The organism is Streptomyces sp. NBC_01390 (genome assembly GCF_045040105.1).
GTDB lineage: Bacteria > Actinomycetota > Actinomycetes > Streptomycetales > Streptomycetaceae > Streptomyces.
Genome location: NZ_CP109551.1, coordinates 8,774,225 through 8,831,895, shown reverse-complemented (window position 1 = coordinate 8,831,895; position 57,671 = coordinate 8,774,225). Strand labels below are relative to the sequence as shown.

The 57,671-nt window shown below is 70.4% G+C and carries 47 protein-coding genes (2 of these 47 running past the window's edge); 15 read left to right on the top strand and 32 right to left on the bottom strand.

Features of this window, described 5'->3' with window-relative positions; translation table 11 throughout:
* Positions 1-1,234: the 3' portion of a purple acid phosphatase family protein gene (locus tag OG241_RS39690; protein ID WP_405822551.1), read on the top strand. It extends 338 nt beyond the left edge of the window; only the last 1,234 of its 1,572 coding nucleotides appear in the window; the start codon falls outside the window, past its left edge; the stop codon is at positions 1,232-1,234.
* A gap of 21 nt (positions 1,235-1,255) precedes the next feature.
* Here the strand turns inward: OG241_RS39690 and OG241_RS39685 are convergent, their stop codons facing one another.
* Both OG241_RS39685 and OG241_RS39680 read right to left on the bottom strand, forming a co-directional pair.
* Positions 1,256-1,387, bottom strand: coding sequence for a hypothetical protein (locus OG241_RS39685; RefSeq protein ID WP_006374903.1), 132 nt, complete (start codon positions 1,385-1,387; stop codon positions 1,256-1,258).
* 256 nt (positions 1,388-1,643) lie between these two features.
* The gene (locus tag OG241_RS39680; RefSeq protein WP_405822549.1) at positions 1,644-2,189 is read right to left on the bottom strand and encodes a GNAT family N-acetyltransferase; all 546 of its coding nucleotides are present in this window, start codon (positions 2,187-2,189) and stop codon (positions 1,644-1,646) included.
* 139 nt (positions 2,190-2,328) lie between these two features.
* Between OG241_RS39680 and OG241_RS39675 the strand changes: the two genes are divergently transcribed.
* Complete coding sequence (locus tag OG241_RS39675) at positions 2,329-4,233, top strand: glycoside hydrolase family 97 catalytic domain-containing protein (RefSeq protein ID WP_405822547.1); 1,905 nt, start codon at positions 2,329-2,331, stop codon at positions 4,231-4,233.
* 62 nt (positions 4,234-4,295) lie between these two features.
* On the opposite strand, the gene pruA is transcribed toward OG241_RS39675, so the two are convergent.
* Both pruA and OG241_RS39665 read right to left on the bottom strand, forming a co-directional pair.
* The gene (gene pruA / locus OG241_RS39670) at positions 4,296-5,936 is read right to left on the bottom strand and encodes an L-glutamate gamma-semialdehyde dehydrogenase (protein ID WP_405822546.1); all 1,641 of its coding nucleotides are present in this window, start codon (positions 5,934-5,936) and stop codon (positions 4,296-4,298) included.
* A gap of 37 nt (positions 5,937-5,973) precedes the next feature.
* Positions 5,974-6,900 carry a proline dehydrogenase family protein gene (locus tag OG241_RS39665; RefSeq protein WP_405822544.1) on the bottom strand — a complete coding sequence of 309 codons (927 nt, stop codon included), beginning with the start codon at positions 6,898-6,900 and terminating at the stop codon, positions 5,974-5,976.
* Between the two features lie 133 nt (positions 6,901-7,033).
* Between OG241_RS39665 and OG241_RS39660 the strand changes: the two genes are divergently transcribed.
* Entirely contained in the window at positions 7,034-8,260 is a 1,227-nt protein-coding gene (locus tag OG241_RS39660) for a PucR family transcriptional regulator (protein WP_405822542.1), read from the top strand.
* Here the strand turns inward: OG241_RS39660 and OG241_RS39655 are convergent.
* Positions 8,257-8,838 carry a TetR/AcrR family transcriptional regulator gene (locus OG241_RS39655; RefSeq protein ID WP_405822540.1) on the bottom strand — a complete coding sequence of 194 codons (582 nt, stop codon included), beginning with the start codon at positions 8,836-8,838 and terminating at the stop codon, positions 8,257-8,259. The two genes, OG241_RS39660 and OG241_RS39655, sit on opposite strands and share 4 nt — an antisense overlap.
* A 96-nt stretch (positions 8,839-8,934) precedes the next feature.
* On the opposite strand from OG241_RS39655, the gene OG241_RS39650 reads away from it, so the two are divergent.
* Positions 8,935-10,476, top strand: a complete 1,542-nt coding sequence (locus OG241_RS39650) for an MFS transporter (RefSeq protein ID WP_405822538.1) — start codon at positions 8,935-8,937, stop codon at positions 10,474-10,476.
* Positions 10,477-10,656: 180 nt separating this feature from the next.
* Here the strand turns inward: OG241_RS39650 and serA are convergent, their stop codons facing one another.
* The 6 genes from serA to OG241_RS39620 form a co-directional block, all read right to left on the bottom strand.
* Complete coding sequence (gene serA, locus OG241_RS39645) at positions 10,657-12,246, bottom strand: phosphoglycerate dehydrogenase (protein ID WP_405822536.1); 1,590 nt, start codon at positions 12,244-12,246, stop codon at positions 10,657-10,659.
* Positions 12,247-12,486: 240 nt separating this feature from the next.
* The gene (ilvC, locus tag OG241_RS39640) at positions 12,487-13,485 is read right to left on the bottom strand and encodes a ketol-acid reductoisomerase (RefSeq protein ID WP_405822534.1); all 999 of its coding nucleotides are present in this window, start codon (positions 13,483-13,485) and stop codon (positions 12,487-12,489) included.
* Between the two features lie 131 nt (positions 13,486-13,616).
* Positions 13,617-14,144 carry an acetolactate synthase small subunit gene (ilvN, locus tag OG241_RS39635; RefSeq protein WP_006383584.1) on the bottom strand — a complete coding sequence of 176 codons (528 nt, stop codon included), beginning with the start codon at positions 14,142-14,144 and terminating at the stop codon, positions 13,617-13,619.
* A 20-nt stretch (positions 14,145-14,164) separates the two neighbouring features.
* A complete protein-coding gene (locus OG241_RS39630) occupies positions 14,165-16,012 on the bottom strand; it encodes an acetolactate synthase large subunit (RefSeq protein WP_405822531.1) in 1,848 nt (615 codons plus the stop codon).
* Between the two features lie 244 nt (positions 16,013-16,256).
* Positions 16,257-19,244, bottom strand: a complete 2,988-nt coding sequence (locus OG241_RS39625; RefSeq protein WP_405822529.1) for a putative bifunctional diguanylate cyclase/phosphodiesterase — start codon at positions 19,242-19,244, stop codon at positions 16,257-16,259.
* A gap of 402 nt (positions 19,245-19,646) precedes the next feature.
* A complete protein-coding gene (locus OG241_RS39620) occupies positions 19,647-20,597 on the bottom strand; it encodes a 2-hydroxyacid dehydrogenase (RefSeq protein ID WP_405822527.1) in 951 nt (316 codons plus the stop codon).
* 76 nt (positions 20,598-20,673) lie between these two features.
* Between OG241_RS39620 and OG241_RS39615 the strand changes: the two genes are divergently transcribed.
* Both OG241_RS39615 and OG241_RS39610 read left to right on the top strand, forming a co-directional pair.
* Complete coding sequence (locus OG241_RS39615; RefSeq protein WP_405822525.1) at positions 20,674-21,672, top strand: aldo/keto reductase; 999 nt, start codon at positions 20,674-20,676, stop codon at positions 21,670-21,672.
* A gap of 83 nt (positions 21,673-21,755) precedes the next feature.
* Positions 21,756-22,922, top strand: a complete 1,167-nt coding sequence (locus tag OG241_RS39610; RefSeq protein WP_405822524.1) for a PQQ-dependent sugar dehydrogenase — start codon at positions 21,756-21,758, stop codon at positions 22,920-22,922.
* On the opposite strand, the gene OG241_RS39605 is transcribed toward OG241_RS39610, so the two are convergent.
* The 7 genes from OG241_RS39605 to OG241_RS39575 all read right to left on the bottom strand — a co-directional run bounded on the left by OG241_RS39605 (position 22,910) and on the right by OG241_RS39575 (position 30,817).
* Positions 22,910-23,131, bottom strand: coding sequence for a DUF6191 domain-containing protein (locus tag OG241_RS39605; RefSeq protein WP_405826690.1), 222 nt, complete (start codon positions 23,129-23,131; stop codon positions 22,910-22,912). The two genes, OG241_RS39610 and OG241_RS39605, sit on opposite strands and share 13 nt — an antisense overlap.
* A 45-nt stretch (positions 23,132-23,176) precedes the next feature.
* Positions 23,177-26,218 carry an AAA family ATPase gene (locus OG241_RS39600; protein WP_405826688.1) on the bottom strand — a complete coding sequence of 1,014 codons (3,042 nt, stop codon included), beginning with the start codon at positions 26,216-26,218 and terminating at the stop codon, positions 23,177-23,179.
* A 182-nt stretch (positions 26,219-26,400) separates the two neighbouring features.
* A complete protein-coding gene (locus tag OG241_RS39595) occupies positions 26,401-26,586 on the bottom strand; it encodes a hypothetical protein (protein WP_405822522.1) in 186 nt (61 codons plus the stop codon).
* 221 nt (positions 26,587-26,807) lie between these two features.
* The gene (locus OG241_RS39590; RefSeq protein ID WP_405822520.1) at positions 26,808-27,425 is read right to left on the bottom strand and encodes a hypothetical protein; all 618 of its coding nucleotides are present in this window, start codon (positions 27,423-27,425) and stop codon (positions 26,808-26,810) included.
* A gap of 35 nt (positions 27,426-27,460) precedes the next feature.
* Entirely contained in the window at positions 27,461-28,036 is a 576-nt protein-coding gene (locus OG241_RS39585; protein WP_405822518.1) for a GNAT family N-acetyltransferase, read from the bottom strand.
* Entirely contained in the window at positions 28,014-30,296 is a 2,283-nt protein-coding gene (locus OG241_RS39580) for an MMPL family transporter (protein ID WP_405822517.1), read from the bottom strand. Before OG241_RS39580 ends, OG241_RS39585 begins: the two co-directional genes overlap by 23 nt.
* Positions 30,297-30,508: 212 nt before the next feature.
* Positions 30,509-30,817: a hypothetical protein gene (locus OG241_RS39575; RefSeq protein ID WP_405822515.1), complete on the bottom strand. Its 309-nt coding sequence runs from the start codon at positions 30,815-30,817 to the stop codon at positions 30,509-30,511.
* Between the two features lie 193 nt (positions 30,818-31,010).
* Here OG241_RS39575 and OG241_RS39570 point away from each other — a divergent pair, with 193 nt between their 5' ends.
* Positions 31,011-31,823 (top strand): SAM-dependent methyltransferase, encoded by an 813-nt coding sequence (locus OG241_RS39570; protein ID WP_405822513.1) that lies wholly within the window; start codon positions 31,011-31,013, stop codon positions 31,821-31,823.
* A 62-nt stretch (positions 31,824-31,885) separates the two neighbouring features.
* On the opposite strand, the gene gatB is transcribed toward OG241_RS39570, so the two are convergent.
* The 8 genes from gatB to OG241_RS39530 all read right to left on the bottom strand — a co-directional run bounded on the left by gatB (position 31,886) and on the right by OG241_RS39530 (position 42,377).
* Positions 31,886-33,406, bottom strand: a complete 1,521-nt coding sequence (gatB, locus tag OG241_RS39565) for an Asp-tRNA(Asn)/Glu-tRNA(Gln) amidotransferase subunit GatB (protein ID WP_405822511.1) — start codon at positions 33,404-33,406, stop codon at positions 31,886-31,888.
* Positions 33,407-33,422: 16 nt separating this feature from the next.
* The gene (locus OG241_RS39560) at positions 33,423-33,665 is read right to left on the bottom strand and encodes a hypothetical protein (protein WP_405822509.1); all 243 of its coding nucleotides are present in this window, start codon (positions 33,663-33,665) and stop codon (positions 33,423-33,425) included.
* Entirely contained in the window at positions 33,662-35,167 is a 1,506-nt protein-coding gene (gatA, locus tag OG241_RS39555) for an Asp-tRNA(Asn)/Glu-tRNA(Gln) amidotransferase subunit GatA (protein WP_405822508.1), read from the bottom strand. Before gatA ends, OG241_RS39560 begins: the two co-directional genes overlap by 4 nt.
* A gap of 5 nt (positions 35,168-35,172) precedes the next feature.
* Positions 35,173-35,469 carry an Asp-tRNA(Asn)/Glu-tRNA(Gln) amidotransferase subunit GatC gene (gatC, locus tag OG241_RS39550; protein ID WP_003966094.1) on the bottom strand — a complete coding sequence of 99 codons (297 nt, stop codon included), beginning with the start codon at positions 35,467-35,469 and terminating at the stop codon, positions 35,173-35,175.
* 181 nt (positions 35,470-35,650) lie between these two features.
* Positions 35,651-38,017: a putative bifunctional diguanylate cyclase/phosphodiesterase gene (locus OG241_RS39545; protein ID WP_405822506.1), complete on the bottom strand. Its 2,367-nt coding sequence runs from the start codon at positions 38,015-38,017 to the stop codon at positions 35,651-35,653.
* A 230-nt stretch (positions 38,018-38,247) separates the two neighbouring features.
* Complete coding sequence (gene ligA, locus OG241_RS39540; RefSeq protein WP_405822504.1) at positions 38,248-40,443, bottom strand: NAD-dependent DNA ligase LigA; 2,196 nt, start codon at positions 40,441-40,443, stop codon at positions 38,248-38,250.
* 15 nt (positions 40,444-40,458) lie between these two features.
* Positions 40,459-41,460: a methionine synthase gene (locus tag OG241_RS39535; RefSeq protein WP_405822502.1), complete on the bottom strand. Its 1,002-nt coding sequence runs from the start codon at positions 41,458-41,460 to the stop codon at positions 40,459-40,461.
* Positions 41,461-41,675: 215 nt separating this feature from the next.
* Positions 41,676-42,377, bottom strand: a complete 702-nt coding sequence (locus OG241_RS39530) for an SDR family oxidoreductase (RefSeq protein WP_405822500.1) — start codon at positions 42,375-42,377, stop codon at positions 41,676-41,678.
* A gap of 98 nt (positions 42,378-42,475) precedes the next feature.
* Here OG241_RS39530 and OG241_RS39525 point away from each other — a divergent pair, with 98 nt between their 5' ends.
* Positions 42,476-42,799 carry a DUF427 domain-containing protein gene (locus OG241_RS39525; protein WP_405822498.1) on the top strand — a complete coding sequence of 108 codons (324 nt, stop codon included), beginning with the start codon at positions 42,476-42,478 and terminating at the stop codon, positions 42,797-42,799.
* 13 nt (positions 42,800-42,812) lie between these two features.
* Here OG241_RS39525 and OG241_RS39520 read toward each other — a convergent pair whose 3' ends face one another.
* From OG241_RS39520 to OG241_RS39495, 6 genes are all read right to left on the bottom strand, one after another.
* Positions 42,813-44,096, bottom strand: coding sequence for an ATP-grasp domain-containing protein (locus OG241_RS39520; protein ID WP_405822496.1), 1,284 nt, complete (start codon positions 44,094-44,096; stop codon positions 42,813-42,815).
* 60 nt (positions 44,097-44,156) lie between these two features.
* On the bottom strand, positions 44,157-45,119 hold the full coding sequence (locus OG241_RS39515; RefSeq protein ID WP_405822495.1) for a quinone oxidoreductase family protein: 963 nt from the start codon (positions 45,117-45,119) through the stop codon (positions 44,157-44,159).
* Positions 45,120-45,198: 79 nt separating this feature from the next.
* The gene (locus OG241_RS39510; RefSeq protein WP_405822493.1) at positions 45,199-46,611 is read right to left on the bottom strand and encodes a methylaspartate mutase; all 1,413 of its coding nucleotides are present in this window, start codon (positions 46,609-46,611) and stop codon (positions 45,199-45,201) included.
* A complete protein-coding gene (locus OG241_RS39505) occupies positions 46,608-47,093 on the bottom strand; it encodes a cobalamin-dependent protein (protein ID WP_405822491.1) in 486 nt (161 codons plus the stop codon). Before OG241_RS39505 ends, OG241_RS39510 begins: the two co-directional genes overlap by 4 nt.
* Positions 47,094-47,144: 51 nt before the next feature.
* Positions 47,145-48,359, bottom strand: a complete 1,215-nt coding sequence (locus tag OG241_RS39500; protein ID WP_405822489.1) for a fatty acid desaturase — start codon at positions 48,357-48,359, stop codon at positions 47,145-47,147.
* A gap of 302 nt (positions 48,360-48,661) precedes the next feature.
* Entirely contained in the window at positions 48,662-49,939 is a 1,278-nt protein-coding gene (locus tag OG241_RS39495) for an MFS transporter (protein ID WP_405822487.1), read from the bottom strand.
* Between the two features lie 746 nt (positions 49,940-50,685).
* On the opposite strand from OG241_RS39495, the gene OG241_RS39490 reads away from it, so the two are divergent.
* From OG241_RS39490 to OG241_RS39460, 7 genes are all read left to right on the top strand, one after another.
* A complete protein-coding gene (locus OG241_RS39490; protein ID WP_405822486.1) occupies positions 50,686-51,432 on the top strand; it encodes an SDR family NAD(P)-dependent oxidoreductase in 747 nt (248 codons plus the stop codon).
* 81 nt (positions 51,433-51,513) lie between these two features.
* Positions 51,514-51,876 (top strand): YciI family protein, encoded by a 363-nt coding sequence (locus OG241_RS39485; protein WP_405822484.1) that lies wholly within the window; start codon positions 51,514-51,516, stop codon positions 51,874-51,876.
* A 1-nt stretch (position 51,877) separates the two neighbouring features.
* Entirely contained in the window at positions 51,878-53,233 is a 1,356-nt protein-coding gene (locus OG241_RS39480; protein ID WP_405822482.1) for a PLP-dependent aminotransferase family protein, read from the top strand.
* The gene (locus OG241_RS39475) at positions 53,230-54,549 is read left to right on the top strand and encodes an ATP-grasp domain-containing protein (protein WP_405822480.1); all 1,320 of its coding nucleotides are present in this window, start codon (positions 53,230-53,232) and stop codon (positions 54,547-54,549) included. The genes OG241_RS39480 and OG241_RS39475 overlap by 4 nt, the downstream gene beginning before the upstream one ends.
* Positions 54,550-54,601: 52 nt before the next feature.
* Complete coding sequence (locus OG241_RS39470) at positions 54,602-55,711, top strand: LLM class flavin-dependent oxidoreductase (protein ID WP_405822479.1); 1,110 nt, start codon at positions 54,602-54,604, stop codon at positions 55,709-55,711.
* A gap of 85 nt (positions 55,712-55,796) precedes the next feature.
* Positions 55,797-56,300 carry a flavin reductase family protein gene (locus tag OG241_RS39465; protein ID WP_405822478.1) on the top strand — a complete coding sequence of 168 codons (504 nt, stop codon included), beginning with the start codon at positions 55,797-55,799 and terminating at the stop codon, positions 56,298-56,300.
* A 186-nt stretch (positions 56,301-56,486) separates the two neighbouring features.
* Positions 56,487-57,671, top strand: partial view of a GH3 auxin-responsive promoter family protein gene (locus tag OG241_RS39460; RefSeq protein WP_405822476.1) — the 5' portion only. It continues 498 nt past the right edge of the window; 1,185 of the gene's 1,683 nt are visible here — the first part of the coding sequence; it begins with the start codon at positions 56,487-56,489; the stop codon falls past the right edge of the window.

Genomic DNA, 57,671 nt, shown 5'->3' with positions numbered 1-57,671 from the left:
CCTGAGCCGCCGCATCGAGGCCGAGCTCCGCCCACTGCACACGCCGGGCGTGACGGGCGTACGCCTCGACCTGGACCAGTACTACCTGCACGCGGCCCTCGACGGACTGCGCCCCGGGACGACGTACTACTACGGCGTCGGCCACGAGGACTTCGACCCGGCGACCCGCGCGCACAGCTCCACCCTCGCCACGTTCCGCACGGCACCGGCGACCGCCCCCGCGAGTTTCGTGTTCACGGCCTTCGGCGACCAGGGAGTCACCCCGGACGCACTGGCCAACGACAAGGGGATACTCGGCCGGAACCCGGCCTTCCACCTCCACGCGGGAGACATCTGCTACGCGGACGTCACCGGCCACGGCGAGAAGTCGGACGGCTACGACCCGACCGCCTGGGACCTGTTCCTGAAGCAGACGGAGACGGTCGCGAGGTCGGTGCCGTGGATGGTGACGACCGGCAACCACGACATGGAGGCGTGGTACTCACCGAACGGGTACGGGGGCCAGTCGGCCCGCTGGTCGCTGCCGGACAACGGCTTCGACGCCGAGAACACCCCGGGCGCCTACTCGTTCACGTACGGCAACGTCGGCGTCGTGGCGCTGGACGCGAACGACGTGTCGTACGAGATACCCGCGAACCTCGGCCACTCGGACGGCCGCCAGACGGCATGGCTGGACCGGCGACTGGCCGAGCTCCGGGCGTCGGACGCGATCGACTTCGTCGTGGTCTTCTTCCACCACTGCACGTACTCGACGACGGCGGCCCACGCCTCCGACGGCGGGGTACGGGACGCCTGGCTGCCGCTCTTCGACAAGCACCAGGTGGACCTGGTGATCAACGGCCACAACCACGTGTACGAGCGGACCGACGCCCTCAAGGGAGGCCGGGTGGGCCGACAGGTGCCGATAGGCGCGGCGACCGACCCGACGCGGGACGGCACCGTGTACGTCACGGCGGGCGGCGCGGGTCAGAGCCTGTACAGCTTCCCCTACGGGGTGAAGGACAGCTTCGAGGGGAAGGTCGCCGACCGGGAGTCGGTGGAGAGCTACTACTGGACGAAGTCGCAGGAGCGGCACGAGGACACCGTCGAGTGGTCGCGTGTGCGCTACACCGGCTACTCGTTCCTCTCGGTGGAGGCGGCGGCAGGCGTACCGGGCACGGCTCCCCGGCTCACGGTGTCCGCGCTGGCGCAGAGCGGGGAGCGGATCGACCACTTCGAGGTGCGGCGGGGGTAGCGAGCGGGCGGCCGGCTGCCCTCAGTGACCTGTCTGGCCGCCGTTGTCCCGGCGGTCGAGGGCGCGCTGGAGAGCTGCGGCGGCGTTCTTGCGGTCGGACTCGCTCGTCGGGGAGACGTGGCGGACTCGGCGGCGGACGGTCGTCTCGGCCATGGGAAATCGACTCCTTCAAGGAATCCGGGAGTACGGCAGGGGGGATTCGAGACGCCGGATTGGACGGGGAGCAGCGGTACCGCAGGGGTTGCCTGTACGGGGTATCGGCTCACGGCCGTCATTCGCCTGGTCGGGCGAGACGTTCGGCTTCTACAAAGCTAGGCGAGGACAGGGCATCTGTCTCCACAATTACTCGGACTTCCTACTATCTGAGACGGCGGATTGAGTCACACCCGGCTGACCTGGCCTTTTGTCTTTACAGCACGTCGCCGTCCCGCCAGTCGAAGACCAGCCCCTCCGAGGGATCGAGCGAACCGGCGGCGGCAGAGGCAGGACGAACGAACACGCTGCCCTCCTCCTCCGGCAGGTGGACGACACCGGCCGGACCGAGCGCGCTGATCCGCCCCGGCCAGAGCCGCCAGCCCCGGGCCGCGTAGAGGGCGGAGCCGTCGGCGCTGGCGGACAGTGCGCCGAAGTCGTAGCCGCCGTCGACATACCGCTCCAGCGCGTCCATCACCTGCCCGCCGAGGCCGCGACGGCGGGCGTCGGCGCGGACCGCGACCGCTTCCACATAGCCGACGCGCAGCCAGCGGGTCCGGTGCAGCGCGCGGCGCATGACGACGGAGCCGTGGGCGAGGAGACCGGTGTCGTCGCGGACCAGGACATGGAGGCCGCCGAGCGCGTGTTCCCAGTCCTCCTCACCGAAGCCGCCGTCGAAGGCGGCGTCCAGGAGCCCGCGGGCGGCGGCGAGTTCGACCGGGGTGAGGTCGGCGGTGTGGGCGGTGCGCAGCAGCGGGGCCATGGTTCCAGTATTCCGAACCGGCGAGGCCTGATTGATCCGACCTAAAACATGCACGCAGCGCTGCACGACACCTTGACAGCCCTATCGCCACCCACCAGCCTCACAGTCATCGGATGACTGACGACTGAAGGGGTACTTCATGTCGATCGCGCTGACCCTCTGCTCCGCCCTGCTCGCCACTGCCGTGACAGCGCTGCCAGCCGAGGCGGCCACGACAGGGCATCCGGGGACGGCGGCGGCCTGGGAGGTGAAAGCCTCGCCCGGCTCCCCCACGGCCGTCGTCGCACTGGACCCGGCCGACAACCACCCGACCCTCACGGTGAGACGCGACGGTAAACAGGTCCTCGCCCCCTCTCCCCTGGGCCTGGTCACCGAACAGGCCGACTTATCCACGGGGTTGGAGCTGTCCGGCCGCAGCACCCGCACGGTCACCGAGCGCTACACGTCCACAACCGGCAAGTCCCGTAAGCGGGTTGCCCGGATGACCGAGTCCCGCTTCCGGTTCCGGACCGCCGAGGGGGCCCGTCTCGACCTGGTGGTACGGGTGGCCCCCGACGGTGTCGCCTACCGCTACACCCTGCCGGGCGCGACCGGCGACGTCCTGCGCGAGGCCTCCGCCTTCACCCTCCCCCCGGACACCGGCGCCGTCGTCAACGCCTACCGCGCCGACAACGAACTCCCCTTCAAACGCTACGAGTCGGCGGCCACGGCCCCGGCGGGCGGCTACTCGATGCAGGCGCTCTTCAACACCCCCGGCGGCTACGCGCTGATCGCCGAGTCGGACCTCAACGGCACCTACGCGGGCGCCCACCTGACGCACGAGGCCGGCTCACCGACGTACCGGGTGGGTCTCTGGAACGACGAGCCGATCAAGGCGACCGGCACCCTGACCACCCCCTGGCGCACCATCGTCACCGGCGACCTGGCCACGGTCACTGAGTCGACCCTCGTCGACGACCTCGCCGCACCCTCCCGGGTCCGGGACACCTCGTGGATCAAGCCGGGCCCCGCCCTGTGGACCTGGCTCGCGGGCGGCAAGACCGCAGGGCAGAGCCTGGCGGCGCAGAAGGCGTACGTCGACTACGCGGCCGAGCGGGGCTGGCCGTACGAGGTCGTCGACGCGGGCTGGTACTACAAGCCCGGCGAGTGGGACGTCATCGACCCCGACTGGCAGACGAACAACTGGATGCCGGAGCTGGTGCGTTACGCGGCGGCGAAGGGTGTCGGCGTCCAGGTCTGGCTGCATTACACCCTGCTCACCGACCCGGCGGAACGCGAGAAGTGGCTCGGCACGCTGGCGAGTTGGGGCGTCAAGGGCGTGAAGATCGACTTCATGGACTCGGAGTCGCAGGACCGGATGCGCTGGTACGACGAGGTCCTGGAAGCAACGGCCCGGCACCATCTCCTCGTCAACTTCCATGGCTCGACGATCCCGAAGGGCATACAGCGCACCTGGCCGCAGGTCATGACGATGGAGGGCGTGGGCGGCGAGGAGAAGCGCAACAACACCGCCGAGCAGCTCGCCTCGCTCCCCTTCACCCGTAACGCGATCGGCTCGATGGACTTCACCCCGGGCGCCTTCCACCGCCCGGCGCGCCCCAACGTGGCTTCCGACGCGGGTGAGTTGGGCCTGACGGTGCTGTACGAGTCGGGCATCCAGAACCTCTCCGGCACCCCGGAGTCGTACGAGGCCCGCCCCGAGGCCCGCCGCTATCTGGAGCAACTGCCCCGGCGCTGGGAGGAGACCCGGCTGCTGGCCGGTGACCCGGGCCGCTCCGCCGTGCTGGCCCGACGGGCGGCGGACGGGCGTTGGTTCATCGGCGGCACGTTCGCGGGCGCGGCGCGAACGGCGGACGTACCGCTGCGCCTCGGCGCCGGCCGCTGGCTGGTGGAGACGGTGACGGACGGCCCTTCGGGGCTGGTGCGCGAGGCGCACGTCGTACGAGGCGGCGCCACGCTCGCCGTACCCGTGGTCGCGGACGGCGGCTTCGCCGCGCTGGCCTGCCGCTGGCAGCCGGGCCGTACGACCTGCGAGAAGGAGTGACGACGAACGCCGGGCCCGCGCGGTCGCGCGGGCCCGGCGTTCACCCCTGAGCCGTCAGCCGATCAGCCCATGTGCGGGTACGTGTAGTCGGTCGGCGCGACCAGGGTCTCCTTGATGGCGCGGGTCAGGGTCCAGCGCATCAGGTTCTGCGGGGCGCCCGCCTTGTCGTTGGTGCCGGAGGCACGCCCGCCGCCGAACGGCTGCTGCCCGACGACCGCGCCGGTCGACTTGTCGTTGATGTAGAAGTTGCCGGCCGCGTAGCGCAGCTTCTCCATCGTGTACGCGGCTGCCGCGCGGTCACCGGAGATGACCGAACCGGTCAGCGCGTAGTCGGACACGGACTCCATCTGGGTCAGCATGGCGTCGTACTTGTCGGCCGAGCTGTCGTCGTACACGTACACGGCGAGGAACGGGCCGAAGTACTCGGTGGTGAAGACCGGGTTGGCCGGGTCCGTGCACTCCACGACCGTCGGGCGGACGAAATAGCCGACCGAGTCGTCGTAGGAGCCGCCCGCGACGATCGTGCATGTCGGGTCGGACTTCGCGCGGTCGATGGCGGCCTTGTTCTTGGCGAAGGCGCGCTCGTCGATGACGGCGCCGACGAAGTTGCCGAGGTCGGTGACGTCGCCCATGGTCAACTGGTCGACCTCGGCGGCGAATTCCTCGCGGAAGCCGTCGTTCCAGATGGAGGCCGGGATGTAGGCGCGGGAGGTCGCGCTGCACTTCTGGCCCTGGTACTCGAAGGCGCCACGCGTCAGGGCCGTCTTCAGGACCGCCCGGTCGGCGCTCGGGTGGGCGACGACGAAGTCCTTGCCGCCGGTCTCGCCGACGAGCCGGGGATACGAGCGGTACTTCTCGATGTTGGCGCCGACCGTCTTCCACAGGTGCTGGAAGGTCTTCGTGGAACCCGTGAAGTGGATGCCGGCCAGGTCCCGGTGCTCCAGAGCGACCTTGGAGACCTCGATGCCGTCACCGGTGACGAGGTTGATGACGCCCTTGGGGAGCCCGGCCTCCTCCAGCAGCCGCATGAGGAGAACGGCGGAGTGGGTCTGCGTCGGGGACGGCTTCCACACCACCACGTTGCCCATCAGAGCGGGCGCCGTCGGCAGATTCCCCGCGATGGCCGTGAAGTTGAAGGGGGTGATCGCGTAGACGAAGCCTTCGAGGGGGCGGTGGTCGAGACGGTTCCAGACGCCCGGTGAGTTGGCGGGCGGCTGCTCGGCGAGCAGGTCGCGCGCGAACTTGACGTTGAAGCGCCAGAAGTCGACCAGCTCGCAGGGACAGTCGATCTCAGCCTGCTGGGCGGTCTTCGACTGGCCGAGCATGGTGGAGGCGGCGAGGGTCTCGCGCCAGGGGCCGGCCAGCAGTTCGGCGGCGCGCAGAATGATCGCGGCCCGGTCGTCGAACGACATCGCACGCCAGGCGGGCGCGGCGGCGAGGGCCGCGTTGATCGCGTCCTGGGCGTCCTGCTGGGTGGCGTTGGCGTAGGTGCCGAGGCGGGCCTTGTGGTGGTGCGGCTGCACGACGTCGAACCGCTCGCCGCCGCCCATGCGCCGCGCGCCTCCGATGGTCATCGGCAGGTCGACGGGGTTCTCGGCGAGTTCCTTGAGCTTGATCTCCAGGCGGGCCCGCTCGGGCGACCCGGGGGCGTAGCCGTGCACCGGCTCGTTGACGGGGGTGGGGACCTGGGTGACGGCGTCCATGCTTCCGTGACTCCTTAACTGAGCGGGGTGGTTGGTCTCAGCCCTTGGTGAGGATCGAGCGTCCGAAGAAGAGGAGGTTGGCGGGCTTCTCGGCCAGCCGCCGCATGAAGTACCCGTACCAGTCCGTCCCGTAGGCGGTGTAGACGCGCATCCGGTGGCCTTCGGCGGCGAGCCGCAGGTGCTCGTCGCTCCTGATCCCGTACAGCATCTGGAACTCGTACTCGTCGGGCTTGCGGCTGGCGCGCCGGGCGAGATCCTGGGCAATGGAGATGAGGCGCGGGTCGTGGGACCCGACCATCGGGTACCCCTCGCCGTCCATCAGGATGCGCAGGATGCGGACGTACGCCTTGTCGGTCTCGGACTTCTGCTGGTAGGCGACCTCGGCGGGCTCGTTGTACGCGCCCTTCACCAGCCGTACGCGGCTGCCGCTGTCGGCGAGGCGGTGGGCGTCGGCCTCGGTGCGGTACAGGTAGGCCTGGATGACGCAGCCGGTCTGCGGGAAGTCCTTCCGCAGCTCCTCGTGGATCGCGAACATCGAGTCGAGGGTGGTGTGGTCCTCGGCGTCGAGCGTGACCGTCGTCCCGATCGCGGCGGCGGCCTCGACGACGGGCCGGACGTTGGCGAGGGCCAGCTCGTGCCCGCCCTCCAGCGCTTGGCCGAACAGCGACAGCTTGACCGACATCTCGGCGCGGGTGCCCAGCTCGAGTTCGCCGAGCCGCTCGACCAGCTCCAGATAGGCGTCCCGGGCGTGGGAGGCCTGCTCGGGGGTGGTGATGTCCTCGCCGACCACGTCCAGGGTGACTTCAAGCCCCCGGTCGGTGAGGTCCCGGACGATCGGTACGACGTCGTCGACCGTCTCGCCGGGGATGAAGCGGTCGACGACCGGCCTGGTGACCGGGGCCGCCGAGATCAGTCGGCGCATCCGGTCGCTGCGCGAGGCGGCGAGAATCACGGGACCCAGCACGGGGCACCTCCACAAAAGGCCGGTAGACGGAGAACCACCGTGAAACCTAGGGATCCCTCCGATCGTGGGCCATCGACAGCTGTCACGCATCCGTGCCCCAGATCTCATACAGATGTCCGAAGGCAGCCGGGGTATGCGGGAGAATGCCCCCATGAGCCAGGCGAGCGGCGACCACCACGGCGACTACCAGGAGCTGGTGGACGACATCTCGGAGCTTCTCGGCGCCCCCGCGACGCTGGAGAACCGCGACTTCGAGCTGCTCGCCTTCGGCGCGTACGACAGCGAGGGCGAACTGGACACGTCGGCGCTGGACCCCGTCCGCACCCGCTCGATCCTGACCCGGCGCTCGACGTCGGCGGTGCGCGCGTGGTTCGAGGGCTTCGGCATCACACGCGCGAGCGGCCCGGTGCGGATCCCGCCCACCCCGGAGGCGGGGGTGTACCGGGGCCGGATCTGTCTCCCCGTACGCCATCGGAGTGTCGTTCTCGGCTACGTCTGGCTGCTGGACGACGATCCCGGCCCGTCGGCGGAGCAGCTCACGGCGGCCATGGAGGTGACGGAGCGGATCGGCGCGCTGCTCGCGGACGACGCGCAGGCGGGCGCCGACCTGACGCGCGAGTTCCGGACAGTGCTGACCGCCGAGCGCGGTTGGCAGCGGGACATGGCGGTGGCGGCGCTGCGTACGGCCCTGGGGGCGCGCGGCGAGGGCCCGCACGCGGTGGTGTGTGTGGCGCCCTGGCCGTCGGCCGATCCGGACGCCGCCCCCTCGGCCCGTACGGTGCCGCACGCGACGGCGGTGTGCACGGTGCCGTGGGGCCCTGCGTCCCAGTACCTGGCCCTGCTGATTCGGCTGCGCGCGACGGACGTGCCCGCCCCGGCGCTCACGGCGGTGGCAAGGCTGCTGAAGGAGACGGAGGGCGCTGTCGCGGCCGGCGTCGGCGCACCGCGCACCGGCCTCGCCGGTCTGGGCACCGCCTGGCAGGAGGCCTCGGCGGCGGCCCGCGCGGCCCTGGCCCAGCCGCACCTCGGCCCGGTCGCGGAGTGGGGCACCATCGGCCCGTACCGCCTGCTCACGGCGCTGCCCCCGGACGCGGCCCAGGACCCCGCCGTACGCACCCTGCTCGCCCCCGCCCACCAGGAACTGGCCCGCACCGCCGAGGTCTACCTCGACCGCGCGGGCCAGGCCGGCCGCACCGCGGCGGAACTGGGCATCCACCGCCAGACGCTGTACTACCGCCTGTCCCGGGTGGAGCGGCTGACGGGCCTGGACCTGGACGACGGCGAGGACCGCCTGCTGCTGCACATGGCGCTGAAGGGCGCGCGCCTCCAGGGCGAGAGTCCCTGGAACAGCCCTGGCTAGGACTTGGCTGCCGCGATGGCCCGGCGGAACCCCTCGGTGAGCTGCTGCGCGGTCGGTGCCGTTGTCGGGTCGAAGACGTACTGGCAGATGAGCCCGGTCATCAGGGCGTTGTAGAACTGCCCGACGGTGTCGACGTCGTCCTCCGGCACGTCCTCCTCCCTCCCCCCGAGGAACAGCGGGATGATGCCGCGCCCCGCCTCACGCTGGGCCGTCGCCAAGTGATCGCGGACGGTGGGCAGTTGATCCCCCATGGCCACGATCTCCATGCTCAGGCGCCAGAGGGAGTCCGGCTGCTGCATGGTGTCGATGATGTTCGACCAGACCTCCTGGAACCGGTCGAGCGAGCCGGGCTCGGTCGCGCCGGCCGTCCCCGCGGCGGGGGTGAAGTCGTCGGAGAGCCCCTCCACCAGGGAGACGTACGCCTCCGCGAGGAGCTTGTCCTTCGAGCCGTAGTGGTAGCCGATCGACGCCAGGTTGGTCCCCGACTCCTTGACGATGTCGCGCGCGGTCGTGCGCACGAAGCCCTTGTCCAGCAGGCAGCGCTTGGCGCCTTCGAGCAGATCCTCGCGATGTCCCATGCACCCACCCTACTCGCGATCCATACGAACGTCCTAGACAAACGAATTACACGAACGTTCTAGACAACCGTTTAAGACGCCCGTACATTCACTGCCATGACCAACTCGACGAACCCGACAACCTCGACGAGCTCGACCGCTTCCCCCGGCCCCCGGGCCGGCCGCCGCGAATGGACAGCGCTCGGTGTGCTGATGCTGCCGCTGCTGCTGGTCTCGATGGACGTCTCCGTCCTCTACTTCGCGGTCCCCTCGATCAGCGCCGACCTGGAGCCGACCGGCACCCAGCAGCTCTGGATCTTCGACATCTACGCCTTCGTCCTGGCCGGCCTGCTGATGACGATGGGTTCGCTCGGCGACCGCATCGGCCGCCGCAGGCTCCTCCTCATCGGCGCCGTCGCCTTCGGCGCGGGCTCGCTGCTCGCCGCCTACGCCGACAGCGCCGAGACCCTGATCGCGGCCCGCGCGGTCCTCGGCATCGGCGGCGCGACCCTGATGCCGTCGACGATGGCTCTGATCCGCACGATGTTCCGGGACCCGGGACAGCGCGCCAAGGCGATCGGCATGTGGTCCGGCGTGATGACCGGCGGCGTCGCCCTCGGCTCGGTGATGAGCGGACTGCTGGTCGAGTACTTCTGGTGGGGCTCGGTCTTCCTGGTCAACCTGCCCGCGATGGCACTGCTGCTGGTCCTCGGCCCGGTCCTGCTCCCCGAGTCGAAGAACCCGAACCCGGGCCGCTTCGACCTCCTCAGCGTCCCCCTGTCGATGGCCGCCGTACTCCCCGTGATCTACGGCCTCAAGGAGATCCCGTCGGAGGGCTGGCACACGCAGTACGTCCTCTCGGTCACCGTCGGCCTGTTCTTCGCGTACCTCTTCGTCCAGCGCCAGCGCACGGCCGCCTCACCCCTCATCTCCCCCGCGCTGTTCCGGGGCCGGGGCTTCGGCCCGGCCGTCGCCCTGAACCTGATCTCGGCGTTCGCGATGATGGGCTCGGCGTTCTTCACCACGCAGTACCTGCAGTCGGTGCTCGGCAAGAGCTCCCTGGAGGCCGCGCTGTGGAGCCTGCTGCCGGCCGTCCTGGTCGGCGCCGCCGCGCCGCTCGCCGGTGCACTGGTCCAGCGGGGCGTTGAGCGCGCCCGCGTCGTCGCCGGCGGCTTCGTCGCGGCGGCCTGCGGATACGGTCTGCTGGCCCTGGTCGGAACGGACTCGATGTGGCTCGTGCTGGGCGGCGCCGGGGTCCTCGCGGCCGGCATAGTCACCGTGATGTCCCAGATGATGGACCTGGGCCTGAGCACCGCCCCGGTCGACAAGGCGGGCGCCGCCTCCTCCCTGCTGGAGACGGGCGCGGAGTTCGGCGGCGCGCTGGGCATGGCCGTACTGGGTTCGATCGGCACGGCGGTCTACCGCCACGACATCCCGGCCTCGGCACCCGCCGCGGCCCACGAAACCCTCGGCGGCGCCCTGGCAGTGGCCCACCGGCTCCCGGCGCGCACGGGAGACGCGCTGATCACGGCGGCGAGGGAGGCGTACACCCACGGAATGCAGGCGGCTGCGATCGCCGGGGTCGTGGTGACGCTGGGGGCGGCCCTGCTGGCGGCGCGGGCGCTGCGGGGGGTGACTGTGCGGGAGGTCAGCGAGTGAGAGAGGGAAACCGAAAACGCCGGGTGGGCTGAGAAACCTCAGCCCACCCGGCGTTCACCTACGAGCGCCGCCCAGGCCCTCCCAGCCCGTCCGGGGGTCCCCCCTCTGGGGGAGTTTGAGGACGAGGCCGTTCAGGCCGAAGCGGGGGCCTGGGGGCGGCAGCCCCCAGACGACGGTCACCTACACAAGGTTGACCGATCGAGCAGACGTCGCGCCGATCTCCTCGGCCACCTCCACCAGCACACCCGGGGCAACCGTGTCGTCGACGGTCAGGACGGCCAGCGCCTCCCCGCCCGCCACCGACCGGGAGACCTGCATCCCGGCGATGTTGATCCCGGCCTCGCCGAAGATCCGGCCGACCGTACCGACGACGCCGGGCCGGTCCGCGTACCGGTACACGACCATGTGGTCGGCGAGCGCGAGGTCGACGTCGTACTCGCCGACCGCGACGATCTTCTGGTGGTTCTTGGGGCCGGCCAGGGTGCCGGAGACCGACACCTCCTCGCCGCTGCCGAGCGTGCCGCGCACGGTGACGACGTTGCGGTGGTCGGCCGACTCCGAGCTGGTGGTCAGCCGGACCTCGACGCCGCGCTCCTGCGCGAACAGCGGGGCGTTGACGTAACTGACGGTCTCGTCGACGACGTCCTCGAACACGCCCTTCAGCGCGGAGAGTTCGAGCACCTTCACGTCGTGCTGGGTGATCTCGCCGTACACCTCGACGTCGAGACGGACCGCGACCTCGCCCGCCAGCGCGGTGAAGATGCGGCCGAGCTTCTCGGCGAGCGGCAGACCCGGCTTGACGTCCTCGGCGATGACGCCGCCCTGGACGTTCACCGCGTCCGGGACCAGCTCACCGGCGAGCGCCAGGCGCACCGAGCGGGCCACGGAGACACCGGCCTTCTCCTGCGCCTCGTCCGTGGAGGCCCCGAGGTGCGGGGTGCAGACGACCTCGTCGAGCTCGAAGAGCGGCGAGTCCGTGCAGGGCTCCTTCGAGTACACGTCGAGGCCGGCGCCGGCGACGCGGCCTTCCTTGAGCGCCGAGTACAGCGCCTCCTCGTCGACGATCCCACCGCGCGCGGCGTTCACGATCCGCACCGACGGCTTGACCTTGTGCAGCGCCTCGTCACCGATGAGACCGACCGTCTCGGGGGTCTTGGGCAGGTGCACGGTGATGAAGTCGGAGACCTCGAGCAGCTCGTCGAGGGTGAGGACCTTCACGCCCATCTGCGCGGCTCGCGCGGGCTGGACGTAGGGGTCGTAGGCGACGACCTTCATACCGAACGCCGACATGCGCTGGGCGACCAGCGCGCCGATCCGGCCGAGGCCGACGACACCGAGGGTCTTCTCTGCCAGCTCGACGCCGGTGTACTTCGAGCGCTTCCACTCGCCGTTCTTCAGCGCGGAGTTGGCCTGCGGGATGTGGCGCGCGGTGGCCAGCAGCAGACCGCAGGCCAGCTCGGCGGCGGTGACGATGTTCGAGGTCGGCGCGTTGACGACCATCACGCCGGCCTTGGTGGCGGCGGCGACGTCCACGTTGTCCAGGCCGACGCCGGCTCGTGCGACGACCTTCAGTTTGCGGGCGGCGGCGACCGCCTCGGCGTCGACCTTGGTGGCCGAGCGGATCAGGATCGCGTCGACGTCGGCGATGGCGGGGAGCAGTTCGGCTCGGTCCGCTCCGTTGCAGTGCCGGATCTCGAAGTCCGGGCCGAGCGCGTCGACGGTCGCGGGCGACAGCTCTTCGGCGATGAGTACGACAGGTTTCGAGCTCACGTGTGTCCTCACTCAGTCCTATGCGGACGGCCGTCCCGACGGCCGCAGGCGGTGGAGGGTGCTACCGCGTGGAAGACGCACGACGCTGTGGGCCTGACGCGAAGGTAGTACGGCAGTGTAGTGGCGCGGCGAGGGCGTCCTCGCGCCTGCGCGGAAGGATCACCCGCACGTGCGCCCCCAGCAGAAAGCCAGGCCGTGACACCGGTCGAGGCAACCGGCGTCACGGCCCGGCCGGCGGCGTCACGCCTCGTCGTTCACCCAGGACATGAGCTTGCGCAGCTCCTTGCCCGTGGTCTCCAGGAGGCTCTGCTCGTCCTGCGCCTTGTACTCGTTGTACTTCTTCAGACCGCCGTGGTACTCGGCCATCCACTCACGCGCGAAGGTGCCGTCCTGGATCTCGGTGAGGACCTTCTTCATCTCGGCCTTGGTGGCGTCCGTGATGATCCGCGGGCCGGTGACGTAGTCGCCCCACTCGGCGGTCTCGGAGACCGACCAGCGCATCTTCTCCAGGCCGCCCTCGTACATGAGGTCGACGATCAGCTTCAGCTCGTGCAGGCACTCGAAGTACGCGATCTCGGGCTGGTAGCCGGCCTCGGTCAGCGTCTCGAAACCGGCCTTGACCAGCGCGGCCGTACCACCGCAGAGAACGGCCTGCTCACCGAACAGGTCGGTCTCGGTCTCCTCGGTGAACGTCGTCTTGATGACGCCGGCGCGGGTGCCGCCGATGCCCTTGGCGTACGACAGCGCGAGCGCGAAGGCGTTGCCGGTCGCGTCCTGCTCGACGGCCGCGATACACGGAACGCCGCGGCCCTCCTCGTACTGGCGGCGCACGAGGTGGCCCGGGCCCTTGGGGGCGACCATGCAGACGTCGATGCCGGCCGGGGGCTTGATGAAGTCGAAGCGGATGTTCAGGCCGTGGCCGAAGAACAGCGCGTCGCCCTCGCTGAGGTTGTCCTTGATGGACTCCTCGTAGACCTGGGCCTGGATCGGGTCCGGGACCAGGATCATGATGACGTCGGCCTCGGCGGCGGCCTCGGCGGGCGTCACCACGCGCAGGCCCTGCTCCTCGGCCTTCGCCTTCGACTTGGAGCCCTCGTGCAGACCGACACGGACGTCGACACCCGAGTCACGGAGCGACAGCGCGTGGGCGTGGCCCTGGCTGCCGTAACCGATGACCGCGACCTTGCGGCCCTGGATGATGGACAGGTCGGCGTCGGCGTCGTAGAACAGCTCGGCCACTTTGGGTTCTCTCCTTGAGTGCAGGTGTTGCGCCCCACCGTATGACGGCGGGCGCAAGTGAGGTTCGGGGGTCTCGGTATACGGGCGGCCGGTATCACCCGACCGCCCGAATCCGCCGACCTTGACGCTGGTTACGCCGACCGGTCGAGGGCCCGCAGGGACCGGTCCGTGATCGAGCGCGCGCCGCGCCCGATCGCGATCGTGCCGGACTGCACCAGTTCCTTGATGCCGTACGGCTCCAGCATCTTGAGCATGGCGGACAGCTTGTCGCTGCTGCCGGTGGCCTCGATGGTCACGGCCTCCGGGGAGACGTCGACCGTCTTGGCGCGGAAGAGCTGAACGATCTCGACGATCTGGGAGCGCGTCTCGTTGTCGGCACGCACCTTCACCAGAACGAGTTCACGCTGAACAGCCGAGCCGGATTCCAGTTCGACGATCTTCAGCACGTTGACGAGCTTGTTGAGCTGCTTGGTGACCTGTTCGAGGGGCAGCGCGTCGACCACGTTCACCACGATGGTGATGCGCGAGATCTCGGGGTGCTCGGTGACACCGACGGCGAGCGAGTCGATGTTGAAGCCGCGCCGGGAGAACAGAGCCGTGATCCGGGCGAGGACACCGGGCTTGTTCTCGACGAGGACGGAGAGGGTGTGCTTGGACATGTCTCTGGGGTCTCTCTCGCTCAGTCGTCTTCGTTGTCGCCGAAGTCGGGGCGGACGTCCCGGGCGGCCAGGATCTCGTCGTTGGAGGTGCCGGCGGCGACCATCGGCCACACCATGGCGTCCTCGTGGACGATGAAGTCGATCACGACGGGGCGGTCGTTGATCGAGTTCGCCTCCTCGATGACCTTGTCGAGGTCGTCCGGGGACTCGCAGCGGATCGCGTAGCAGCCCATCGCCTCGGACAGCTTGACGAAGTCCGGGACGCGGGTGCCCTTGGCGTCCGGATTCACGTCGTTCGGGCCGGAGTGCAGGACGGTGTTGGAGTAGCGCTGGTTGTAGAACAGGGTCTGCCACTGGCGGACCATTCCGAGGGCGCCGTTGTTGATGATGGCGACCTTGATCGGGATGTTGTTGAGGGCGCAGGTGGTGAGTTCCTGGTTGGTCATCTGGAAGCAGCCGTCGCCGTCGATCGCCCAGACCGTACGGTCCGGTGCGCCGGCCTTGGCGCCCATCGCGGCCGGGACCGCGTATCCCATCGTTCCGGCGCCGCCGGAGTTCAGCCAGGTCGCGGGCTTCTCGTACTGGATGTAGTGCGCGGCCCACATCTGGTGCTGGCCGACGCCCGCCGTGAAGATCGTGTCCTCGGGGGCGAGCTGTCCGATGCGCTCGATGACCCGCTGCGGGGAGAGCGAGCCGTTGTCGGGCTGCTCGTAGCCCAGCGGGTAGGTCTCGCGCCAGCGGTTGAGGTCCTTCCACCACGCGGTGTAGTCGCCGACGTGACCCTCGCTGTGCTCCTTCTGCACGGCCTGGACCAGGTCGGCGATGACCTCGCGGGCGTCTCCGACGATCGGGACGTCGGCGGCGCGGTTCTTGCCGATCTCCGCCGGGTCGATGTCTGCGTGGACGATCTTGGCGTGCGGGGCGAAGCTGGACAGCTTGCCGGTGACGCGGTCGTCGAAGCGGGCTCCGAGGGCGACGATCAGGTCGGCCTTCTGCAGCGCGGTGACGGCGGTGACCGCACCGTGCATGCCCGGCATTCCCACGTGCAGCGGGTGGCTGTCGGGGAATGCGCCGAGCGCCATCAGGGTGGTGGTGACGGGCGCTCCGGTGAGCTCGGCGAGAACCTTGAGCTCGGCGGTGGCGTGTGCCTTGAGGACACCGCCGCCGACGTACAGCACCGGCCGCTTGGCGGCGGTGATCAGCTTGGCGGCCTCGCGGATCTGCTTGGCGTGCGGCTTGGTCACCGGGCGGTAGCCGGGCAGGTCGTGCTGCGGCGGCCAGGAGAACGTCGTCTGCGCCTGCAGGATGTCCTTCGGGATGTCCACGAGGACGGGTCCCGGCCGGCCGGTCGAGGCGATGTGGAACGCCTCGGCGATCGCCTTCGGGATGTCCTCCGCCTTGGTGACGAGGAAGCTGTGCTTCGTGATCGGCATCGTGATGCCGACGATGTCCGCCTCCTGGAAGGCGTCCGTGCCGATCGCCTTGGAGTTGACCTGGCCGGTGATCGCGACCAGCGGCACGGAGTCCATCATCGCGTCCGCGATCGGGGTGACCAGGTTGGTGGCACCGGGGCCCGAGGTGGCCATGCACACGCCCACCTTGCCGGTGGCCTGCGCGTAGCCGGTGGCCGCGTGGCCGGCGCCCTGCTCGTGCCGGACGAGCACGTGCCGCACCCGCGTGGAGTCCATCAGCGGGTCGTAGGCGGGAAGGATCGTCCCGCCGGGAATGCCGAATACCGTCTCGGCCCCGACCTCCTCAAGCGAGCGGATGAGGGACTTCGCACCCGTCACGTACTCGGGGGCGGACTGCTGTCCTCCGGAACGGGGCCGCGGCTGCGGGTGACTGGCCCCGGTGGCCTGCTCGGTCATCGGCATTCTCTTCTCGATGCTGAGGGTTTTTGCGAGTTTTGTGCGGTCTGCGTTGCTGTCCGACCGGTGCCGGTGCAACAAAAAACCCCTCGTGCCGTGAGGCAAGCGAGGGGAGCGCGCCGGGTGCGGTCGCTGGAAGTTCCGGGTCCGTCCGAAACCTTTACCAGCGTCAGCCGACGCGCTTTCCAAGTACGAGAATTCGGGTGCGCATGGGGTCGACCCTCCCCCCGGCGCACACCGACTGTCAAGTGGGTGGGACGGGAGTCTCATTATGTGAACGGAGGGCTGTTCCGCCTCCGAAAACAGCGGGCACACCTGTACTTGTGTACACCCCGGAACCGCCGCCCGCGAACGCGGGCTCGGCCGGACCGTGCGGCACCGGATAGCGGCCGGTGGACAGGGCCCGGCGCAGCCGGTACTCGTCCAGCGGCCCGGAGAAGGCCATCCCCTGGCCGTGCGTGCAGCCCATCGCGCGCAGGGCGACCACCTGCTCCGGCAGGTCCACCCCGTCGGCCACGGACGGGAGCCCGAGGTCGGTGGCGATTCTGAGCAGCCCGCTGGTGATCTTGCGCAGCCGCGCGGACTCGACGACACCCTCGACCAGACCGCGGTCGAGTTTCAGTACGTCGACCGGGAGCCGGCGCAGCGCTGTGATCGGCGCGTAGCCGCTGCCGAAGCCGTCCAGCGCGATCCGTACGCCGAGCAGCCTGAAGGCGTTCAGCCGGCGCTCCAGCTCGTCCAGGGAGACCCGGGGGTCGGTGTCCGTCAGCTCGATCTCCAGGGCGCCCGTGGGGAGCCCGTGGCGGGTCAGGAGGGTCTCGATCGATCCCATGGGCAGGGAGCGGTCGAGGAGCCGCCGGGCGCTCATCCGGACGGCGACGGGTACGGCGAGCCCGGTCGCGGCGCGTTCGGCGGCCTGTTCGACGGCCTCCTCCAGCATCCAGCGGTCCAGCTCGGCGGTCTTGTCGCTGTCCTCGGTGACCCGCAGGAACTCGGCGGGTGTGAAGAGGACGCCCTGGGAGGAGCGCCAGCGCGCCTGGGCGGAGACCGAGGTGATCCGGCCGCTCTCCAGCGCGACGACGGGCTGGTGCAGCAGCGCGAACTCGCCGTCGTGCAGGGCGGCACGCAGGCGCGTGGCCAGCTCCGCCTTCCGTACGACGTCCTGCTGCATCTGGGGCGCGTAGAGCTCTACGCGGCCCTTGCCGGAGGCCTTGGCGCGGTACATCGCCAGGTCGGCGTTGCGCAGCAGCTCGCCTGCGCCGAGGCCGGGTTCGGCGAAGGCGACGCCGATGGAGGCGTTGACCCGGACATCGTTGCCGCCGATGTCGTAGGGCTGCGAGAGGGTGAGCCGCAGTCTGTTGGCCAGTTCCCCTATCTGGCGTTCGCGCGCGGCACGGTCCCGGGAGCCGTCTCCGACGATCAGGGCGGCGAACTCGTCCCCGCCGAGGCGGGAGGCGGTGTCTCCGTAGCGGACCGCGTCGTGGAGCCTGCGGGCGGCCTGGACGAGCAGTTCGTCCCCGGCCTGGTGCCCGATGGTGTCGTTGACGGCCTTGAAGCCGTCGAGGTCGATGAAGAGGACAGCCGTGCCCCGGTCGGTGGAGCGGCGGCCGGACAGGGCCTGCTGCACGCGCTGGGTGAACAGGGCGCGGTTGGGCAGGTCGGTGAGGGGGTCGTGCTCGGCGTTGTGCTGCAACTGGGCCTGGAGGCGGACCCGTTCGGTGACGTCCCGGCTGTTGAAGATGAGGCCGCCGTGGTGCCGGTTGACGGTGGACTCGACGTTCAGCCAGCCCCCGTCGCCCGACTTGAAGCGGCACTCGATGCGGGTGGTGGGTTCCTCGCCGGGGCTGGCCGCGAGGAAGCGGCGCACTTCGTGCACCACGCAGCCCAGGTCCTCCGGGTGGATGAGATGGGCCAGTTCGGTGCCGACGAGATCCTCCGCGGACCGTCCGTAGACCCCGGCGGCGGCCGGGCTGACGTACCTGAGGATCCCGCTGGGGGCGGCGATCATGATGACGTCGCTGGAGCCCTGCACCAGGGAGCGGAAGTGGTTCTCCTTCTGGGCCAGTTCCTGGGTGAGGGTGATGTTGTCGAGCAGCATGATGCCCTGGCGCACGACGAGCGCGAGAACGACGCCACCCGCCGTGATGAGCACCACGCGGTCGGGGCTGCGGCCGTTGAGCACGTTGTAGAGGACGCCCAGCGTGCACACGGCGGCGGCCAGATACGGCGTGAGCGCGGCCAGCGAGCCGGTGATGGGCCGGGTGGCCGGATACCGGCTGTGATCGCCTCCCGGTGCGGGCGGTTGCCCCTGTCCGGGTGCGGCCGTCCGGCCCTGACGGGGTACGGGCCGGGCTCCCCCGGGCCCGCTCGGGTGCTGCCGCGCGGGACGGTGTTCGTGCACCACGCGCGTGTGCCCGTTGGTGTCGCCCGGGCCGCCGCCGGGGCCGGACCGGACCCATGGCGCGTACGCCAGGAGCAGCGAGCCCGCGAACCAGCCCGCGTCGAGCAGCTGGCCCGAGTGGTAGTTGCTGTGCATCAGGGGCGAGGTGAACAGGGCGTCGCAGCCCACGGTCAGGGCGAGCGCGCCGATGGCGGTGTTCGCGGCGGAGCGGTTCACCGTGGAGCGCCGGAAGTGCAGCGCGAGCACCATGCTCACGAGGGCGATGTCGAGCAGCGGATAGGCGAGCGACAGCGCGGCGTGCGCGACGCTCGGCCCGTCGAACCTCGCCGCCTGGGCGAGGGCCAGGCTCCACGACAGGGTGAGCAGCGAGCCGCCGATCAGCCAGGCGTCGAGAACCATGCAGACCCAGCCGGCCTTCGTCGCCGGCCGCTTGGCCAGGACCAGGAGTCCCACGATGGCGGGCGGGGCGAAGCACAGGAAGAACAGGTCGGCGAGGCTGGGGCTGGGCACCTCCTGGCCGAGCACGATCTCGTACCAGCCCCAGACGAGGTTGCCCAGGGACGCCATGGCGGACGACAGGGCGAACAGCAGCCAGGCGGGTCGAAAGCGGATACGGCGGCGGGCGTAGACGAAACAGGACACGGCCGCGGTGGCCGCGGCGGCGCTCAGCCCGAAGTCGCCCATGATGAGGGCGAGTCGGGGAGAGCCCCAGCCGAGCGCGGAACCGATGGCGTATCCCGCGCACACCAGGGCCAGCACGAGCTGCGTGACCAGGCTCGTGCCTTCGCCGGACAGCGGTCGGCGGGCCAGCAGTGCCCCGGGGGAACTCACCGGACACTCCGGTTCCGCGGAGCGCCGGTGTCCCGCGCGTCCCACTGTGCCGGGTGCGTGCCGACCGCCGGGGGCGCCGTGTGCGCGTGCCTCCGGCGACCGCTGTGCCGGCGGTGCTGATGATGGCTGCCGTGGCCGCGTCTGCACGCGGCCGTGCGCCAGGGTCGCCGTCGGCGGCCCTGCCGCGTCGGATCGTTCGTCCATTGGCCGTGCATCGCCCGTCGCCCCCCTCACAGTCTGAAATGTCCGTCCCCGGCGCCGAACGGTTCGCGGCGCAGCCCCTGTCGGGACGATACACCAGTCTCGTCACTCAGGGACATAGTTCCTCTACTCTCCGTGACGGCCGACGGCGGCAGCGACACACCCCGCATACGAGGGAATGCGGAGGGTGCCCGAACCGGACTACGCGTCGACCGCCCCCGTCGTAAGGATCACGTTGCGCAGCGGCTCCTGGTTCATGAAACGACTCAGCTGGGCCACCAGCAGCCTCTCGGCGCGTGGCCGGAACGCGGATGTGGGACCGCCGACATGAGGGCTGATGAGCACGCCGGGCGCCTGCCACAAGGGGTGTCCCGGAGGCAGCGGCTCCGGATCGGTGACGTCGAGCGCTGCCGTGAGGCGCCCGGACTGCAGCTCGGCGAGCAGCGCCGAGGTGTCGACGACGGGCCCGCGGGCCACGTTCACGAGCAGCGCGCCGTCCTTCATCCGCGCCAGGAACCCGGCGTCCACCAGCCCTCTTGTCTGATCGGTGAGGGGGGTGGCGAGGATCACGATGTCGGCCTCGGGCAGGAGGGCGGGCAGTTCGGTGAGCGGATGCACCGGTCCGCGCGCCGTGGTGCGCTCAGAGCGCGCGACGCGCGCCACCCGCGTGAGCTCGAAGGGCGCGAGCCGGTCCTCGATGGCGGCACCGATCGCGCCGTAGCCGACGATCAGGGCGCTCTTGTCGGCGAGCGCCGGCCGGAAGCCGCCCAGCCACTCCCCCTTGTCCTGCGCCCGCACGAAGTCGGGGATGCCACGCAGCGAGGCCAGGATCAGCGCGAGGGTCAGCTCACCGGTGCTCGCCTCGTGCACACCGCGCGCGTTGCACAACTGGACGCCGGGGCGCAGCTGTCCGAGCCCGGGCTGCACGTTGTCGACGCCGGCGGACAGCGTCTGCAGCACCTGGACGCGGGTCATCTCCGGCAGGGGACGTACGCAGACCTCCACCGACTTCATGTACGGCACGACGTAGAACGCGCAGTCGGCCGGGTCCCCGGGGTAGTCCTGATCGCCGTTCCAGAACAGGTAGTCGGGGCCTTCGGGCAGGCCCTCGATCTCCTCCGGCGGGATGGGAAGCCACACGTCAGCAGTCATGGTCACGAGCGTAGGCGAACCCCTGTGCGTACAGAGGTTAGGTTTGGGGTGCAAGGAGAGAGAGGTTCACGACCACGTGGAGCGCAGGACGATCGGCGCGGCGGCGCTCGAAGTGGGGGCCGTCGGCCTCGGGTGCATGCCGATGAGCTGGGCGTACAGCGCGTCTCAACGGCGTGGCGAGGAGTCGGTGCGGGCCGTGCACCGGGCCCTGGACGAGGGCATGACCCTGCTGGACACGGCCGACATGTACGGCCCGTTCACCAACGAGCTGTTGGTGGGACGGGCGTTGCGGGAGCGGCGCGGGGACGCCTTCGTGTCGACGAAGGCCGGTCTGCTGGTGGGTGATCAGCACATCGTGGCCAACGGCCGTCCGGGATACGTGAAACGAGCGTGCGACGCCTCGCTGCGCCGCCTCCAGACGGATGTCATCGACCTCTACCATCTGCACCGCGCGGACCCGGAGGTGCCCGTCGAGGAGACGTGGGGCGCGCTGGCGGAGCTCGTACAGGCGGGAAAGGTACGGGCGTTGGGGCTGTCGGCGATGGGCGCGCCGCCCGGACGCCGGTCGGAGGCGCGGCCGTACGACGCGACGATCCGTCAACTGGAGCGGGTGCAGCAGGTGTTCCCGGTCAGCGCGGTGCAGGCCGAGCTGTCGGTGTGGTCGCGGGAGGCACTGGACGCGCTGCTGCCGTGGTGTGCGGCGCGCGGGGTCGGCTTCCTGGCGGCGATGCCGCTGGGCAACGGCTTCCTGACCGGGACGCTGGTGCCGGGCGAGGGCTTCGAGCCGGAGGACATCCGCGCCCGCCATCCCCGTTTCACCGCCGAGATGACAGCCGCGAACCAGCCGATCGTGGCGGGTCTGCGCCGGGTGGCGGCGCGGATCGGGCCGGACGTCACGCCGGGTCAGGTGGCGCTGGCGTGGGTTCTCGCGCAGGGACGGCACGTGGTGCCCGTACCGGGGGCGAAACGGGAGCGGTGGGTGGCGCAGAACGCCGGGGCGGCGCGGCTGCGGCTGACGGCGGCGGACCTGGCGGAGGTGGAGGGGCTGCCGAAGGCGCAGGGATCGTGGGACTGATCCCGGAGTCGGGGTTCGGGGATCGGGAACTCGTGGGGCGCGAGCGGTGTATGACAAGGAGAACCCGTCGCATCGAAGGGACCATGATCGTGCAACGTAGAGCTGTGACGGCCGTACTGGCCGCGGCCACGCTTCTGCTCGCGGCCGGCTGCTCCTCCGACGAGAGAGCGGGCGGTGGCTCGGACAGCGCGACGCCGGATCGTACGAGTCGGGGTTCCTCCCCCTCCGCGCGGGCCACCGAGGAGGCCCCGCCGGCCAAGGGCTCGGTGAAGGTGGTGCGCACGGTCACCGAGGGCCTGAAGTCCCCGTGGGGTCTGGCCCCGCTGCCGGACGGCGATCTGCTGGTCTCCTCCCGTGACGAGGGCACGATCACGCGGGTGGACACGGAGACGGGCAGGAAGACGGAGCTGGGCGAGGTGCCGGGCGTCTCCGCGGCCGGTGAGGGCGGGCTGCTGGGCCTCGCGCTGTCACCTTCCTTCGCGTCGGACCACATGGTGTACGCGTACTTCACGACGGAGTCGGACAACCGGATCGCGCGCATGCTGTACGAGGAGGAGAAGCCCGTCGGCGAGCAGCTGGGCGCCCCGAACACGATCTTCCGGGGCATCCCCAAGGGCTATATCCACAACGGCGGCCGGATCGCGTTCGGCCCGGACAAGATGCTGTACGCGGGCACGGGCGAGAGCGGCGACACGGGCCTCGCGCAGGACAAGGCGTCGCTGGGCGGCAAGATCCTGCGCCTGACCCCGGAGGGCGAACCGGCCCCGGGCAACCCCTTCCCCGACTCCCCCGTGTACTCGTACGGGCACCGCAACGTGCAGGGTCTGGCCTGGGACACGAAGCAGCGTCTGTTCGCCTCGGAGTTCGGCCAGGACACCTGGGACGAGCTGAACCAGATCGAGCCGGGCGCCAACTACGGCTGGCCGGAGGCGGAGGGCGACAGCGACGACGGCGCGTTCCACAACCCCGTCGCCACCTGGCACACCGACGACGCCTCCCCCAGCGGCATCGCCTACGCCGAGGGCTCGATATGGATGGCGGGGCTCAAGGGCCAACGTCTGTGGCGCGTCCCTCTGAAGGGCACCGAGGCCGCGGCCGACCCCCAGGCCTTCCTGAAGGGTGAGTACGGCAGGCTCCGTACGGTCGTGTCGGCGGGCGGCGACAAGCTGTGGCTGGTGACGAGCGAGACGGACGGGCGGGGATCGCCCGAGGCCGGGGACGACCGGATTCTGGAGCTTCAGGTGACCTGAGGAGGGTCGGGCCGCTCCGGCTCATCCGGGTTGTCCGGCACCTGCGGCTGCTCGTGCGGGCGTATGACGACCTTCCCGGACGTGAGGTCTATCGGCCCGTGTCCGGGGTCGCCGTCACCGACGTCCTCGCGGGTCAGCTCCAGGCGGTTCTGCTCGTCGCGGGTGTGTTTGCGTCCCGGGGCGAAGAGTTCCTCGAACATGTTGAACACGGGGCCTCCCACGGTCCTGGGTCCCTTGCAGCGTAACTCCCGGCGTCACCCGGCGGTCCGGGCCGGGACCGCCTCCGGCGGGAACAGCCCCAGCCGGTGTGCCACCGCCGCCGCCTCGCCGCGCCCGGAGACGTCCAGCTTGGCCAGGATGTTGGAGACGTGGACGCTCGCCGTCTTCGGGGAGATGAAGAGTTCCTCGGCGATCTGGCGGTTGGTGCGGCCGGCGGAGACCAGACGCAGGACGTCCCGTTCTCGGCTGGTGAGGCCCAGGGACTCGGCCGGGTCCGCCTCGGGCCCGGGCCGGGTGGCGGTCGGGGTGAGACGGGCGCGCCGGGAGAGGTGGGCGACGGCGTCGGCGAGGGGGCGGGCGCCCAGGTGGTCGGCGACGGTGGCGGACAGGCGGAGCAGTTCGGTCGCCCGGTCCCGGTCGTCGGGTTCGGCGCCGTCCGTGAGCAGTGCCTCGGCGAGGCGGTGGCGGACTCGGGCGAGGTCGTAGGGGCGGTCCAGTGCCTCGAAGGCGGTGACGAGCCGGGACCAGGTGTCGGGGGTGGCCGTGCCGTCGGCGCGCTGGAGTTCGGCGCGGACCCACTGCTCGTGGGCGAGCCAGACGGGGGCGCCGGTGGTGAGTTTCTTGGCGGTGTCGAGGATGCGGGCGAGGGTCTCGGGGCGGCCCGGCGCGACGGTGGACAGGGCGCGGGCGTCGGCCTCGGCGGTGGCGGCGGCCAGGAGCAGCGGCCAGCCGTAGCGGTGGGTGCCGGGCGGGAAGCCGGCGTCCAGGGCATGCCCCAGTACGGTGCGGACGTCGGAGATGCGGCCCTCGGCGGCGGCGACACCGATGGTGACGAGGGCGAGCAGCAGCTCGTGCTGGGGCATGGGGTCGTGGGTGCCGAAGTGCTCGTGGGCGGTGGCCAGTTGGCGCGCGGCCTCGGGCAGGTCACCCCGGTCGAGGGCGAGCCGGGACAGGCAGATGGCGCCGGCGCCCTGCGGCTTGGTGCTGTGGCCGCGCCGCAGCGCGTTGGTCGCGGCGTCGGCGGCGGCGTCCCAGCGGCCGAGTGAGTACAGCGACTCGGAGAGGTTGCCCCACACCCAGGCCTCGGAGTCCAGCAGCCCGAACCTACGGGTGTAGTCGAGGCCCTCCTCCAGGAGGGGGACGGAGTCCCGGGAGCGGCCGACCGCTTCGAGTCCGTGGGGGAGGTTGGTGTAGGCGCGTCCGGCGACGAAGAAGATGTTCTCTTCGACCGACCTCTCCTTGACCGCGTGCATCTCCGCGAACCCGGCCTCCGTGGCCCCCGCGTCGACCAGGAGGCCGCCGTGGGTGAGGCGGGCGTGCAGTTCGATCTCGGCGGCGCCCACCATCCGGGCGTACTCGACCGCCTGCTCGGCGGCGGCGAGGGCTTCGGGACCGGGGCAGTGCAGCATCGACCAGGCGGCGGCGTTGGCGAGGACCTCGGCGTGCACCTCCGAGGGCGGCAGGCCGCGTACGAGTTCCTGGGCGGTGCCGAGCTCCTTCCAGCCGTCGCCGCGGGACTGGGCCTGGACCAGCCGGGAGCGCTGGCACCAGAACCAGGCGGCGCGCAGGGGGTCTCCGTCGTCCTCCAGGAGGTGCAGCGCACGTTTGATGATCTTCAGGGCGCGTTCGCGTTCCCCGCACAGCCGGCCCGCGACGGCGGCCTCGGCCATGAGGTCCAGGTAGTGCAGCGGGGTGGTGGCCGGGTCGCAGCCGCAGGGTGGGTAGACCTCGGTGTAGTCGACGGGGCGGAGCGTGGCCCGGACGTTCTCCGGGGCCTCGTCCCACAGCTCCATCGCCCGTTCCAGGAGCCGTAGTTGCTCGGAGTAGGCGTACCGGCGGCGGGCGGTGACCGAGGCGTCCAGCACGGCGGGCAGAGCCTTGGCCGGGTCGTGGGCGTGGTACCAGTAGCTGGCCAGGCGCATGGCGCGTTCGTCGGCGGGGACGAGCGTCGGGTCGGCCTCCAGGGCCTCGGCGTAGCGGCGGTTGAGGCGGGAGCGTTCGCCGGGGAGCAGGTCGTCGCCGACGGCCTCGCGGACCAGGGAGTGGCGGAAGCGGTAGCCGTCGCCGGCCGGGGTGGCGAGCAGGAGGTTGGCGCCGACGGCCGCGCGCAGCGCCTCGATGAGGTCGTCCTCGGCGAGCCCGGCGACGGCGGCCAGCAGCCGGTACTCGACGGTGGAGCCGCCCTCGGCGACGAACCGGGCGACCCGCTGGGCGCTCTCGGGCAGGCTTTCGACGCGGACGAGGAGGAGGTCGCGCAGGGTGTCCGTGAGCCGGGTGCGGCAGCCCTCGTGGGCGGCGACGGCGAGTTCCTCGACGAAGAAGGCGTTGCCGTCGGAGCGCCCGAAGATCTCGTCGACCTGGGCCGGTTCGGGTTCGGCGGCGAGGATGCCGGCGATCTGGCGGCCCACCTCGGCGCGGTTGAAGCGGCTCAGTTCGATCCGGCGGACCGTGCGCAGCCGGTCCAGTTCGGCGAGCAGGGGGCGCAGCGGGTGGCGGCGGTGGACGTCGTCGGCGCGGTAGGTGGCGAGGACGACGAGGCGGCCGGTGCGCAGGGTGCGGAAGAGGTACGCGAGGAGGTGGCGGGTGGAGGCGTCGGCCCAGTGGAGGTCTTCCAGGGCGACGACGACCGTGCGGTCGGCGGCCACGCGTTCCAGGAGGCGGGCGGTGAGTTCGAAGAGACGCGCCATGCCCTCCTCGTCGTGCCGTCCGGCGCCGGCCTCGCCCAACTCCGGCAGCAGCCGGGCCAGTTCCTCCTCCTGCCCGGCAGCGGCGGCGGCCAACTCCTCGGGCAGGGCACGCCGTAGGGCGCGCAGGGCGGTGGAGAAGGGCGCGAAGGGCAGTCCGTCGGCGCCGATCTCGACGCAGCCGCCGAGGGCGACGACGGCACCCCGGCCGGCGGCCGCGTCGGCGAACTCCTCGACCAGCCGCGTCTTTCCGACCCCGGCCTCCCCGCCGAGCAGCAGTGCCTGCGGCTCACCGGAGGCGGCGCGGGCGAGCGCGTCGTGCAGCACCTCCAACTCGGCGCTGCGACCGACGAACACCGGACAGACGGACCTGGTCTCCACGGGCCAGAGCATCGCACAGGGCTCTGACATCGCGGGACTGGTTATCGAGCCGATGAACGCAGCGGCGGGCGACGTACCGGACGGGCCGGTCACCGTGGCGGCGACCGGCCCGTTGCGGGTCGTGGGGCGGACGGCCGCGGCGTGCGCGGGGAGGTGCGGCGCCGTGGGAGAACCGTCCGCCCGTCCCGCCGTGTTCACGCGGCCCGGGTGAACCAGTGGCGGCGTGTGTCGTCGGGGTGCACCTCGCCCTCGGCGGCACGGCCGGCTGCCTCGCGGCGGGCGGCGCGGGCGGCGCGGACCGCTTCCCTGGCGAGACGCTCGTCCGAGGCCTCGCGGCGCAGCTGGGCGGAACGGGTCTGCTGGATTTCGTACTCGAACATGTGATGCCCCTCGGGACTCTGATCTCCGACGAGATCGGTTGGTCTTCGCTCTCTGCGATGTCTCAACCTTCGTCTCCCAGGGGGGTCGGCCACATCGGGAGAGTTCCGCATCTTGCGAGGGGGTGGGGGCCTTAGAAACAGCTGAGGGGCCCCGGGCGGACCGTAAGGTACTTACGACCGGCCTAAGGCCCCTCATGAGCTGCGGTGATTCCGCCGCCGGGTCAGGTCGCGGAGGGCAGGCCCAGCAGTACGTCGGTGTACTTCAGGACCGCGATGAGCAGTCCGAGGACGCCGAGGGCGACGCCCGCCCAGGAGACGGACTTGATCCAGACGGCCTGCGGCCTGCCCGGGGCGCCGAACGCGGGCCGGGCGAGGGCGGCGACGCCGACGAGCAGCGCGGCGAGGGCGAAGATGCCGCCCCACAGCGCGGTGGTCTGCCAGGCGTCGCCGTAGACCTCCTTGATCTGGGTGGCGACGCTCGCCGAGGACGCGGTCCCCAGCTGGCCGACGAGCGTCTCGCGGGCCCCGGCCACCGTGCCCAGCCAGCTGCCGGTGAGCGAGACGAAGCCGAGGACGGCGGACACGACGGCGGCGGCGCCCTGGCCCACGCCGGAGGACTCCGCCCGCTCGGCGGCGATGTCCGCGTCGTCCAGGCCGTCGAGGTCGTCGCCCTCGTACTCGTCGGCGTCGCCCAGGACCTCGACCTCGGTGTCGGCCGCGGCCTCGGTGGGCTGCTCGTCCTTGGTGATGTCCACCGTCTCGTTACCGCTCTTCACGTCGTCGCTCTTCGCCTCGGTACCGGTCTCGGCGCCGGTCTCGTCTGCTGTCTTGGTTCCCATGCCTCGCACCGTACGGATGTCGTCTGAGAAGTTCCTTAATGATCCCTGTGAGCGCCGCGCTCGCGTGCGGCACGCCACTCGGGCGCGAGTACCGACCAGATCTCGGTGTCCGCGCGGACCCCCCGGTGCGGGTAGTTCTCCCGCAGCAGGGCCTCACGGCTCATGCCCAGCCGTCGCGCCACGTTGATGCTCGCTTCGTTGACGGACGACGCGTGCCACTCCACACGGTGCATGCCACGTACGTCAATCGCCCAGTCGATGAGGACACGCATCGCGCGCGTGATCAGTCCGCGTCCGGTGCCCGCCGGTTCCAGCCAGCAGCCGACCTCGCAGTTGCCGTGCTCCGCATGGAAGTTGAGGAACAGCACCCCGCCGACGAGCTTCCCGTCCAGCCAGATCCCGTGCAGCGAGCCGGTGTCGGCGGCGCGCTGGTCGGCGTACCGCTGGAGTTGCTCCCGCGCGGAGTCGAGGTCCGTCGACCTCATGCCGAAGGGGATGTGCCGGGTGATGAAGTCCCGCCCCCGGTCGAGGTGCGCGAGGAACTCCTCTGCGTGCCAGGGCTCCAGGGGCCGCAGTTCCGCACCGTCGTCACCCAGGGATATCGCGTACATCCTGCGGTCGCTCCTTCACCAGTACGTCCATGACGTCCACGTCGAGCACGTCGAGTACGTCCGGCATGCTCGCACGGGCGGCGGACTCGACGCCCGGCATTTGAGCGGCGGCGGCACGGCACTCGGGCGGCTCGATGCTGATGCGCGGCAGCCGCCGGTCCAGCCAGCGGGGCAGCCACCAGTTGGCGCCGCCGAGCAGATGCATCAGCGCGGGCACCAGGAGCGTACGCAGGACGAAGGCGTCGAGGGCGACGGCGGCGGCCAGGGCGATGCCGAACATGGCGATCACCCGGTCCCCGCTCAGTACGAACGCGAGGAAGACGGAGATCATGATGACCGCCGCCGAGTTGATCACGCGGCTGGTCTCGGCGAGGCCGACCCGGACGGCGCGCCGGTTGTCGCCGGTCTCCAGCCACTCCTCGTACATCCGGCTGACCAGGAAGACCTGGTAGTCCATGGAGAGCCCGAAGAGGACCGAGACCATGATGACCGGGAGGAACGGCTCGATCGGGCCGGCGCTGCCGAGGCCCAGCAGTTCGCTCCCCCAGCCCCACTGGAAGATCGCGACGACGACACCGAACGCGGAGGCGACGGCGGCGACGTTCATCACGGCGGCCTTGAGCGGGATGCCGATCGACCGGAAGGCCAGCAGGAGCAGCAGACAGCCCAGACCGATCACGACACCGATGAACAGCGGCAGCTTGCCGACGATCACATCCGCGAAGTCGTCATAGCTCGCCGTGACCCCGCCGACCTGCAGGTCGAGCGCGGTGCCGGTCTCCGCGCGCGGGAGCACCTTCGCGCGCAGCCGCTCCACCAGGTCGCTGGTCCGCGCGGACTGCGGGGAGGACTCCGGTACGACGGTGAGGTACCCGGTGGAGCCGTCCGCACTGTAGGTGACCGGGGAGGACGACGCGACGCCCTCGGTGGTCCGGAGGGTCCCGGCGAGGTTGCCGAGGACGAGCTTGTCCTCGGCGTCGGAGACGGGCGTGACGAGGGTGAGCGGGCCGTTGACGCCGGGGCCGAAGCCGTCGGCGAGGAGGTCGTAGGCCTGGCGTGTGGTCGTCGCCTTCGGGTTGTTGCCCTGGTCGGAGGTGCCGAGGTGGAGCGAGAGGGTGGGCAGGGCGAGCAGGGCGATGACGGCCAGGGCGGCGGCGCCGAGCACCTTGGGGTGGCGTTCGACGAACGCGGACCAGCGGGCGGCGAACCCGGTGGGCAGCTCCGGCTCGGGCCCGTGCTCGGCCAGCCTGCGCCGCTCGCGCCGGCTCAGGGCGCGCGGCCCGATGAACGACAGCAGGGCGGGCAGCAGGGTCACGGAGGCGGCGACGGTCAGGACCACCGTCAGGGAGGCCGCGACGGCGACCCCGTTGAGGAAGCCGAGGCGCAGGATCAGCATCCCCAGCAGCGCGATGCAAACGGTCGCACCCGCGAAGACGACGGCTCGTCCGGTGGTCGTGACGGCGTTGACGGCGGCCTCGGTGACCGGCAGACCGCGTTTCAGGCCGCGCCGGTGTCTGGTGACGATGAACAGGGCGTAGTCGATGCCCACACCGAGCCCGACGAGCATGCCGAGCATGGGTGCGAAGTCGGCGACGGTCATCGCGTGCCCGAGGAGGACGATCCCGGCGTACGCGGTACCGACGCTCACCAGGGCGGTGGCGATGGGCAGCATGGAGGCGGCGAGCGAGCCGAAGGCGAGGAACAGCACGACGGCCGCGACGATCACGCCGACGGTTTCGGCGAGGTGCCCGCCGGACGACTCGGTGAGCGCGATGGCACTGCCGCCCAGCTCCACCTGGAGCCCGTCGGCCCGCGCCGCCTCGGCCGCGTCGACGACGGCCCGGGCCTCGCCCTCGCCGATGTCCTCGGCGAACCTGTCGAAAGTGACGGTGGCGTACGCCGTACGTCCGTCGCCGCTGATCCGTCCGCTGCCGCCGCCCTCGTAGGGGCTGACGACCGAGGCCACGCCGGGCAGGTCCGCGATGCGGTCCAGGGTGCGGGTCATCGTCTGCTCGACGTCGGCGGCGCGGACCGTGCCGGACCCCGTGTGCCAGACGACGGTGTCGGTGTCGCCGCCGAGCCCGGGGAAACCCTTCTCCAGGAGCTGGGTGGCGCGGCCGGACTCGGTGCCGGGGGCCTCGTAGTCGTTCGAGTACGCCGAGCCCATGACAGCGGCGGCGGTGACGCCGGCGAAGGCGGCGAGCCAGATCAGGAGGACGACGAGGCGGTGCCTGACACACCAGCGTGCGAGGACTGCCACAGACGTGCTCCCTGGATTGACGGGTGGATCTTTGACCGGGAGCAGTCGTGAACGAACAGAACGGCCCGCAAAGAAACGAAAGAACGCAAGAGCGATACCGAACCACTGTTACAGGCGCCAGTGATCGTTTGAGCCATTTATGTGCTTACTCACTCCAGTGCGAGTCACATCACAGGACAATCACATGAACTCTGTCGCCTCGATCGAACGCCTCAGTCGAACTGATCGCCGAGCGCCATCACCATCACGCCGACTATCAGCAGCCACAGGGCCCGGCGAGTACGCCCCCGCGCCCCCAGTGCCGCCGCGAGCGCACAGACGGCGGCGCCGAAGGCGTAGGCGCCGGGTACGAGGACGGGCGCGGAGCCCGTGAGGCGGAGCGTCGAGGCCGCGAGCCCCACGAGGGCCAGCAGGGACCCGGTCCCGGTCGCCGTCCAGCGGGCGCGCCGCGCGTCCAGCGCATCGGCTGCCTCGTCCTCGTACTCCTCCCCGTTCTCGAATCTCTCGTCCTTCTCGTCCATGGCGCGGGAGCGTACCCCGCCCCGCTGAGAATTCGGATGCGGCCGGCGGACGACCACTGCTAGCGTCCGGCCGTCGACTGTCCGTACCCGGCTTTTCGCCGCCTCCCCGAGCAGGTGCATTGTTTGAAGGTCCGACCGAGCTCCGACGCATTCCGTTCTTCTTCACCGCAGAACCCAAGGAGCCCGTTCACCGATGTCCGACATCACCTCAAGGACCTCGAACAACCTTCCCGGCCCGCTCGCTGACCGGCTGAACCACCCCGGCTACCCGCACAGCAGCCGGTACGACGCCCGCTGGACCATCGACAACCAGATGGGCCCGAACGCCCTGTGGCTGCTGGAGTGGCTGGCCCCCTCGCTCGGCCTCGACACCCTCCCGCCCGGCGCCCGGGTGCTCGACCTGGGCTGCGGCAAGGCCATGACGTCGGTCTTCCTCGCCAGGGAGTACGACGTCCAGGTCACCGCCGCCGACCTGTGGATCGAGCCCGGCAAGAACGCGCGCCGCGTCGCCGAGGCGGGCGTCGCCGACCGGGTGCTGCCCGTGTACGCCGAGGCGCATCAACTGCCGTTCGGCGACGAGTCGTTCGACGCGATCGTGAGCATCGACGCGTACCAGTACTTCGGTACGAACGACCTGTATCTGCCGAGCCTCACCCGGCTGCTCAAGCCGGGCGGGCGGATCGGTGTCGTCATGCCGGCGCTGCGCGAGGAGCCGGACGGCCTGGAGCCGCCGGAGCACCTGAAGCCGTTCTGGGACCCGCAGTTCTGGGCCTTCCACTCCGCCGACTGGTGGCGGCGCCAGTGGACGCGCAGCGGGGCCGTGACGGTGGAGGCCGCCGACTGGCTGCCGGACGGCTGGCGCGACTGGCTGCTGTGGAGCGAGGCCTGCGCCGAGGAGAGCACCGAGGAGTTCATGGCGGCCATGGCCCGCGACCAGGTCGAGCTGATGAACGCCGACCAGGGCCGGTCCCTGGGCTTCGTACGGGTCGTGGGACGCCGTACGTGATCAAGCGCTGAACGCCACAGGGGCGCATCGGAAACCCGATGCGCCCCTGTGGCCTGTGGAACTCAGCCCTCGCTGACGCCCAGCTGCTCAAGGATCAGTTCCTTGACGCGGGCCGCGTCGGCCTGACCGCGGGTCGCCTTCATGACCGCGCCGACCAGGGCGCCGACCGCGGCCACCTTGCCGCCGCGGATCTTGTCGGCGATGCCCGGGTTGCCGGCGATGGCGTCCTGGACGGCCGTGGTGAGCGCGCCGTCGTCGGAGACGACCTTCAGGCCGCGCTTCTCGACGACCTCGTCCGGGGTGCCCTCGCCCGCGAGGACGCCCTCGATGACCTGACGGGCCAGCTTGTCGTTCAGGTCGCCGGAGGTGACCAGCGCGGCGACCCGGGCGACCTGCTCGGGCGCGATGGCCAGCGCGTCGAGCGAGGTGCCCGACTCGTTGGCGCTGCGCGCGAGTTCGCCCATCCACCACTTGCGGGCGGAGGCCGCGTCCGCACCTGCGTCGATGGTGGCGACGATCAGGTCGATGGCACCGGCGTTGAGCATCGACTGCATGTCGGTCGCCGTGACGCCCCACTCGGCGAGAAGCCGGTTACGGCGGGCCAGCGGCAGTTCGGGCAGCCCGGCGCGGATCTCCTCGACCCACTCACGGGAGGGGGCCACCGGCACCAGGTCCGGCTCGGGGAAGTACCGGTAGTCCTCGGCCTCCTCCTTCACGCGGCCCGAGGTCGTCGACCCGGTGTCCTCGTGGAAGTGCCGGGTCTCCTGGATGATCGTCCCGCCCGCGTTCAGTACGGCGGCGTGGCGCTGGATCTCGAAGCGCGCGGCACGCTCCACGGAACGCAGCGAGTTGACGTTCTTGGTCTCGCTGCGGGTGCCGAACTTCTCCCGGCCGTGCGGACGCAGCGACAGGTTCACGTCGCAGCGCATCTGCCCCTGCTCCATGCGGGCTTCCGAGACCCCGAGCGCCTTGATGAGTTCGCGCAGCTCGGCGACGTACGCCTTGGCGACCTCGGGAGCGCGCTCGCCGGCGCCCTCGATCGGCTTGGTGACGATCTCGATGAGGGGGATACCGGCGCGGTTGTAGTCGAGGAGCGAGTGCGATGCGCCGTGGATACGGCCCGTCGCGCCGCCGACGTGCAGCGACTTGCCGGTGTCCTCCTCCATGTGGGCGCGTTCGATCTCCACGCGGAAGGTCTCGCCGTCCTCCAGCTGGACGTCGAGGTAGCCGTTGAAGGCGATCGGCTCGTCGTACTGGGAGGTCTGGAAGTTCTTCGGCATGTCCGGATAGAAGTAGTTCTTCCGGGCGAAGCGGCACCACTCGGCGATCTCGCAGTGCAGCGCGAGACCGATCTTGATGGCGGACTCGATGCCGATCGCGTTGACGACCGGAAGCGCACCGGGCATGCCGAGGCAGGTGGGGCAGGTCTGCGAGTTGGGCTCGGCGCCCAGCTCGGTCGAACAGCCACAGAACATCTTGGTCCTGGTGCCGAGTTCGACATGGACTTCGAGGCCCATGACAGGGTCGTACGACGCCAACGCGTCCTCGTACGACACCAGTTCGATGTCGGTCGTGGTGGTCACGGTGAAAACTTCCCTCTCAGCCCAGCAGGACGTCGTCGTCGCCCAGCCGCTTCAGCTCGCGGAAGAGGATGGCGAGGCCGGTGACGATGGCGGCGGCGGACACGGCCGCGTCGATGAGGCGCAGCGTGTCGCTCTCCGAGCGGGCCTTCTTGGCCTGCTTGGCGACGGTGACGGCACCGAACGCGGTGGTCGCGATGGACAGGTACGTGCCGGACTTGGACTTCTTGAAGCCCTTGGCCTTCGAAAGAGCTTTGCTCACAGCGACGGTGCCTCCTCGAGCAGCGGGTGCCCCCACTTTTCCACGAAGGCGGCCTCGACGGCGGCTCCGACCTTGTAAAGCCGGTCGTCCTGGAGCGCCGGGGCGATGATCTGGAGCCCGACGGGCAGTCCGTCCTCCGGTGCGAGACCGCAGGGCAGGGACATGGCCGAGTTGCCGGCCAGGTTGGTCGGGATGGTGCAGAGGTCCGCGAGGTACATCGCCATCGGGTCGTCGGCGCGCTCGCCGATCGGGAAGGCGGTGGTGGGCGTCGTCGGGGAGACGATCACGTCCACCGACTCGAACGCCTTCTCGAAGTCGCGGGTGATGAGCGTACGGACCTTCTGGGCGCTGCCGTAGTACGCGTCGTAGTAGCCGGAGCTGAGCGCGTACGTGCCGAGGATGATGCGGCGCTTGACCTCGGGTCCGAAGCCCTCCGCGCGGGTCAGCGAGGTGACCTCCTCGGCGGAGTGGGTGCCGTCGTCGCCCGTACGGAGGCCGTAGCGCAGGCCGTCGAAGCGGGCCAGGTTGCTCGAACACTCGCTCGGCGCGATCAGGTAGTACGCGGACAGCGCCAGGTCGAAGGACGGACAGTCCAGCTCGACGATCTCGGCGCCCAGTTCCTTCAGCAGCGCCACGGACTCGTCGAAGCGCTGGATGACGCCGGCCTGGTAGCCCTCGCCTCGGAACTGCTTGACGACGCCGACGCGCATGCCCTCGACGCTGCCGTTGCGGGCGGCCTCGACGACCGGCGGGACCGGCGCGTCGATCGAGGTGGAGTCGAGCGGGTCGTGCCCGGCGATGGCCTCGTGGAGGAGGGCCGCGTCCAGGACCGTACGGGCGCAGGGTCCGCCCTGGTCGAGGGAGGACGAGAAGGCGACCATGCCGTACCGCGAGACGGCCCCGTACGTCGGCTTGACGCCGACCGTGCCGGTGACGGCGGCGGGCTGGCGGATGGAGCCGCCGGTGTCCGTACCGATGGCCAGCGGCGCCTGGAAGGAGGCGAGCGCGGCGGAGGAACCGCCACCCGAGCCACCGGGGATGCGGGAGAGGTCCCAGGGGTTGCCGGTCGGACCGTACGCGCTGTTCTCGGTGCTGGACCCCATGGCGAACTCGTCCATGTTGGTCTTGCCGAGGATGACGACGTCGGCGGCCTTCAGCCGCTTGGTGACGGTCGCGTCGTAGGGCGGGATCCACCCTTCGAGCATCTTGGACCCGACGGTGGTCGGAATCCCCTCGGTGGTGAAGATGTCCTTGAGCGCGAGGGGTACGCCGGCCAGCGGGCCCAGCGTCTCCCCGCGCTCGCGCTTGGCGTCGACCGCACGGGCCTGGGCGAGGGCGCCCTCCCGGTCGACGTGCAGGAAGGCGTGCACCTTCTCGTCGACGGCCTCGATCCGGGCCAGGTGGGCCTCGGTGACCTGGACGGCGGTGAGCTCGCCGGAAGCGATCTTCGCGGCGGTCTCGGCGGCGGTGAGCCGGATGATGTTGACGTTGATGTCCGTCATGGTGATTAGTCCTCCCCCAGGATCTGCGGCACCTTGAAACGCTGCTGCTCCTGGGCGGGGGCGCCGGAGAGCGCCTGCGCGGGGGTGAGCGACGGACGGACCTCGTCCGCGCGCATGACGTTCGTCAGCGGCAGCGGGTGCGAGGTCGGCGGTACGTCTTGGTCGGCGACCTCGCTGACGCGGGCGACCGCGCCGATGATGTCGTCGAGCTGGCCTGCGAAGTGGTCGAGCTCTTCGCCCTTCAGCTCCAGACGCGCCAGCCGTGCGAGGTGGGCGACCTCCTCGCGCGTGATGCCAGGCATGCAGCGATCCTCTGGGTGAGTGCGGTGTGGGTTTTGGCCCCAATCCTAGGGGGCAGGGGAGACACCCCGCGCCCGGGTTTGCCTCCACGGACCCTCAGCCGCCGACGGCGCCGAGCCCCGACGGCAGAGCTCACCCTTGAAACGGGCGGTGAACGGGCGGTGCGCGGGTGGGAGATCTCCTCTAGGACTCCGCCGCGGGCAAGGCCGCCCGAGGACGCTGCCACCCACGAGTCCCCCGCGCCAGCAACCACGCCGTGGCCTCCTCAGGAGGCATCGCGGCGGCGACAAGCCACCCCTGCACCGCGTCACACCCCATGTCCCGCAGCCGCTCCCACGTCTCGTCGTCCTCCACACCCTCGGCGACGACGAGCAACCCCAGCGAGTGCGCGAGATCCACCGTGCACCGCACGATCTCCGAGTCCTCCGTGTCCACCGCCAGCCGTGCCACGAACGACCGGTCGATCTTCAGCTCGCTCACCGGCAGCCGCCGCAGATGCACCAGCGACGAGTACCCCGTCCCGAAGTCGTCCAGCGACATCTTCACGCCGTGCGCGGTCAGCGCGGCCAGCGTGTCCGCGGCCTTCTGCGGGTCCTCCAGGAGCACGTGTTCCGTGATCTCCAGCTGGAGCGCCCCCGGCGGGACCCCGTGCCGGGCCAGCCGCGCGGCGACGGAACCGGCGAAGCCGGGAGTGTGGACGTCTCGCGGGGACACGTTGACGGCGACCGGGACGAACAGCCCCTGGGAGCGCCACTTGGCGACCTGTTCGAGCGCTGTCTCCAGCACGTACTCCGTGAGATGGGGCATCAGCCCGGACGACTCGGCGATGGCTATGAACTCGTCCGGCGGTACCTTCCCGCGCTCCGGGTGCACCCACCGCACCAGCGCCTCCAGGCCGGCTACCTGGCCGTCGAAACGCACCTTGGGCTGGTAGTGCAGTTCGACCTCGTGCGCGTCGAGCGCGCGCCGCAGGTCGCCGAGCAGGCCGAGCCGGTCCGGGGTGTTCGAGTCCCGCTTGATCTCGTAGACCTCGACGCCCGTGCGGTCCCGCTTCGCCTGGTACATCGCGACGTCGGCGCGCCGCAGCAGCCCCTCGGCGTCGAGGGCGTGGTCGGGGAAGACGGCGAGGCCCGCGCTGGCCTCCAGGACGAGGGTGAGTCCGTCGAGGTCGAGCGGGGAACCCAGCACGGTGACCAGGTTGCGGGCGACGCGGGTGGCGGACGTCGTGGAGTCGACGACCGGCAGTAACACGGCGAACTCGTCGCCGCCGAGCCGCGCGGCCTCCGCTCCTCGCGGCAGTGCGAGGCGCAGCCGGTCGGCTATCTGGAGGAGGAGGCGGTCACCGGCGAGGTGTCCCAGCGTGTCGTTGACGGACCGGAAGCGGTCGAGGTCTATGAGCATCAACGCGGCCCGTGCGTCGATGCGTTCGGCATCGTCGAGGGCCGTCCAGGTCCGTTCCAGGAGCCACTGTCTGTTGGGCAGTCCGGTCAGCGGGTCGCGCAGCTGTTCCTCGGCCCGCGCCCGGGCTATCCACAGGGTGGAGTCGAGGGCGATGAGGGGGATGGCGAACAGCGGCAGCAGGATCGGCAGGGCGACGGCGATGACGCAGATCAGCGGCGCGATGGCGAGCAGCGCGATCGCGACCAGACCCTGTCTGACCAGGGCGGAGCGGGCGGCGGTGGGCAGTCCGCCGCGCGGGGTGTGCAGATACCAGAGCAGGGTGCGGGTGACCGCGAGGTAGGTGACCGCGACCAGCATCACCTCGGGCGCCGTGTAGACGCTCCAGGTCTGCGGGTCCCACGGTGTCTCGACGGACGGGACCCGGCCGAACGCCGCGAGCACCAGCGCGCCGGCGCCGATGCCGAGGATGTCCACCGCGCCGTGCAGGAGGCCCTGCCGCCAGCGGTGGCGCCGGGCCGCGCCGACCAGGACGACGACGGTGAGGCTGACCATGCCGGCCGGGACCCAGCCGTACAGCAGGAGTACGGCGAGGGTGAGGGCGGCGCCGGAGCCGGTGCCGCCCCACCAGCGGGCGCGGCCGAGGGCGACGAGGTGGCCGACGATGACCCCGGTGAGGACGGCGAGGGCCCAGCCGGCGGTGCCGGAGGGGAAGAGCGCGCTGTGGCCGGTGAAGCCGCGGTAGAAGCCGGCGCCGAGGACGAACCCGGCCGCCGCGACGACCGCCGCGGGCAGCGCGGGCCAGGACAGCTGGCGTGCGGGGTCGTGGGCGTGCAGGTGGGCGACGCGTTCCTCGGCGGTGAGATGGGCCGTCAGCGGGGTCGACACCCTGCTGTCGGCGACGATGCGCTGTCGGGTGCCGATGCCGGTGCCCATGCCGGTACTGCCTGGGCCGTCGGTCCTGTTCGCCGGTCCGCCCGTCCGTACGCCGACGCCCGCCCGTTCCAGGAAGCGTGCCGTCCGGCGGGCCCGGCGTGGTTCCAGGCCCGTCTCGGTGCGGCCGGTGAGGAGGGCGGAGGCTCGGCGCCAGGCGCCGGATATCCGGCCTCCGCGCAGCCTTGAGGGAGGGGCGGCGCTATCGGTCGGTTCCATTCCCGTCCCTCTCACAGCCGGCGGTGCCCGCGCCACGCGGTCCGATGTCCGTCAACCGTCAACGACACCGCGTCCGAAACCGCATCCGGGCACGGCAGGCGCATACGTCAACAGTAGGCCGCTGAAGGCCTCCACGGGCAGCGGTCGTCGACGGTTGCCCGAATGCGACACGGGCACCCGTATGCATCTGGTATGCGCCGATCGGGTGGTCTTCAACCCCTGTTCCTCCCCTACTCCTCGTTCGGGAGCGCCGCTTCGGCCGCTGCTTCGGGCCCCTGTTCGAGCAGTACGGCAAAGCCGTCCTCATTCAGAACGGGCACCTTCAACTGCATCGCCTTGTCGAACTTCGAACCAGGATTGTCACCCACAACCACGAATGACGTCTTCTTCGAAACAGAACCGGTCACCTTTGCTCCACGGCTCTGCAGCGCCTCCTTCGCGCCGTCCCGGGTGTGGTGTTCAAGGGTTCCGGTCACGACGACGGTGAGCCCTTCGAGCGGGCGCGGCCCCTCGTCCTCACCGGAGCCCTCCTCCTCCATACGGACCCCGGCGGCCCGCCACTTGCGCAGGATCTCCTGGTGCCAGTCGACCGCGAACCACTCCTTGAGCGAGGCCGCGATGATCGGGCCCACCCCGTCCGTGGTGGCCAGCTCCTCCTCGGAGGCCTGCTCGATCCGCTCGATCGAGCGGAATTCGCGGGCCAGCGCCTCGGCGGCGACCGGGCCCACATGCCGGATCGACAGACCGGTGATGATCCTGGCCAGCGGACGGTCCTTGGCGGCGGCGATGTTGGCGAGCATCGACACCGCGTTCTTCCGGGGCTCGCCCTCCTGGTTGGCGAAGACCGTGACGATCTTCTCCTCGCCGGTCTTCGGGTCCCGCTTGGGCAGCCCGCTGTCCTGGTCCAGGACGTACGCCTTGATGGGCAGCAGTCGCTCGATGGTGAGGTCGAAGAGGTCTCCCTCGTCGACGAGCGGCGGGTCCGAGGGCTCCAGCGGCTTGGTGAGCGCGGCGGCGGCCACATAGCCGAAGTTCTCGATGTCCAGGCACTTGCGCCCGCCGAGATAGAACAGCCGCTCCCTCAACTGGGCCGGGCAGCTCTGCCCGTTGGGGCAGCGGAGGTCGACGTCGGCCTCCTTCATGGGCCGCAGTGGCGTACCGCACTCGGGGCACTCGGCCGGCATCTCGAAGGGCTTCTCCGTGCCGTCGCGCAGATCGGCGACCGGGCCGAGGATCTCCGGAATGACGTCACCGGCCTTGCGCAGCACCACGGTATCGCCGATGAGCACGCCCTTGGCCTTGACGACGTCCTGGTTGTGCAGGGTGGCGAACTCGACCTCCGAGCCGGCCACCGTCACCGGCTCGACCTGCGCGTACGGGGTGACCCTGCCCGTACGCCCCACGCCCACGCGGATGTTGATGAGCTTGGTGTTGACCTCCTCGGGCGCGTACTTCCACGCGATCGCCCAGCGCGGGGCGCGGGAGGTCGAGCCGAGGCGGCCCTGCAGCGGGATCTCGTCGAGCTTGACGACGACCCCGTCGATCTCGTGCTCGACGGAGTGCCGGTTCTCGCCGTAGTACGCGATGAACTCCCGTACGCCGTCGAGGTCGTCGACCTCCTTCGCGTACCGCGTGGTCGGCAGGCCCCATCCGTGCAGGAGGGTGTACGCCTCGGAGAGGCGGGTGAGCGGGTCGTACCCCTCCAGGGCGCCGATGCCGTGGACCACCATGTGCAGCGGGCGGGTCGCGGTGACCCGCGGGTCCTTCTGGCGGAGCGAACCGGCCGCCGCGTTGCGCGGGTTGGCGAACGGCTTGTCGCCGCCCTCCACCAGACGGGCGTTCAGCTCCTCGAACTTCTCCATCGGGAAGTAGACCTCGCCGCGGATCTCCACCAGGTCCGGGACGCGCTCGCCCGTCAGCCGGTCCGGGATCTCGGCGATCGTCCGTACGTTCGGTGTGATGTCCTCGCCGGTGCGGCCGTCGCCGCGGGTCGCCGCGCGGGTGAGCCGCCCGTGCTCGTACGTCAGGTTGACGGCGAGACCGTCGACCTTCAGCTCGCACAGGAAGTGGTACTCGGAGGAGCCGACGTCCCTGTGGACGCGCTCCGCCCACGCCGCCAACTCCAGGTCGTCGAAGGCGTTGTCGAGGGAGAGCATGCGGGAGCGGTGCTGCACGGAGGTGAACTCCGTCTCGTACGCCCCCGAGACCTTCTGGGTCGGGGAGTCCGGCGTGCGCAGCTCCGGATACTCCTCCTCCAGCGCCTCCAGGGAGCGCAGCAGCTTGTCGAACTCCGCGTCGCTGACGACGGGAGCGTCGTTCACGTAGTACCGGAAGCGGTGCTCCTCGACGCGCTCGGCGAGCTGGGCGTGCCGCTCGCGCGCCTCGGTGGGCACCGATGTGGTCTGTGCGTGCTGTTCGCCGGCCACCGTATTGTCCTCCCGTTACTCTGGGTTGTCCGCGAGTGATCTCGCCGCCTCGACGCAGTGGGCGAGCGCCGCCCATGCGTACCGCGGGGAAGCGCCCGCGAGTCCGCATGACGGAGTGACCGTGACCGCCTCCGCGAGAAGTCCCGGATGCAGCCCCAACCTGCGCCACAGCGTTCTGACACCACTGACGCTACCGGCAGGGTCTGACAATGGGCCGTCCGTGCCCGGCACGACACCGGCGAACAGCCGCAGGCCGCCCTCCACCGCCTCGCCGATGGCGTCGTCATCACGCTCGGTGAGGAGCGAGAAGTCGAAGGAGACGGCGGCGGCGCCGGCCCGGCGGAGCAGAGCGAACGGGACGTCCGGCGCGCAGGAGTGGACGACGACAGGCCCGTCACCGTGCACGCCGATGACCTCCCGGAGGGTCGCCTCGGCGAGCTGGCGGTCGACGGCGCGGTGGGTGCGGTAGCCGCTGGCCGTCCGCACCTGGCCGCGCAGTACGGGGACGAGGGACGGTTCGTCGAGCTGCAGGACGAGTTGGGCGCCGGGGATACGGCGGCGCAGTTCGTCGAGGTGGAGGCGGACGCCCTCGGCGAGGGAACCGGCGAGGTCGCGGCGGGCGCCGGGGTCGGAGAGGGCCAGCTCGCCGTTCCTGAGTTCGATGGCGGCGGCCAGCGTCCAGGGGCCCACGACCTGCACCTTCAGCTGTCCCTCGTACCCCTGTGTGAACTCCTCCAGCGCGTCGAGGTCCTCGCCGAGCCAGGAGCGGGCCCGCTTGGTGTCCCGGCCCGGGTGGTCACCGAGGCGCCAGCCGCTGGGCTCCACGCGCGCGTACAGCTCGACGAGCAGTCCCGCGGTGCGGCCGATCATGTCGGCGCCGGGGCCGCGGGCGGGCAGTTCAGGCAGGAAGGGGAAGTCCTCGAAGGATCCGGTGGCCGCCTTGACGGCTTCCCGGGCGTCGCCGCCGGGGAGGGAGCCGATGCCGGTGGCTGGGCCGAAGATGGGGTTCGCGTTCACGGGGCGAAGCCTATGGTTCCTCGCCCCCGCCGCCCCTACCCATCCCATCCCGTACCTGGGGGCTGCGCCCCCAGACCCCCCATCGGCCCTGAAGGGGCCTTGTCCTCAAGCGCCGGACGGGCTGGAAATGCGGCCTGGGCTGTAGACGCGGTGGGGGCGGGTGGGTGGGAAAGAAGTCGGCCCTGAACGGGCCTTGTCCTCAAACGCCGGACGGGCTAAATCAATCCAGGGCGTACCGTCAGATCGTTGATCTCCGCGTCCCGGGGCAGGTCCAGGGCCAGCAGGATCGTCGTCGCCACCGACTCGGGGTCGATCCACTTCGACGGGTCGTACTCCTTGCCCTCCTGCTGGTGCACCTTCGCCTGCATCGGGCTCGCCGTACGCCCCGGATACACCGTCGTCACCCGCACCCCGGCCCCGTGTTCCTCCTGGCGCAACGAGTCCGCGAGGGCCTTGAGGCCGTGCTTGGACGCCGCGTACGCCGACCAGTTGGCACCCGCGCTCAGGCCCGCGCCGGAGTTGACGAAGATCACCTGGCCCTGGGAGACACGGAGTTGGGGCAGCAGGTGACGGGTCAGTTCGGCCGGGGCGAGCAGGTTGACGTTGAGCTGGTGGCGCCAGGCCTTGGGGGTCAGGTCGCCGACCGGGCCGAGGTCGACCACGCCCGCGATGTGCAACAGGGAGTCCACCCGGTCCGGCAGCGACTGGTGGGAGAACGCCCAGGAGAGGCGATCCGGGTCGGCCAGGTCGCCCACCAGCGTCCTCGCGCCCGGAAACTCCGCCGCCAGTTCCTTCGCCCGCCCCGCGTCACGCGCGTGCAGCACGAGGTCGTCCCCGCGCGCGTGCAGCCGCCGCGCGACCGCCGCACCGATACCCGAACCCGCCCCGGTGATCACATGAGTAGCCATACCCGCCATGCTCGCATCACCCGAACCCGAGCCCGCGCCGGTCCCCACTCTCCGATCTCCACTCTCCCGGGCGGGAACAACCCCGGCCGCCCGAACGCTGTCCAGGTATGGCTGAAGGACACACGATCACGATCGAGCAGACCGACGACCGCGTACGGGTCGTCCACGGCGACCAGGTGCTCGCCGAGAGCGGACGGGCCCTCGTGCTGCGCGAGACCGGCTGTCCCCCGCGCTACTACTTCCCCGCCGAGGACGTCCGCCTCGATCTGCTGACGCCCTCCGACACCCACACGTACTGCCCCTTCAAGGGCACGGCGTCCTACTGGTCCCTCCCGGACGCCGCCGACCTGGTCTGGGGGTACCCCGAGCCGAAGGACGAGGTGGCCCGGATAAAGGACCACCTCTGCTTCTACGAGGTGGAGACCCTGTAGGACTCCCCGGGGCCTACCCCACCTCCGCCTCCACCGGTTCCGTCACGAACCGCACCCGCTGCTCCAGCTTCCTGGCCAGCGCCTGCGCCTCCTCGGGGGTGTCGGCGCCGACCGCGATGTGGCCGACGCGGTTCTCGACCGACCGGTGCGCCTCGACGACGGTTCCGGGGGCGATGGCCAATTCCGCGTGGAGGACGGCGGGGTGGGCCAGCACCTCGTCCCAGCCCTCGATCGCCAGCAGACGGCCCGGCGGCGGCGTCAGGAAGCGGATCGCCGACCCTCGTACGGGCTTCAGCGCGGCCTTGTCGACCGGGTTGCCCAGGACGTCGTCGTAGACCAGGCCGAACCACTCCAGGCCCGGGATGACATGGGGAAGCATGCGGTGGATCCAGCCGCCGGCGTTGCGGACATGGACCTCCCCCAGGACCACGCCGTGCTCGGTCCACCACAGCTCGACATGGAACTGGCCGAAGCTCAGGCCGAGAGCCGTGAGAGCGGCGACGACCTGCCGTTCGATCTCGGCGGCGGTCGGGGCGGGCAGGATCGCCGGGATGACGTACTCGATCTCGAAGAAGTTGGGCGGTGGCAGCAGCTCCTTCGAGGTCAGCGCGAGGATGTGGGGGGCGCCGCCGAGGAACACGCCCTCCGCGCTGTACTCGGGCCCTTCCACGAACTCCTCGACGATGAAGGACACTTCGCCCGGCTCGCTATGCCCGTCGTGGCCGCCCGGCAGGAAGTCCAGGGCCGCCGGCAGTTTCTCGGCGGTGTCGATCCGGGTCACGCCCTCGCTGCCCATGGCGTCGCGCGGCTTTACCACCCAGGGGCCCGTGGAGCCGGCCAGGAACTCGCGCGCCTCCGGCTCCGTGGCGCAGACCCGGAAGCGGGGCTGGCGGAATCCGGCGGCGGTGAGGTGGGCGCGCGCCTCGTCCTTCGTACGGACCCGGTGGACGGCGTCCGGCACGTTGCCCGGCAGGCGGAGCGCGTCGGCGACCTCGGCCACCGCCTCCTGCGCCATCTCCCGTACGCCGAAGACGACGTCGTAGCGCTCCCCGGACGAGGTGCGCTCGCGTACCCACTCGGCGCTCGCGCCGCGTACCGAGAAGTCGACCGCCGAGACCGTGTCGGCGAGGGCGTTGACGGTCGGGGTGGCGGCCAGGGTGGCTTCCTTGTTGGTGAGATGGATGTTCAGGCCGCGCGCGCGGGCCTGCCGCAGTGCCGTCTCGACGACGTCCACGGCGAGCGTGGCGTCTCCCGCGCCACCGACGAAGAGGAGGTGAGGGCTGCTCGCCTCGGCCATGTGTGCTCCCGGAGTGGTGAAGTTGCGTGCGGTGGTGGGGTGTTCGGGCGTACGGGTAGGTCAGGGCGTCAGCAGGAGCTTGCCCGTCGTGGCGCGGCCTTCCAGCAGTCGGTGCGCCTCGGCCGCGTCCGCGAGCGGAAGAGTCGCATGGAGCAGCGGCTTGAGCACTCCGGACGCCAGGTGTTCGAAGACGGCGCCGCCGGCCGTGCGCAGCGTCCGGGCGTCGTACACGTAGTCCTTCATCGTGGGGCGGGTGAGGAACAACGAGCCCCCGCCACGCAGGAGTTCGATGTCCAGGGGCGGCACGGGACCGCTGGACAGACCGCAGAGGGCGAGCGTGCCCCGGCGGCCGAGGCTGCGCAGACTGGTGAGGTGGGTCGTGGCGCCGACCGAGTCGTAGACGACCTGCGCGCCCTGACCGTCCGTCACTTCCCGTACCCTTGCGTCGAACTGCTCGTAGCCGAAGGTGTGGTGGGCGCCTGCCCGGCGGGCGACCTCCTCCTTCTCGGGGGTGGAGGCGACCGCGACGACGGTGGCCCCGCGGGCGGCGGCCAGTTGGACCAGGAGCCGGCCGAGGCCGCCCGCCGCCGCCAGGACGACGACCGTCTCGCCCTTGGCGACGGGGTGCGTCTCATGGGTGAGGTAGTACGCGGCGAGGCCCTGGAGGGTCACGGCGGCTGCCTCGGCCAGTTCCACGCCGTCGGGTACGGGGATCAGCTTGTCCTCGGGGACCACTGTGTACTCGGCATAGGCGCCCAGTTGAGCGGCGTACGCGACCCTCGCGCCCGGCGCGAATCCGCTCACGCCCGCACCGACGGCCTCCACGACACCGGCGGCCTCCTGGCCCGGGGTGAAGGGGGGCTCGGCGGGATAGGTGCCGTCGCGGTAGTAGACGTCGATGTAGTTGACGCCGACCGCGGTGTTGCGGACCAGTGCCTGACCGGGGCCGGCGACCGGCAACTCGGTCTGCTCCAGACGGAGTTCGGACGGGTCGCCGGGCCGGGTGACGCGGATGGACTGCATGGTTCTCTTTCCACTCCTGGGTCGTGCCGTGCGGTTCGATGTGGACGGATCGGGTGAGGTGGGATCCGGTCGGGTCAGGTCATTTCGGGGCTACGGGGGTCTCCGTGACGGAGTTCTCCTCCAGGTGTCGCCCCGCCGCGCCGCCGCTCGTGCTCTCGCCGAAGATGCCGAGGAAATAGTTGATGTCCGCCGTCAGCCCCTTCACCATGTCGCCGAGCCGGGACTCCCCACCGACGGCGAGGCTCCGCTCGTGGTGCTCGCGGGTGCGGGCGGAGAACGGCAGTGATCCCGTGGCGAAGTAGCGTATGGCACCGTCGGACGCGCGGCGCGGAATGATCTCCGAGCGCGCCGAGCGGCTCGCGCTGAACGGGATGTCGAGCCGTCCCTCCGCGAACGCCGCCGGAATCTCCTTGTGGAGATCGGACGTCGAGAGGATCGGTTCGACGATCTCGGCCACCTCCCGCAGGATCCACTCCAGTTCGGTGCCGATGCGGTCCTCGTCGAGCGTGATGAAGTCCAGGAGCGGGGAGTTGGCGCGCGAGGCGAGCAGCAGTCCGTCGATGTTGGCGCGGGTGTCGGGGATGCCGTGGGCCTCCTGGTACGTCTTGCTGATCAGCTTGCTCGCGCCACCGAGCCGGGCGACGAGGGCGCCGTAGAGAATGAGGTCCTCGGCGTGGGGCCGCTGCTTGGGGAAGACGCCCATGAACTCGTGGAGCACGGCGTGGACTTCGAGGCCGTCGGGCAGATAGCGGGCCGCGAGTTCGGGGATGGCCCGAAGTGCGGCCACGTCCTGCTCGAAGTGGCCGCCCTGCGGATACGCCACCGAGATGCACCGCACCCCTTCGCGCGCCGCCGCCACCGCCTCCAGGACGCTGATCGCGAGCGAGATGGACGGCGGCACGAGTACGGCGGTCAGGGTGCCGAACGTCTCGCGGTCCACCACCAGTCCGTGCCGGGCCAGTTCGCCGCACCGGGCGTCGACGTCCCGCCAGGCCGCGAGGGACTCTGCGAGCGGGACGTCCTTGCAGTACGGCAGGTTGTACGAGATGCCGCCGCCCTCGAACGAGGTGATGCCGGACGCCACCGTCACCTCGAACAGCAGCCGCGCGTCGGGCGTCCCGTGCCGGATCTCCAGCGGCGCGGCCACCGCCTCGTTGAGCTCGCGCCCCTTCACCCAGCCGTGGGCGACCAGCGGATACCCGTTCAGGTCGGCGGGGTTGCGCTCCAGGACGTCGCGGGCTCGGTCGAACTGCTTCAGCCGGGTGTACGAGTCGATGGTGAGCGTGAGGATGTCGGGCCGGGCGTGCCGTTCCAGGTCCTGGAGCAGCGTCGTCATCTGGACGTGGCTGCCGACCCCGCAACGGGGTTGCAGTGCGAGCCGCCCCGCCGCCCGTGCGTCCCGCAGCACCTCGGCGACGGTGGGTTTCCCCAGCTGTTGTACGTAGGCAACGGACTCGGCGAGTTCGGGGAGCGGCGGGGCGGTGTCGCTCATGAGGCGGCGACCGGGGCGGCCGTGGTGGCGCGCGGCCGCAACTCGGCCAGGGCGGTGGGCAGTTCGTCCAGGTCGGACAGGACGACGTCGACGCCGAGTCCGTACAGCCGCTCGTGGTCGGCGGCGCCCTTGTAGCTGCCGACGGAGAGGTTGCCGCCGAGGATGACCGGGCAGCCCAGGCGGCCGGCGGCGCGGGCGGCGGGCAGGTCCTGGAGGTCGGCGTGGGCGTGACCGTTGAGGCTGCCGATGATCACCGCCTCGGCCTCGGGGTGGTCGGCGTGCGCTTCGGCGAATTCGGCGACCGAGGTACAGGCGCCGAGATTGACGACCTGGAATCCTTCGGCGCGCAGTGCGTGGGCGATGAGGTGATTGGCCACGACATGGCTGTCGCTGGCCGCGACCCCGAGAATGACGGTGCGTGCCGCTGTCTGCTGTGACGTTTCTTCTTTTGTTTCGTTTTCTGTTCCAGCGTTCTGTCGCATGGCGAGCCCCCGGGATCTACGAACGGAATCTTTGGACGAACTTGCGTGCATTCAGTCGTCGAATGCGGCGAACAGTTCTCGTTTACTGACCGCACGCAGTCTCGCGACATTGAATTCCTCCGGATCGGCGACGGAGAGCGAGTCGAATACCCGGTTGATCGCGGGTACGAGACCCCAGGCATGCGTGTAGGGCGGCCAGCCGGGGCTGCCCTTTTCCAGGTCCGCCTGGCGTTCGAAGATGTAGTTCGCCCACTGCTGGGTGGACGGATACCGGTGATGGAAGTCGTGGACCACCGTGTCCCCGGTGAGGACGAGATAGCGCGCCGGCGCGTGCACGAACAGCATGCGCAGCGACCAGCGTCCCCAGGCGGCGGCCCGGCGCAGCGGCGGCAGTCCGGGAGCGGGTGCCGCCTCGCCGATGAAGATGGCGTTGGTGAGGCCGCCGAAGTACTCCTTGCCGCGCCGGACGGCGAGGTCCCGGGCCGGGAAGGTGTGCTTGACGCACAGCCGCAGGGTGTTGCTGATCTGGAAGAGCGGGATCAGCGGAACGAACCAGACGATCAGCAGGGCCTGCCACGTCCCGGTCAGGACGGTGGCCGCGATCACGGTCGGGTAGAGGGCGAGGAAGGTCGCCTTCTCGGCCCGCGCCGAGCCGTGCCAGAACGAACGGGCCCGCGCCACCAGGAAGTTCAGGTGGAACCAGGGCGACACCAGCCGGCCGAGAACCCGCCGCCACATCTGCCGCCGGGTCATCCCGGGGTGCAGGTTCAGGCTGACCAGGAAGGCCTGGACGGTGGGGTCGCGCAGGGTCATGTGGTGGGCGGCGTGGTGGTCGCTGACGTGCTCGCGGCTGTAGCGGACGAAGTTCTGGATGACCAGCACGCTGGAGGTGAGCCGGCCTATCGCGGTGTCCAGGCGTCGTCTTCGGTACATGTTCCGGTGGGAGCACTGGTGGTAGACCATCATGCGCAGGTTGCGCATGCCGTGCAGGGTGACGGCCCAGCCCGCCGGCACCAGCAGCAGCCAGGCACCGCCCAGCGCGAGTCCGCCGCAGCCGGCGGCGACGCCGAGGGCCATGGAGAGATACGCCGTCAGAAGGTGAAATCCTGGCGTCCACCAGGATATGGAACGCTGGCCGGTGAGGGCCTTTCCGGTGAAAAGGGTGAGTGGGTACTGAGTGAACCGGGGCAGGGCGCGCATGGTTTCGCGAGGATCGGAATAATCCGCAATGCCTTCGGTCCGGTAGCCACTGTCGATGGCTGCCATCGCACTCCTCTAGGTCAGGGATCTGAGGCGCCTGATATTCGATCGCCCGGTCGGGCACTCGGAATATCGGCACACGAAAGGTCTGTGACTGGGTGCGTGGTTGATCCTGACAGGCGGTCACCTACAGGGTCAACCTTTTACAGGTAAACTGAACGGAACTCGACCGATTATTGATCAAAAGTTGGACTGATATCCGGCCGAATGCCGGGCGGAAATAGCGTGATCCCGCCTAGCGTCGGGCCCACGGAAACCGCAGGAATTCGCAACCCAACCGCAGGCAACCGCGCGCGAATTCACGCGAGCTAGGCGGGCGCGTCCTGGGTGCGGGGTGGTTCCGGCTCGGGGACGGGGTCGGGCAGGACCCTGCGGACCCGCACCGGGGAGAGGAAGACGGGCAGGAAGGCCGTCGACACGAACACACCGCCCACCCACAACGTGGCCTGGACTCCGACGAGTTCACCGAGGACACCGGAGATCGCGGCACCGACCGCCAGGGCGCCCGTCAGCAGGAAGCGGAACGTCGCGTTCATCCGGCCGAGCAGCGAGCCTGGGGTCATCCGCTGCCGCAGGCTGACTCCGAGCACGTTGTCCATGCCCACCTTGAACATGGCCAAACACCATCCGGCGCCCGCGAGATACAGCCACGGCCCCCGGTCGACCAGCGGCACGAGCAGCCCCGCCGGCGCCAGACACACCCCGGCCAGACCGAGCGTACGGCCGAATCCCAGCCGGGCGGCGATGGGCCGCGCGGTGCGGGCGCCGATCAGCAGACCGATCCCGCCGGCACCCCAGAACAGGCCCAACGCTGCGCCGGGCAGGCCGAGTTCGCGGACGAACCAGATCGGCAGCATGGTGTTGATGACGGCGGAGCCGAGGTTGGCGAGGGCCGCGGTGAGCACCAGCGCCCGTAGCTCCGGGTTGCCGAAGACATGCCGTACGCCCTCGGCGATCTGGGTGCGGAGCCGGTTGCCCGCCCCGTTCTTCGCCCTGCTGGACGGCTCGGTGCGCCGGATCGCGATGAGTCCGAGCCCGGAGGCCAGATAGGTGCCGGCCGACACCAGCACGGCCGCGGGTGCGCTGAGCAGCGAGACAAGTCCACCGCCCGCGCTGCGGCCCAGTACGTTGCCCGCGGCGATCAGCGTGTTGATGTCCGCGTTGGCCTGAACCAGCGCTTCTTTGCCGACCAGTTGGGGCAGCACGCTCTGTGAACCCACGTCGAAGAACACCGTCGCGCAGCCGCTGAGCAGGACGACCGCGTAGAGCTGGCCCAGGGTGAGCGCGTCCAGCCACCAGGCCAGCGGCACGGAGGCGTAGAGCAGGGCGCGGCACAGGTCGGCGGCGATCAGTACCCGGCGATGACTGAGCCGGTCCACCCAGGCCCCGGCCGGCAGGCCGATGACCAGGAAGGCGATCGTGCTGAGGGTGGCGAGGGCGCCGACCTGGCCGGGCCCGGCGTCCAGCGCGGCCACGGCGACCAGGGGTACGGCGACGTAACTGACGTTGCTGCCCAGCTGACTGAGCGCGGATGCGGTGAACAGCGTGCGGAAGTCGGCTGTCCGCCAAGGGGAGTCGGGTCGCATGATCCGTTCGTCCGGTGGGGTCGGTGAAAGCGGAAGGAGGGCGCATGGCGGGACGGGAGCAGGTGGGGGGCTCCCGGGGGCCTACGGGCGCGGCGGGTTCGGCCTGTGCGCCGGCCGTCGTACAGCCGGATCGGCACAGCCGGCCGGTGGATCAGCCGCACTCCAACAGAAAGGCGCAATTCCATGCCGTCTTGGCCGGAAAGCACCCGCCAGAAGATTGCTCACTCTTGCCCCCGTTCCGCTTCTTCCTCTTCGAGGTGGCCGAAGACCACCCCTTGAGGATGGTGCCTGAACCGGTTCGCTTCCCAGGTTCCCGACACCATTTCATCGACTGTTCACAGTACTTGGCCGAGCGGTGCACCATACTTCCGAAGTGCCCGGACGACCAATGGACACTACCCGGTGGGTGCGGTCCGAGCGCAAGGGTCTCCGGTTTCCGCGTGTCACGGCAAGCGGGCAACGGAATTTCCGAAAATCGTTGACAACGACCGAAGTCAGATGTGAGCCTCTGGGAGGTGCCGAGGGGGCGGCCACCCTTCTGTGCCAGTTTGTTGCGTACGTCGGAGCGTTACCGCGACCCGTACTTGCGACACCGCACACCACGTCTGCCACACAGCACACTCCATCGCCACTTGCAGCCCGATGACCATTCGGGCCGATTGGCGTGGCGTTCTACCGGGCTTCCCTCACCAGGGCCCTGCTCGTTCAGGGCCGCCGACTTAAGTAAAGTTTGGGTGAAAAGCAACGTGACTGCTCGTACCGCGCTCTTGATCGGTGCCGCCGGGGGAATTCTCTCCGAGGTGGCCAGAGGTCTCGCGAAGGAAGGCCACTCACTCGTCCTCTTCGACAGGAACGAGGAGACCGTCACCCGCCTCGCCGATGAGCTCGCCCATGTGACGAAGACCGAGGCGGTCGTCGGGGACATCACCGACATCCCGGCCGCCGAGCGGCAGTTGACCGAGATCGTCGCCCGGCACGCGCCGTCGGTCCTGGTGAACGGCGTCGGCGGCGACACCCGGGTCATCGGTTACGCGGATCTCGACCGCAGCCATTTCGAACAGACCCATCTGGAGAACGTGATCAGCACCTGGATCGCGATCAAGGTCTGCGCGCCCCGGATGGCCGAGGACGGTTACGGCCGCATCGTGAACTTCGCCTCGGCGGGCGGGCGGACATACAGCCACTTCAACAACGCCGCGTACGTCGGCGCGAAGGCCGCCGTGATCGGGATGACCAAGCAGCTGGCGTACGAACTGGCCGGTTCCGGTGTGGTCGCGAACGTGGTCGCCCATGGGCCGATCGCCACCGACCGGGTCGCCGGCGCCTTCGAACGCCGTACCGAGGAGTCGAAGAAGGACGTCCTGGGACGGCTGCCCATGGGGCGCTACGGCACGGTGGCCGAGGCCGTCGGCAGTGTGCTGCACCTGTGTTCCGAAAGCGCCGGTTACTCGACCGGATCCGTGATCGACATCAACGGCGGCCTCTACATGTGACCCGCTCGCGGGCGGGTCCGTGACCTCCCCCGCGCATCGCGCTACGCGCGTCGTCATGATTCTCACTGCAAGGAGCTGGGTGTGGCGAAGTTTGTCGTCGAATTCGAGTACAACGTCGACCGGGCCGGCCGCCAGGGCCTGCATCCGGCGCACGCCGAGAACCTCTACCGGCTGGCCGACAACGGCGTCCTGCTGCTCGGCGGGCCCCTTGTCGGTGAGAACTCCGGACTCCTCGTGTACGAGGTGGAGTCCCGCGAGGAACTGCAGCGCGTTCTCGACGAGGAACCCTATGTCAAGGGTGGCCTGGTGGCCCGGACGCGAATTCAGGAATGGGCGCCGGGAAAGGGAAGCTGGATCGCCGCGTTGAACACGTCGGTAAACACTTCGGTAAATACTTCGGAAAACCGGTCAGTGGAAGTTCCGGCCGTTGAGGGAGCCCACTGATATGACCCTCACGACCGAAAACACAGAAACCAAGGAAACCAAGGCATTCACCCTCGACTCCCTGCACGCGGGAATCGTCGATCCGGCCATGGACTCCATGCGCATCCTCAGTGAGACGGCGCTGCGATTCCCCGACGCGCTGTCATTCTCCTCGGGAGCGCCCTACGACGGAAACCACGATCTGGCCAATCTCACCTTCTACACCGAGCGCTATATCAAGCACCTGCGCGACAAGGGTGTCCCGGAACAGCGCATCACCCGGCTGCTGTTCCAGTACGGGCCCGTCAACGGCCTGATCCAGGACGAGGTCGCCCTGATGCTGAAGCAGGACGAGGGCATCGACGTCCCGGCCGAGGCGATCATGATCACCCACGGCTTCCAGGAGGCCGCCCTGGTCGCCCTGCGCGGCCTGTTCGCCTCTCCAGACGACGTCCTGCTGTCGGTGTCCCCGGCGTACGTCGGCATCCTCGGCGCCGCCAGGATGCTGGACATCCCTGTACGGGGCGTCCTGGAGGGCCCGGAGGGGCTCGACCCGGAGACGGTGCGTGCGGCCGCCCGTGCCGTGCGCGCCGAGGGCAGGCGGCCGGCCGCCCTCTATCTGGTGCCGGACTTCTCCAACCCGTCGGGGACGGTGCTGCCGCTCGCGGCCCGGGAGAAGTTGCTGGAGGTCGCCGCCGAGGAGGACTTCCTGATCCTGGAGGACAACCCCTACGGGCTGTTCGCGCGGGACGGCGAGTCGATGCCCACCCTGAAGTCCCTGGACGCGCGTGGCCGAGTGCTGTATCTCGGCTCGTTCGCGAAGTCGGCGTTCCCCGGCGCCCGGCTCGGCTATCTGGTCGCCGACCAGGAGGTCACCGACGCCGGTGGCACCACTCGGACGCTGGCCCAGACCCTGTCCAAGGCGAAGGCGATGTACAGCGTCGGCTCCTCCACCCTCTCGCAGGCCGTGATCGGCGGTTTCCTGGTCGAGCAGGGCTACGATCTGCGGTCCGCGACACGGGAGTTGGCGGCGGTCTACCTGGAACGGCTGGACGCGGTGCTGGCCGCGCTGGCCGAGGAGTTCCCCCCGGACGGCGACCACGGCGTCAGCTGGAACACCCCGCGCGGTGGCTTCTTCCTGACCCTGAAGGTGCCGTTCACCGCCGACCTGACGGCCATGGAACGCTCCGCCCGTGATTTCGGGGTCAGTTGGGCGCCGATGAGCATGTTCTACCTCGAAGGCGGCGGCGAGCGCGAGATCCGGCTCGGCTTCAGCAACCTGGCTCCCGACGCGATTCGGGAAGGCATCGCCAGGCTGGCACGCTTTGTCGCGTCAGCTCCCCGCGAGATACCCGAAACACTCGAAGGACAGGCATGAGCGTCTCCGAGACCCCCGCTTCCCCGACAGCAACCTCCGTACCCACAGGCGCTGTTGACGGCTCCGAAGCGGCCGGGCCGGTCGCCGTGGTCGTCGACGGCTACTCGGCCGGCAACTTCTACCCCGCCGCCTTCGGCGCCCTCGGCGCGCGGGTGATCCACGCGCAGACCACGGCCGAGCTGATCCCGACGATGCTCGCGCCCGATCTGACGGCGTACGAGAGCAACCTCGTGAGCACCGACGAGGCCGAACTCGTCGAGCTGCTGCGCGCCCACGCGCCTGCCGCCGTGGTGCCCGGCCAGGAGTCGTCGGTGCGGGCCGCCGACCGGCTCAGCGAGGCGCTCGGGGTGAAGTCCAACGGCACCGCGCTCTCCCCGGCCCGCCGGGACAAGTACGAGATGATCGAGACACTGCGCCGGGCCGGGGTGCGCTGCGCCGACCAGTTCAAGAGTGACGACGCCTCACTGATCGTCAAGTGGGCCGAGGACCAGGGGCGTTGGCCGGTGGTCGTGAAGCCGCTGGACTCCGCCGGCTCCGACGCGGTGTTCGTGTGCCAGGACGCCGGGGAGACGCGTACCGCCGCCGAGAGCGTGCTGGCCGGCCGGACCATCTTCGGCAACGCCAACGCGGAGGCGCTGGTCCAGTCGTACCTCAAGGGCACCGAGTACATCGTCGACACGGTCAGCGCCGACGGCCACCAGTACGTGTGCGGGGTCTGGGAGTACGAGAAGACGCTGCTGCCGACAGGCCGCAACATCTACAACCGGGACATCCTCGTCGCGCCGGACGCCGACCCGGTGCCGGCCCTGATCGCCTACGTCACGGACGTCCTCGCGGCGCTCGACGTGCGCTGGGGGCCGACGCATGCGGAGGTCATCGTCACGGACGAGGGCCCGGTGCTGGTGGAGATCGCGACCCGCCTCAACGGCAACCTGAACCCGGCCTTCCAGGACCTGTGCCTGGGCCACAACCAGGCGGGGCTGGCCGCGCTGGCGTACATCCGCCCGGCGGAGTTCGTCCGGACGTACGGCAGCGGGGTCTACCGCAAGCTCCAGTCCGCCTACACCTACAACGCGCCCACCGCCCTGGACGGTGTCGTGTCGGCCGTCGACGGCGAGGCCGTGGCGGCGATCGACGCACTGCCGAGCACCGTCGTCACCGCGGTCAAGTACAAGCCCGGCTCCCGCATCCGCCCCACGAACGACCTGATGACGGCCGCCCTGCGGATCTATCTGACCTCTCCCGACGACACCCTGCTCACCGCTGACTACGAGCGCGCCCGCGCCCTCAAGGACGCCGTCTACCAGGTGAGTTGACGGCAGCCAAACCCACCGCACCCGCGCCCCCCACCCTCTCTGGAGGAAAGCAGTGCACAGCCGTATCGGTCTCTTCCTCTCGCCCGTTCACGAGACGGGCCAGGACCCCCATCTGGCCATCCACCGCAACCTCGACCTCGTCGAACTGGCCGACCGGCTCAACTTCGACGAGGCCTGGTTCGGCGAGCACCACACACTCGGCTGGGGGCTGGTCGGCGCCCCGGAGACCCTGATCGCCGCCGCGAGCCAGCGCACCCGGCAGATCAAACTGGCCCACGGGGTGGTCCCGCTCTCCGGCCACCACCCCTTCCACGTGGCCAGCCGTGCCGTCCATCTGCACCACCTCACCCGGGGCCGCTACATCCTGGGCGTCGGGCCGGGTGTGCCGTTCGACGCCACGATGTTCGGCCTGGACGGCAAGGAGCAGCGCAAGCGGCTCGACGAGGCGCTGCCGACCCTGCTCGAACTCGTCAACGGCGAGGAGCGGGTGACACAGAAGACCGACTGGTACGAACTGGTCGACGCCAAGCTCCAGTTGCCCCGCTTCGGCCCCGGTCCGATCGAGGTCGCGGTGGCCACCTCGGGCACCTCGGTGACCAGTCCCCGGCTGATCGGCCGGTACGGGCTGAGCATGACCTCCTTCGCGCTGCCCTTCGCGCTGCTGACGCCGGGCGCCCCGGAGCACATGGGCCTGGCCCAGCAGTGGAAGCACGCCGAGGAGGCCGCCGACGAGTACGGGCAGACGCTGCGCCGCGAGGACTGGCGCGTCGCTCTGCCGGTGCATGTCGCGGAGACCCGTGAGCAGGCCTTCGCCGAGGTCCGCGAGGGCTACGACCGCTGGCTCTTCGAGTACTTCGGCAAGGCGGCCGGCCGTGCCGTCCTGGCGCCCGGCGCCTCCCGGGAGACCGCCCTGGAGGCCCGGGTGGAGGCGGGCGGCGCGCTGGTCGGCTCGGTCGACGACGTGGTGGAGGGCGTCCGCCGCATCCAGGAGGCGACCGGCGGCTTCGGCTCGCTGCTCGTGTACGTCGCCGACTGGACCTCGTACGAGAACACCAACCGCAGTCTGGAGCTGCTCGCCCGGCAGGTGGCACCACGGATCAACGGTGCCGCCGCCCGTCCGCAGGAAGCCGTCGACTGGGCGATCTCGCGCCGGAGCCAGTAGTCCGATCGGCGCCCGTGGCATCAACTCCGCCTGGCACGGGCGCCGTTCAAGGTCACCCAGGCCCTGACCGAGGGGAAGGCATCGCATGCTGGAACAGACCGCGCCGGTATCCGCACCCCTGGACCAGCGCTCGTTCCGCGACATTCTCGGCCGCTTCGCCACCGGCGTCGTGCTTGTCACCGCGAACGCGGCGCACGGCCCGGTGGGCATGGCGGTCAACTCGTTCACGTCCGTCTCGCTGGAGCCGCCGCTCGTCGCCCTGTGCGCGGGCCGGTCCTCGACCACCTGGCCCGGGGTCCGGGCGGCCGGGCGGTTCGCGGTCAGCATCCTCGGCGAGGGGCACGCGGAGCTGTGCAGGCTGTTCAGCGAACGCGGGGCGGAACGTTTCTCCGGCCGGGAGTGGGCGTATACCCCGGCCGGTCATCCCGTGCCGGCCGGGGCGCTCGGCTGGCTCGACTGCGAGATCTCCGTGATCCATCCGGCGGGCGACCACGAACTGGTCGTCGCCTCCGCCACCGAGGGTGCGATGTCGGGCGCGGCAGCGCCCCTGGTCTTCCACGCGGGGCGCTTCCGCGGGCTGGCGGCGTAGACGTGCGCGGGGCGCTTCCGCGGGCTGGCGGCGTAGACGTGCGCGGGGTGTCGTCCGTTTGCTGCGGCGCCGTCGTGGCTGGTCGCGCAGTTCCCCGCGCCCCTGTGGGGGCTGCGCCCCCCATCGCCGCCACCGGTGGCATTTCAGGTCGAAACTAGCCAACTAGCTGAGGGAGTTGCTGAAGCCGTGGGCGGTTCGCAGCACTGGGAAGAGCACTGGAACACACGTCGAGTCCCCTTCCAGGAGGAGTGCCGGCGGGCCCGCGAGGCGCTGCTGTCCGACCTCGGGGACCCGACGGCGGCCCAGAGACGGGTCCTCACGGACATCGTCGAGGTGTGCCGTGACTCCCTCCACTGGAAGGAGCGCGGCTACGACACCGTCGAATCCGACGCCAAGAGCTTCCGGGACGTCCTCCCGGTCCGGCGCTACGACGACTTCGCGCCCGAGATCGACCGCGAGACCAGGACCAAGGGCGGCGTCCTGTCGTGCAGCCCGGTCCTGCGCTGGCTGAAGACCAGCGGCACGACCGGGGCGCCCAAGCGGGTCCCGTACACCCTGCACTGGCTGCTGACGTACCGGATTCCGGCGATGCAGGCGATGTGGGGAACCTACCTGGACCTGCACCCCGCGATCCTCGACCATCCGCACGCCACCCTGGACACCCAGACCGTCCACGAGAACGTCGACGACTTCCTCTACGGGGTCCAGTACCAGGCGATCAGCAACCGGCACCCGCGCATCAACAGCCGGGACTGGAACCCGCCCTGGGCGGCGGCCCCCTGGTTCGGTCTGGAGGCGCCCTCCTCGCACGCGGGGCGGATGTACCACCGGATCCGCCATCTCGTGGGCCACCGGCTGGAGTTCGTGTCGGCGATCAACCCGAGCACCCTGATCTCGCTGCGCGACCTGATCGCCGAGCACGGCCCCGACCTGGTCCGCGACCTGGACGCCGGCACACTGGCGGGCCGGCCGTACACGGAGCCCGATCCGTCGGCCGCCCGGCACCTGCGATCGGTCCTGGACCAGGGCGAGTTCACCCTCACCGACGTGTGGCCCACGCTCGGCGCGTACAGCTGCTGGCTGTCGTCCTCCGCCGGGCTCTACCGGTCGAAGCTGGACGCGGTGATGCCCGGGGCACGCGCGATGCCGTTCATGAGCTGCGGCACGGAGGGCGTCACCACGCTCCCCGTCGACCACTCCCTGGACAGCCAGCCCCTCGCGGTCAACCAGGCGTTCTTCGAGTTCGTGCCGGCGGAGGTGGAGCTGGGCAGGCTGCTGGACGCGGGCGAGCACATCGACACGCTGCTGTTCGACGAGGTCGAGGCGGGCCGCGACTACCACCTGATCATGACGCAGGGCAACGGCCTCTAC

Coding starts and splice junctions, on each gene's coding strand:
- OG241_RS39685 (WP_006374903.1), bottom strand. CDS start 1,387: ATGGCCGAGACGACCGTCCGCCGCCGAGTCCGCCACGTCTCCCCGACG.
- OG241_RS39680 (WP_405822549.1), bottom strand. CDS start 2,189: ATGGCCCCGCTGCTGCGCACCGCCCACACCGCCGACCTCACCCCGGTC.
- OG241_RS39675 (WP_405822547.1), top strand. CDS start 2,329: ATGTCGATCGCGCTGACCCTCTGCTCCGCCCTGCTCGCCACTGCCGTG.
- pruA (WP_405822546.1), bottom strand. CDS start 5,936: ATGGACGCCGTCACCCAGGTCCCCACCCCCGTCAACGAGCCGGTGCAC.
- OG241_RS39660 (WP_405822542.1), top strand. CDS start 7,034: ATGCGGGAGAATGCCCCCATGAGCCAGGCGAGCGGCGACCACCACGGC.
- OG241_RS39655 (WP_405822540.1), bottom strand. CDS start 8,838: ATGGGACATCGCGAGGATCTGCTCGAAGGCGCCAAGCGCTGCCTGCTG.
- OG241_RS39650 (WP_405822538.1), top strand. CDS start 8,935: ATGACCAACTCGACGAACCCGACAACCTCGACGAGCTCGACCGCTTCC.
- ilvN (WP_006383584.1), bottom strand. CDS start 14,144: ATGTCCAAGCACACCCTCTCCGTCCTCGTCGAGAACAAGCCCGGTGTC.
- OG241_RS39630 (WP_405822531.1), bottom strand. CDS start 16,012: ATGACCGAGCAGGCCACCGGGGCCAGTCACCCGCAGCCGCGGCCCCGT.
- OG241_RS39620 (WP_405822527.1), bottom strand. CDS start 20,597: ATGACTGCTGACGTGTGGCTTCCCATCCCGCCGGAGGAGATCGAGGGC.
- OG241_RS39610 (WP_405822524.1), top strand. CDS start 21,756: ATGATCGTGCAACGTAGAGCTGTGACGGCCGTACTGGCCGCGGCCACG.
- OG241_RS39600 (WP_405826688.1), bottom strand. CDS start 26,218: ATGCTCTGGCCCGTGGAGACCAGGTCCGTCTGTCCGGTGTTCGTCGGT.
- OG241_RS39595 (WP_405822522.1), bottom strand. CDS start 26,586: ATGTTCGAGTACGAAATCCAGCAGACCCGTTCCGCCCAGCTGCGCCGC.
- OG241_RS39590 (WP_405822520.1), bottom strand. CDS start 27,425: ATGGGAACCAAGACAGCAGACGAGACCGGCGCCGAGACCGGTACCGAG.
- OG241_RS39585 (WP_405822518.1), bottom strand. CDS start 28,036: ATGTACGCGATATCCCTGGGTGACGACGGTGCGGAACTGCGGCCCCTG.
- OG241_RS39575 (WP_405822515.1), bottom strand. CDS start 30,817: ATGGACGAGAAGGACGAGAGATTCGAGAACGGGGAGGAGTACGAGGAC.
- OG241_RS39570 (WP_405822513.1), top strand. CDS start 31,011: ATGTCCGACATCACCTCAAGGACCTCGAACAACCTTCCCGGCCCGCTC.
- gatA (WP_405822508.1), bottom strand. CDS start 35,167: ATGACGGACATCAACGTCAACATCATCCGGCTCACCGCCGCCGAGACC.
- gatC (WP_003966094.1), bottom strand. CDS start 35,469: ATGCCTGGCATCACGCGCGAGGAGGTCGCCCACCTCGCACGGCTGGCG.
- OG241_RS39545 (WP_405822506.1), bottom strand. CDS start 38,017: ATGGAACCGACCGATAGCGCCGCCCCTCCCTCAAGGCTGCGCGGAGGC.
- OG241_RS39530 (WP_405822500.1), bottom strand. CDS start 42,377: ATGGCGGGTATGGCTACTCATGTGATCACCGGGGCGGGTTCGGGTATC.
- OG241_RS39525 (WP_405822498.1), top strand. CDS start 42,476: ATGGCTGAAGGACACACGATCACGATCGAGCAGACCGACGACCGCGTA.
- OG241_RS39520 (WP_405822496.1), bottom strand. CDS start 44,096: ATGGCCGAGGCGAGCAGCCCTCACCTCCTCTTCGTCGGTGGCGCGGGA.
- OG241_RS39515 (WP_405822495.1), bottom strand. CDS start 45,119: ATGCAGTCCATCCGCGTCACCCGGCCCGGCGACCCGTCCGAACTCCGT.
- OG241_RS39510 (WP_405822493.1), bottom strand. CDS start 46,611: ATGAGCGACACCGCCCCGCCGCTCCCCGAACTCGCCGAGTCCGTTGCC.
- OG241_RS39505 (WP_405822491.1), bottom strand. CDS start 47,093: ATGCGACAGAACGCTGGAACAGAAAACGAAACAAAAGAAGAAACGTCA.
- OG241_RS39500 (WP_405822489.1), bottom strand. CDS start 48,359: ATGGCAGCCATCGACAGTGGCTACCGGACCGAAGGCATTGCGGATTAT.
- OG241_RS39495 (WP_405822487.1), bottom strand. CDS start 49,939: ATGCGACCCGACTCCCCTTGGCGGACAGCCGACTTCCGCACGCTGTTC.
- OG241_RS39480 (WP_405822482.1), top strand. CDS start 51,878: ATGACCCTCACGACCGAAAACACAGAAACCAAGGAAACCAAGGCATTC.
- OG241_RS39475 (WP_405822480.1), top strand. CDS start 53,230: ATGAGCGTCTCCGAGACCCCCGCTTCCCCGACAGCAACCTCCGTACCC.
- OG241_RS39465 (WP_405822478.1), top strand. CDS start 55,797: ATGCTGGAACAGACCGCGCCGGTATCCGCACCCCTGGACCAGCGCTCG.